Source organism: Janthinobacterium sp. JC611 (assembly GCF_018682595.1).
Taxonomy (GTDB): Bacteria; Pseudomonadota; Gammaproteobacteria; order Burkholderiales; family Burkholderiaceae_D; genus Janthinobacterium.
Window position 1 is genome coordinate 115,344 of the sequence record NZ_JAFLJN010000044.1, and the last position, 56,565, is coordinate 171,908.

Genomic DNA, 56,565 nt, shown 5'->3' on the forward strand with positions numbered 1-56,565 from the left:
GCCGGCGTACGGCAGGGTTAAAAACACTGGATAAAGGCGCCGTTGCGGTGACAGATGCGCCCGTTGGCGTCGAGCGTGGCGTTGCCCGCGCCGTTGTAGCGCGCGCCGGCCGCGTCGCGGCAGCCGCCCGTGTCGCATGAACCGATGGGCTGCGGCGCGCGCGGCATGGGCACGGCCAAGCCGGGCGGCAGGGGCGCCACGGGCACGACGGGTGGCGCGGGCTGCGCCGGCATGCGGCCGATCACCTGCGCCACGGCACGGCGCGGCTGCACGGGCGGCGCCGGGCGGCATGGCTCCACCGCCAGCTTGCCGCTGTCGCGCGGGTCGAGCCGGCAGACGGGCAAAGGCTCAGTCAAGGACCCGGCGGGCGCCGCCTGCTCCTGGGCGCCAGCCTGGCCGCCAGCGAGCAGCATGGCGCACGCCAGCACCGGTATGGTTCTTATCAGCGTCTTCATGCCACCTCCCCAAGCATCGATCATACCGCTTTCATTATTGGCACACGCGGCGCCAGATGCCATGCGCACCGTGCAACAGTGTTTTATTTCCTCTCAGCACTTTCCTTCTTGCCAGGATGGCATTACAATAAGAACGATTCTTATTCTCATTAACAGAATTCGAGCGCAGTTGATTCTCTTTTCATTCATTGATACCCAAGCCACCCGGAAGGCAGCCAGGAAATAACAACATCCGGAAAGTTCACCATGACCCAGCGTAGTCCCGCCTTCACAGCCCCCGTCGCCACTCCCGCCCCTGCCATCCATTCCGCCGCCCTGCTCCTGCCCTGCCTGCTCTCGCTGGCCGTCGGCAACGCCTGGGCCGAAGGCAATGCGGCCGCCGATCCCAGCATGAACACGGTGGTCGTCACCGCGTCGGGCACGGCCATCGACATCAAGGATGCGCCGGCCAGCATCAGCGTCATCACGCGCGAGGAAATCGAGCGCCAGCCCGTGTATGACCTCAACACCCTGCTGCGCCGCATCCCCGGCGTGACGGGCGGCACCGGCCCCGAAGGCGAAGCGTCGAAGATCAAGCTGCGCGGCCTGCCCGACAAATACACCCTGATCCTGGTCGACGGCAAGCGCGTGGGCAGCTCGGCCGACACGGCTTACCGTCCCGACCTGGGCCGCCAGGACTTGAACTGGATCTCGCCCGACATGATCGAGCGCATCGAAGTGGTGCGCGGCCCCATGTCCTCGCTGTACGGCTCGGACGCCATGGGCGGCGTGATCAACATCATCACGCGCAAGGTGCCGGGCAAGTGGAACGGTTCGGCCACGGCCAACTACACGCAGCCGCAGGACAGCGACCGCGGCACGGCGCACCAGCTGGGCGTGAACCTGGCCGGCCCCCTGTCGGACACGGTGGGCATGCGCCTGGGCGTGAGCCAGTCGCGCCAGAATCCCGATGAAAAATTCGACAAGGCCGGTGGCATGGGCGGCGAACGCAACCAGACTGTCTCGGGCCAGCTGACCTGGGCGCTGGGCAAGAAACAGAACCTCTCGCTGGACGCCAGCTACGGCAGGCAGGAAGCCAGCGATTCAAGCACACGGGATGCGGATGGCGAGCCGCTGGTCTACAGCTGGGGCGCCAGCAAGCTGATACGCAAGAGCGTCAGCCTCGGCTACGAAGGCCGCTGGGACTTCGGCAAGACGACGGTCAACCTGTACCACAACGATTTCGACAACGAAGTCGTCGGCACGGTGGCCAAATCCAAGGACAGCACGCTCGACGCCAGCCTGGAAAAACGGCTCGGCTGGGGCGGCATCGAGCAAATGCTGGTGATGGGCGGCCAGTGGAAGCACCAGGAATTGACGAATACGGACACCATCGGCACCGTGCCCACCGATTACCTGGGCAATCCCGTGAGCGGCGCCACCCTGTCGGGCACCACCTCGGCCCTGTTCGCGGAAGATCAACTGTTCCTGCGCGACAACTTGACGGCCACGGCCGGCCTGCGCCTCGATCACCACGGCAAGTTCGGCAACCATTACAGCCCGCGCCTGTACCTGGTGTACCACCCTGCCCCCGCCTGGACCATCAAGGGCGGCGTGTCGCAAGGCTTCCGCGCCCCCAGCCTGAAGGAAAACTCGCCGGCGGCGGCGACCAACTCGGGCGGGCGCGGTTGCGGCAGCTTGAAACCGCTGGGCTACATCAGCGGGACCTGCTACATGGCCGGCAATGCGGACTTGAAGCCGGAAACGAGTACGGCAGCCGAGATCGGCGTGGCGTGGGAACAGAATGGCTGGGACGTGGGCCTGACCTGGTTCCACACGGATTTCAAGAACAAGATCGACTATGCGCCGCTGGGCAAGTTCCAGGGCCTGTGGTGGACCAGGATGACGAACATCCAGAAGGCGCGCACCAGCGGCCTGGAAGCGACGGCCACCATCGCGCTGACGAAAAACCTGAACTGGCGTAACAACGTGACCTATATGGCGGAAGCGAAAAACCTGACCACGGGCGCCAACCTGCTGTCGACGCCAAAACTGTCGTGGTACTCGGCGCTGGGCTGGCAAGTCAGCGACCAGCTGTTCGGCGAAGTATCGGCCCAGTACACAGGCAAGGAACTCGATGCGGGCAAGCTGGCCGACAAGGCCTACACCATCGTCGACACGGTCGTGTCCTACAAGGTCACGCCACAATGGACCGTGCGCGGCGGCGTGCAAAACCTGTTCAAGAAGGGCCCGATGGCCGACGGCCTGGTCGACTACTACGTGCCGGGCCGGCGCATGTTCGTCGGTCTGACGTCGCGCTTCTGACGCGGCACAGCCCCGCAGCATGTGCCACGGGGCTGCCGGGAATGCGCCGTCTTATTGCGCCGGCAAGCTTTGCACGGGTGTCGCCGGCGCCAGGATGGCCGGCGCGGGGGCGTGGATGGGCGCCGGCGCCTTGACGGCCAGCCAGCCCGTGGCCGGCAGCAGCGGCACCAGCAGCAGGGCCACGATATTGATGATCTTGATCAAGGGGTTCACGGCCGGACCGGCCGTGTCCTTGTACGGGTCGCCCACCGTGTCGCCCGTGACGGCCGCCTTGTGCGCGTCCGACCCCTTGCCGCCGAAGTGGCCATCCTCGATGTATTTCTTGGCATTGTCCCAGGCGCCGCCGCCCGTCGTCATGGAAATGGCCACGAACAGGCCCGTGACGATGGTGCCCATCAGGAGGCCGCCCAGCGCCGCCGGTCCCAGCAGCATGCCGACGAGGATGGGCACCACCACCGGCAGCAGGGAGGGAGCTATCATTTCACGGATGGCCGACGCCGTCAGCATGTCGACGGCCTTGTCGTATTCGGGCCGCGCCGTGCCTTCCATGATGCCCTTGATGTCGCGGAACTGGCGCCGCACCTCGACCACCACGGCGCCGGCCGCGCGGCCCACGGCTTCCATCGCCATGGCGCCGAACAGGTACGGTATCAGGCCGCCGATGAACAGGCCGACGATGACCATGGGGTTCGACAAATCGAAGGTGATGTGCTGGCCCACCGATTCGAGCGCATGCGTGTAGTCGGCGAACAGCACCAGCGCGGCCAGCCCGGCCGAACCGATGGCATAGCCCTTGGTGACGGCCTTGGTGGTGTTGCCGACGGCATCCAAAGGATCGGTGATGGCGCGCACGGAGTCGGGCAAGCCCGACATTTCCGCGATGCCGCCCGCGTTATCCGTGATGGGGCCATACGCGTCGAGCGCGACGATGATGCCCGCCATCGACAGCATCGAGGTGGCCGCGATGGCGATGCCGTACAGGCCTGCCAATTGATACGAGACGAGGATGGCGACGCAGACGGCCAGCACCGGATACGCGGTGGACTTCATCGACACGCCCAGGCCGGCGATGATGTTGGTGCCGTGGCCCGTCGTCGACGCTTCGGCGATGTGGCGCACGGGCTTGAAGTCCGTGCCCGTGTAGTACTCGGTGATGTAGACCATCAGGCCCGTGAGGACGATGCCGACGACGGTGGCGCCCAGCATCTTGTAGCGCATGGCGTCGTCGGGCCACAGCAGCCACGTCACCACGGCAAAACCCACCAGCGACAGGCCGGCCGCCCACCACAGGCCAGTGTACAGGGCCGACATGATCTTCTTGCCGGGCGCCGTTTTGACCATCGAGCAGCCGACGATGGAGGCGAGGATGGAGACGGCGCCCAGCAGCAGCGGGTAGATGATGGCCGTGCCGCTCGCCTCGGCCATCAGCAAGGCGCCCAACAGCATGGTGGCGATCAGGGTCACGACATAGGTTTCGAACAGATCGGCCGCCATGCCGGCGCAGTCGCCCACGTTGTCGCCCACGTTGTCTGCGATGACGGCCGGGTTGCGCGGGTCGTCTTCGGGGATGCCCGCCTCCACCTTGCCCACCAGGTCCGCGCCCACGTCGGCGCCCTTGGTGAAGATGCCGCCGCCCAGCCGCGCGAAGATGGAAATGAGCGAGGCGCCGAAGGCCAGGCCGATCAAAGGCTTGATCAGGTCATGCTGCGTCAGGCCGGGCGCGCCCGTCGTCACCAGCAGCCAGTAGAACAGGGTCACGCCCAGCAAGCCCAGTCCGACCACCAGCATGCCGGTGATCGCGCCGCCCTTGAAGGCCACGTTCAGGGCCTGGTTGATGCCCAGGGTGGCCGCCTGCGCCGTGCGCACATTGGCCCGCACCGAGACATTCATGCCGATGAAGCCGCAAGCGCCAGACAGCACGGCGCCGATCAGAAAGCCCAGCGCCGTGTGCAGGCCCAGCAGCACATAGATGGCGATCAGCAGCACCACGCCCACAAACGCGATGGTGCGGTACTGGCGCGCCAGGTAGGCGGCCGCGCCCTGCTGGATGGCCAGGGCGATTTCCTGCATGCGCGCGTTGCCGGGATCCTGGCGCAGGATCCAGCTACGCGACACCAAACCGTAAATGACTGCGACCACGCCGCAGGCTACCGCAAACCACACACTGGCTGCCATATCGTCCCCTTCTGTTTTTATCCGACGTCATTGCCAACAGCTGCAGACCGCACCGGGTAGGTGCGCGCAGCCAGGAAAACACGACCTGCAAAAAAACTGAACCACGAAAACGACACGGCACCGCCGGTGAACAGCGGGCACAAAAAAAGCGGACACTCAGGTCCGCTTTTCAACAACTGCTTATTCCGCCAGGGCGGCAAATGCGCTGTCGCGGATTTGCTCGACCGGACCGACGCCGGCGATGCGGCGGTATTTCGGCGCGCCTGGCAGGCCGGACTTGGCCCAGTCATTGTAGTAGCCCAACAAGACCTTGGTCTGGTTGTGGTACACGTCCAGGCGCTTCTTGACCGTTTCCGCCTTGTCGTCGTCGCGCTGGATCAGCGGCTCGCCGGTGATGTCATCGACGCCGTCGACCTTGGGCGGATTGAATTTGACGTGGTACACGCGGCCCGAACCCGGGTGGCTGCGGCGGCCATCCATGCGCTCGATGATCGACTCATCGGGCACGTCGATTTCCAGCACATAGTCGACATTGATGCCGGCATCCTTCATGGCGTCCGCTTGCGCGATGGTGCGCGGGAAGCCGTCGAACAGGTAGCCGTTGGCGCAATCGGCTTCCTGCAGGCGGTTCTTGACCAGGCCGATCATGATGTCGTCCGACACGAGGCCGCCCGCATCCATGACTTTTTTCGCTGCCAGGCCCAGTTCGGAGCCTTCCTTGATCGCCGCGCGCAGCATGTCGCCCGTGGAGATTTGTGGAATGTTGTATTTTTCTTTGATGAAGTTAGCTTGGGTGCCCTTGCCGGCACCGGGTGCTCCTAAAAGTATCAGACGCATTGAAAAGTTCCTAAAAAACAGATTTTGGATGGTGGTATGTGTAATTATTTTTAGATGATGTTGCTATGGCTATCTTTCCCTACGAAACTTACCACAAAAAATCCCCGGAACGCCAGTTTGCTGTCGAATTGCTATGCCCTGATTGATCAAAGCCAGCAATTAGCGAAGCAGGCGTTTCAAAATGTGGTTTTTACTGCAGGCGCACAAAACTTTATTTGCACGCCTGCCGTTTTGCGGGTAGCGCTTACAGGGCGCCGTAGTGGGCTTGCACCCTGGCAAGATCTTCCGGCGTGTCGACACCGGCGGCCGGCGCGCTATCGGTCACGTGCACGGCGATGGCGACGCCATGCCACAGCACGCGCAACTGCTCCAGCGCCTCGATGGTTTCCAGCGGCGAAGCGGACAATTGCGGATATTCTTGCAAGAACGCATTGCTGTACGCGTACAGGCCGATATGGCGCAGCGGTACGTAGCCTTGCGGCAAGCTGTCTTTCGACTGCGCGAAGCCGTCGCGGTGCCAGGGGATGGTGGCGCGCGAAAAATACAAGGCACGGTTTGCCTTGTCCAGCACGACCTTGACGACGTTCGGATTGAACGCGTCGGCCACCTCGTGCAGCGGATGGGCGCAGGTGGCCATGGGGACGGTGGCGCTGATCTGCGCGGCGCAGGCGGCCAGCAGGGACGGATCGATCAACGGTTCGTCGCCCTGCAGGTTGACGATGACGGCATCGAGCGGCAAAGCGAGCGTGCGCGCCACTTCGGCGATGCGGTCCGTGCCCGACGGATGGTCGGCGCGCGTCATGCACACTTCCACGCCATGCGCGGCGCAGGCGGCGCGGATGCTGTCATGGTCGGTGGCGACGATGACGCGCGCGGCGCCAGAGAGCAGCGCCTGCTCGGCCACGCGCACCACCATCGGTTTGCCGCCCAGGTCGGCCAGCGGCTTGCCCGGCAGGCGCGTCGAGGCCAGGCGGGCCGGGATGATGACGATGAACGCCATCGTTATTCCACTGCGTCTTGCAGGGTGCGCGCTTCGTCCGCCCACATGATGGGGATGCCATCGCGGATAGGATAGGCGAGGCGGTCGGCGCGGCAAATCAGTTCCTGCGCCTTCTTATCGTGTTCAAGCGGGCCCTTGCAAACAGGGCAGACCAGGATATCAAGCAGTCGAGCGTCCACGACATTTCTCCACAATTTGTTGGGCCAGCGCGCTATCGATGCGCGCGCTGACCGGGACGACCCACAGTCTCGGGTCGTCTTTGAGATGTTCAATTTGCGCACATTTTACTGCATCCTTCTCGGTGATCAAGATCACGTCCGTGTCGAGGGCGGCAAATGGCTGGTCGAGAAAGTCGTGATGGTCGGGCAGCGGCAGTTCCATGAAGTCCAGTCCGGCCCCGCGCAGCATGGCAAAGAAACGCCGCGGGTTGCCGATGCCGGCCGCCGCCACGATGCGCTGGCCGCCGGCCGCCAGGTCGGCCAGCGCCATGCCTTGCGTGCGGTCGGCCAGGCGTTCGGCCACGCCGCCATCGAGCCGCATCTGCACCACCAGGGAGCCCTTGGGCGCCACCTGCGCCACCAGCGCCGGCGCCAGCGCGGGCGCATTGATCACCGTCACGTCGCGCCGGCGGCGCGGCGATTCGCGCAGGGGTCCGGCCGGCAGCAGCCAGCCGTTGCCGGCGCCACGGCCGTCGAACAGCACGATTTCCACGTCGCGCCGCAAGGCGTAATGCTGCAAGCCGTCATCGGTGACCAGCACGTCGACGTCCGGATGCGCCGCCAGCAGCGCCCTGCCCGCCTGCGCGCGGTCGCGCCCCACCATCACGGGGCAGCCGCCGCGCTGGAAGATCAGCAGCGGCTCATCGCCCACCTGCTGCGGCGTGGACGCGGCGGTGACGGCGCGCGGCGAACGGTCGGCGCTGCCATGGCCGCGCGAAATCACGCCCGGGCGCATGCCCGCCTCGCGCAAGGCTTGCACCAGCCAGATCGTCAGCGGCGTCTTGCCGGTGCCGCCGATGAAAATATTGCCGACGACGACGACGGGCACGGGCAGGCGCGCCGATTTCAACACGCCGGCGCGGTACAAGCCGCGCCGCACGGCGCTCAGCGCGCCGAACAGCACGGAGACGGGCCACAGCGCGCACGCCAGCGGGCCGCGCGTCAGCCAGGCGCGGGTGAGAGTGATTTCAAGCTTGGCGGGGGAGGATGTGGGCATGGGGACAGACGTAAAAAATAACCCCAGGAGCAAAATCCGGGGTCAGACCCGGCGGGTCTGACCCCAGCACTTCGATTGGGGTTGAAAAAGAACTTACTTGCCGCCCGCCTGCGCCGCGAACGTCAGCTTTTCATAGCCGGCCAGGCGCGCCGCTTCCATCACGTGGATGACCATCTGGTGCATGGCGAACTGGTCGGCGTTGACCACCACCACGGGCGTCTGCGCGGGCGCCTTGCCGCCGTTGGCCGCCTTGGCCGCGTCTTGCAGGGCGTCGGCCAGGCCGGCCACGTCGCGGAACGACACGGGTTCGCGGTTGACCGTGTAGTTGCCCTTGGCGTCGATGGTGACGTCGATCTGCTGCGGCTTGTCCTTGGCTTGCTCGGCGTCGGCCGTCGGCAAGGTGATCTGCAACTCCGTAAACTTGCTGTAGGTGGTGCTGACCATGAGGAAGATCAGGATCACCAGCAGCACGTCGATGAACGGGATCAGGTTGATTTCGGGGTCTTCACGCCCCTTGCCTTTGCGGAAGTTCATTTGCGGCCACTGTGGACGATGTCGACGAACTTGACCGCTTGCTGCTCCATGTCAATCACAAAACTGTCGACGAGGGCGCGGAAGTGGCGGTAAAAGACGAGGGTCGGCATGGCGATGGCCAGGCCGAAGCCCGTGTTGTACAGGGCCACCGAGATGCCGTGGGCCAATTGCGCGGGATTCGAGCCGCTGGCGTTTTGCGAGCCGAAGATTTCGATCATGCCCACCACCGTGCCGAACAGGCCCATCAGCGGCGCCAGGGTGGCGATGGTGCCCAGGGTCGTCAGGAAGCGTTCCAGCGTGTGGGCCACGCCGCTGCCGGCCTCCTCGATCGATTCCTTCATCACCTCGCGCGGCGCGTCGACATTGCGCAGGGCGGCGGCCAGCACCACGCCCAGCGGCGAATTGTCTTCCAGCTTGGCCACCGTGTCCGGCGTGATCTTGCCGCTGCGATACACCTGCACCACTTCATCAAACAGCTTGCGGGGCAGGATCTTGGCGCGGCGCAAATACAGCAGGCGCTCGATGATCAGGGCCAGGGCGACGATGGAAGCGATCAACAACAGCCAGATGGGCCAGCCAGCGGCTTGAAATATAGCGAGCAAAAGAAACTCCTGGTAAAGGGAAGGCGCTGGAGCGCCGGAACAGCCTGTATTGTACCGAGCGCCAAAGGACGATGGTACGTCCGCGCAGGAATGGCGCAATGTAGCGCGTTGCCGCGCCGGCGGCAAGTGGCGCCCGCATGTAGACTTGTCCACACGGCGCGGCGGGCGCCTGCCGCCGCGGCACAGTTTTGCACACTTTGTGTGGATAAGATTGTGAGCAAGCATGAAGTCCATTATGCAAGTCGTTGATTTACATGGGAATTATCGCACTGCGCAAAATACAGGCATAGCAGCTTATCGGCAGGAGTCAATGTCAATAAACCAATACCTGAAGAGTTCTGCACATTTACTGTGGACAAGATTGTGCGCAAAGCCCAGGAATTCAATCAAGCCATTGATTTTAAAGGGAATTAAATCAATGAGTAAAAAAGTGGCAGCGGGCGCGCAAGACGCGGCATGTCGGCCGCCAAAGTTCTGCACACAATCTGTGGACAAGATTGTGCGCAAGCGCAAAGATACGCGCCAAGTACTTTGATTTATATCGTTTTTATTGCCTTGCATAAAAATGTAGCAAGGGTAAAAAAGCGGGGTTTTCGGCGTCTTATTTCTCTTCAAGACAGCACTTTTCCACCGCCAGCGCAGTTCCACACATAAAGTGTGGATAAGATTGTGAGCAAGCCGATTGACTCCATGCAAGAGCATTGATTTTAAAGGGATTTTTTTCATTGCTCAAAAATAAGGCAAGAATATTGGACATCCACGCGGTGAAAAAGCCGGGCAAACCAGGAAACGGTTTAGGCAGTTTTGCACACATTCTGTGGATAAGATTGTGAGCAAGGCCCACGACAGGATGCTACACCCTTGATTTATATGGCTATTTTTATCCTGCGCAAAATTCAGGCAAGCCATGCCATGGACGCTCCAGTGGATAAATGGGGCGCCGCGCCGGAGTTCTGCACATTTTTTGTGGATAAGATTGTGCGCAAGGCCATGCATGGCATACTAAGCGATTGATTCATATGGACTTTATTTCCGTGCGCAAAAATGTGGCAAGGCATTTTTATGGCTCAACGTGGGCTGGCCGGGCAATGTTTGTCCAAGGCAAAAAGTTCCGCACACTTTCTGTGGATAACTTTGTGCGTAAGTGGCAGGGGCTGTACTGATGTGCTTGATATTAAAGGTTTTTTTCCCTGTGCACGCAAATCGGGCATACGGGAATTCATCATGAAATCAAATACTTAGAAATAGAACTTGTTGTTTTGCGCGATATATGACATAAGCATGACCTCGCCGATAATTTGTGGACAGATCCTTCCCTGCCCCGCTTGATGATGACCGACAACCCGACTGACAGCGGCTTTGCCGCCCCGCCCGTGCTGACCGTCAGCGCCCTGAACCAGGCCGTCGCGCGCCTGCTCGAACGCTCGTTTCCCCTGACCTGGATCGCCGGCGAAATTTCCAACTTCACGCGCGCCGCTTCCGGCCACTGGTATTTCACCTTGAAGGACGATGGCGCCCAGGTGCGCGCCGTGATGTTCCGTGGCCGCGCCCAGTACGCCGGCTTCACGCCGCGCGAAGGCGACAAGGTGGAAGTGCGCGCCCTCGTCACCCTGTACGGCGCGCGCGGCGATTACCAGATCAACGTGGAAGCCATCCGCCGCGCCGGCGTGGGCGCCCTGTACGAGGCATTCCAGCGCCTGAAGGAAAAGCTGGCCGCGCAGGGACTGTTCGACCAGGAACGCAAGCGCGCCATCCCCATGTTCGCGCGCAGCATCGGCATCGTCACCAGCCCGCAGGCGGCCGCGCTGCGCGACGTCCTGATCGCGCTCCAGCGCCGCGCGCCGCACGTCAATATCATCCTGTATCCCACACCCGTGCAGGGCCAGCAGGCGCCGGAAAAGATCGCGCACGCCATCCGCACGGCATCGACACGGGCCGAGTGCGACGTGCTGCTGGTATGCCGTGGCGGCGGCAGCATCGAGGATTTGTGGTCGTTCAACGATGAAGCCGTGGCATACGCGATCGCCGATTGTTCCATGCCCGTGATCAGCGGCGTGGGCCACGAGACGGATTTCACCATCGCCGACTTCGCGGCCGACCTGCGCGCGGCCACGCCGACGGCGGCGGCCGAACTGGCGGCCACGCCGCGCGCCGACTGGATGGCCTCCCTGCGCGCCGACGCGGCCGACCTGCGCCGCGCCATGCGCCGCCGCCTCGACGACGCGGCGCAAACGCTGGACCGCCACAGCCGCCGCCTGCTCAACCCGAAGGCGCAGCTGCGCCAGCAGCGTTTGCAGCTGCTGGCCCTGTCGACGGCGATGACGCATGCGGCGCGCGCGCCCGTGACCCAGTCGCAGTACGCGCTGGAGCGCCTGCGTTCGCGCTGGACGGCCTTGCGGCCCGACGTCACGGCGCCGCGCGCGCGCCTGGTGGAAATGCAGCGGCGCGGCGGCGCGGCCATGGCGCAGCAGCTGGGCCAGCGGCGCCACCGCCTCGACGGCCTGGCGGCGCAGCTGGAGCTGCTCAACCCGCAGCGCACCCTGGAACGCGGCTATGCGATTTTGCGCGATGAAAAAGGCGCCATTGTCCGCTCGCCGGCGCAGCTGCAGGCGCGCCAGAACGTCAACGTGCGCCTGGCCGAAGGCAGCGCGCAGATCGGCATCGCCAGCGTGCAGGCCAGCCTGGAATAAGCGCTGGAATAAAAAAGGCCGGGGACGCCCCCGGCCCAACACCTTCCCTACTGAGTGGACTGCTACTGCGACTGCTCTTTCACACTACCCGATCAGAACTTCATCGACACGCGCGCGCCGAACGTGCGCGGCGCGTTGTAGAAGGCGCCATAGATCTGCTGCGTGGGCTGGCATGGCATGCCCACGTCCGTGCAGATTTCATTGACGTCCAGCTTGACGGCCTTGTCGGTGGCGTTCTGCACGAATGCTTCCACCGTGTAGGCCGTGCTGGCCGGCTGGAAGCGCAGGCTCAGGTCCAGCGTCGTATAGGCTTCCTGGCGTTTGACGCCAGCATGGCCCGGCACGTCGCCATTGAACGCGCCCGCGCCCACGTACGACATGGTTTCATAGTGCACCGAGGCGCGCGGCGTGAGCTGTCCGCCGGCGACAGTGAAATCATGCTCGTACTGGACGGTCGTGGAAAACTTCGGCGCATGCTTCATGGTGCTGCCGCCCACGTTCACCAGTGGCGCCGTCGAGCCGCACACCTGGCCATTCGCGCGCGCCGCATCGACGTCGCACGAGAGAAAATCGTCGTACACGGCTTTGAGCCAGGTGGCGTTGCCCGTCAGGCGGTCGACCTTCGTTGGCCGCCATACCCATTCCGCTTCCAGGCCCTTGACGGTGGCGCCGGCCGCGTTGAAGTTGGCCAGCACGCTGTTGACCACCTGCGATTCGAGCTTGTCCTTGTACTTCATCAGGAAGGCATCGAGGTTCAGGGTCAGTTCGCGGTTCAGCAAGTCCGACTTGAAGCCGATTTCATAGCTGGTCAGCTTTTCCGGCTTGGTGGTGGCGCCGCCATCGCCGATGGCCGGCGAGTGGAAACCCGTCGTCACGGAGCCGAACAGCAGGATGTCCGGGCGCAGCTTGTACTCGATGCGTCCCAGCCACGTGGCCTGGCCGTATTTCAGGTCGGCCGTATTGTCGCCCGGCGTATTGCCGCAAGTGGCCGCCGTGATGGCGCCGCCCGGGCCGATATTGTGCGTGTTGGCCAGGCCCGTGCCCGGCGTGACCAGCTGCGCCAGCTGCTCGGGCGTCAGCACGGTGGTGCCCAGCGGCGTGTTGGCTGGCCAGTTCGGGCAAGCCCAGTTCTTGCCGCCGATGTCGAATTTATGGTCCTTCGTGTAGCGCGCGCCGGCCGTCAGCTTGATCTGCTCCGTCACCTGCTGGCTGACCTGGCCGAACACGGCTTTCGATTTGAGCTGGCGGTCGCCCTGGATGAAGGACATGGACGACGCATACTGGCCCACGGTGGGCTGCACGAAAATCACGGCGCCGTTGGCGATATCCTGCTGCACGGCCGCCTGCGAAATCTGGCTGCGGTCGATATCGAAACGCACCTTGTTCTTTTCATTGAAGAGGAACAGGCCGGCCACCCACTGGAACGGCGCATCGTCGTCCGAGCGCGCCTGCAGCTCGTGCGAATAACTGTCGAACTGCGCCCAGTCCGTGCGGTTTTCCGACTTGAAGCCGGGGAACAGGCCCGCATCGGCATCGTTGCTGTTCTGGCGCTTGTAGCGGCTCCAGCTGCCCAGGTAAGTGAAGTCCAGCGCGTCCGTCGGCTTGTAATTGAGCTTGCCCTTGTAGGTCAGGATCGACTGGTCCAGAGTGCCCGGCGTGTCGATCAGGGCCGAGCGCAGCTTTTCGCCCGGCTTCGGTTCGGCCGCCAGGTAGACGTTGCCGGCGCCCTGGTCGAGGAAATAGTCGGCGATGAAGGTGCCGCGCAGCTGCGGCGTGAACTTCCACAGCAGCGAGGCGCGCACGCCCATCTGGTCGCCGGCGCCATACTTGGCCGTGCCCGGCATGACGTTCGAGCCGCGGCGGAAGTCCACCGTGCCGTCGTGGCTATCCTTGATGGCGGCGATGCGCAGCGCCACGTCGTCGGAAAACGGGATGTTGAGCATGCCCTGCGTCTGCAGGTGGCGGTAGTCGCCCACCGTGATGCCGGCCGAGCCCATGAACTTGGCCGTGCTCGGCGCGGCCGAGACGAGATTGACGGCGCCGGCCGTCGAATTGCGGCCATTCAGGGTGCCCTGCGGTCCGCGCGCCACCTCGACGTGGGACAGGTCGTACATCAGCGCCGTGGCGCCCTGCGGACGCGGCGAATACACGCCATCGACATAGAAGGCGACGGCAGGGTCGCCCAGCTCCGTGTGGTTGGCAGAACCGACGCCGCGCATGTAGACGTGCACGCCGCCCGAGTCGCCATGCTGTTCGACGACGAGGCTCGGCACCATGGTCGCCAGCGACGCCAGATCCTTGACCTGGTTGTTTTGCAGGGTGTCCTGGTTGAAGGCGGTGACGGCCAGCGGCGTCTCCTGCACGAAGGTGTTGCGGCGCGTGGCCGTGACGACGATGCGGTCCATCTGCTCGGCGGCCGGTTTTGCCGCGTCGGTGGCTGCCGCGGTGCTGGCCGCTTCCTGGGCCATGGCGGCGCCGCTGCCCAGCAAGATGAACTGGGCGAAGGTCGCATGCGCCAGGCTGAGGGCGATGGTATTGCGTTTGAGCTGTTGCATTGTTGTTGTCTCCTGTACCGCTGGTTGAATGATGATCACATAGCTCTTTGGCTACTGCTGCACATTTTTGGGGTGTCAATCTGAAGTCATGTCGCCTCCGTGCGGGGTCTATGGGTGGCCACGGCGCGCCCGGCCGTGTCGAACAGAAAGGCATGGCCATCTTCCGGCGCGAAGCCGATGGCGCTGCCCTGCGCCAGCGCGTGGCGCGCCTCGCCATGCAGCTTGATGGCCACCGCATGCGGGCCGCCGTCGCTGCGATCGTCCAGCGTCGCGTGGATGATCTGCGCATCGCCCAGCTGCTCGATCAGGGTCACGCTGGCGCCATAGCCTTCATCGCGCGGCACCAGGCGCAGGTGTTCGGGGCGTATGCCGACCAGCATGCCCGCCTCGCCGCCAAGCTGGCTGGCCAGCGCCGGGACGGCGGCGCACGGCAAGAAGTTCATGCGCAGCGCGCCGATGAAGCCGGCGACGAACTGGCTGGCCGGATGGCGGTAAAGGTCCAAGGGCGCGCCCACCTGCTCCAGGTGGCCGCCATGAAAGACGGCGACCCTGTCACCGAGCGTCATGGCTTCGACCTGGTCGTGGGTGACGTAGATCATCGTGGTGCCCAGTTCCTGGTGCAGCTTGGCCAGCTCGATGCGCGTCTGCACGCGCAGGGACGCATCGAGGTTGGACAGCGGCTCGTCGAACAGGAACACCTTGGGCTGGCGCACGATGGAGCGGCCGATGGCCACGCGCTGGCGTTCGCCGCCGGACAAGGCCTTGGGCTTGCGGTCGAGCAGGTGCGTGATCCGCAAGATCTCGGCCACCTTGCCGACGGCCGCGCGCACTTCCGCTTCCGGCCTGCCCGCCAATTTGAGGGCAAAGCCCATGTTGTCGCGCGCCGTCATGTGCGGATACAGGGCGTAGCTCTGGAACACCATGGCGATGCCCCGCTCGGCCGGCGCCACGTCGTTGGCCAGCAGGTCGCCGATGCGCAGCTGGCCCGCGCTGATGTCTTCCAGTCCCGCGATCATGCGCAGCAGGGTCGACTTGCCGCAGCCGGACGGTCCCACGAAGACCATGAATTCGCCGTCATGGATATCGAGGTCCAGGCCCTTGACGATTTCCGGGCCGTCGCCGTAGGTCTTGCGGATGCCGCGCAGGGAAATGGCGGCCATGTCAGCGCTCCCCGACCAGGGCGGCGGCATGGGACGCGCGCTGCGCGGCGATGAAGTCGCGGTACCACAGGGCGCTGTCCTTGAAGCTGCGCTGCTGCGTGGCGTAATCGACGTACAGCATGCCGAAGCGCTTGGCGTAACCCGAGTTCCACTCGAAGTTGTCCATCAGGCTCCAGTAGAAATAACCGCGCACGTCGATGCCCTGCGCAATCACGGCGCGCAGGGCGTCCAGGTGCAGCCGCACGTACTCGATGCGCGCCGCGTCGTGGATCTTGCCGCCGACGGGCTTGTCGGCGACGGCCATGCCGTTTTCCGTGATGTAGACGGGCGGCAGCCGGTACTCGCGGTGCAGGCCCACGAGCAGCTCCGTCAAGCCTTGCGGATAGGTTTCCCAGCCCATGTCGTTGACGCCGAGCTTGCATTCGGGCTTGCGCGGCGGCGTCTCGGCGCTCATGAAGGCGCGCGTGTAGTAGTTCACGCCGAGGAAATCGATGGGCTGCCTGATATCCGTGAAATCGTTTTCAAAGATGGACAAAGCGGAAGCGTCGGCGTGTTTCAGGGCCAGGGCCGGGTAGCGGCCCTTGAAGATGGCGTCCATATACCACTGCACCGAGCGCGCATATTCGAGTTCGGCCAGCGCACGGTCCTGGGCGCTGTCGGTGGCCGGCGTGGCCGTCCATTGATTAAGCACGATGCCCAGTTTCGCCGGCGCGTTCACCGCGCGCATCGCCTGCATGGCCAGGCCGTGCGACAGAAGCAGATGGTGCGACACTTGCACGGCGGCGGCCGGGTCGGCCATGCCGGGCGCGAACTGGCCCGTGCCGTGGCCCAGCACGGCCGTGCACCACGGCTCGTTGTGCGTGGCGATGCTGGCGACCTGGTGGCCGAAGCGGCGCGCCACCTCGGCCGCGTAGGCGGCGAAGTGATAGCAGGTGGCGCGATTGAGCCAGCCGCCCTCGTCCTGCAAGGCTTGCGGCAAGTCCCAGTGGTACAGGGTCAGATGGGCCTCGAGTCCCTTGGCGGCCAGGGCGTCGAGCAGGCGCGCATAGAAATCGAAGCCGGCCTCGTTCCAGGCGCCGGAGCCGGCCGGCTGCACGCGCGACCAGGACATGGAAAAGCGGTAGGCGTTCACGCCCAGATTGGCGATCAGCTCCACGTCCTCCGCGTAGCGGTGATAGTGGTCGCAGGCCACGTCGCCATTGCTGCCGTCGATGATCTTGCCGTCCGTGTGGCTGAAGGTATCCCAGATGGACGGGCCGCGACCGTCGATGGCGGCGGCGCCCTCGATCTGGTAGGCGCTGGTGGCCACGCCCCAGGTGAAGGTGGCGGGAAAGTTGGTGTCAATGTCGTCGTTATGCATGGTGGTCATGTCAGTGTGAGTGGATTAAAGAGAGTGCTAGCCTTTGACGGCGCCTTGCGTCAGGCCTTCTATGAGGCGCTTCGAGGCGACAAAAAACATCAGCAGCAGCGGCAGCACGGCGATCGCGGCGCCCGTCATCAGCGCGCCCCACTCCGTGTTGTTCGGCGCCTGCATGCTGCGCAGGGCCAGCGGGATCGTGTAGTTCTCGACCGAACGCATGACGACCAGCGGCGTGATGAAATTGTTCCACGAGTTGATGAAGGTGATCAGGCCCAGGGTGCCCATGGCGGGGCCGATCAGCGGCAGCACGACGCGCCAGTAGATGGCGAATTCGCCGCAGCCGTCGATGCGCGCCGCCTCGATCAAATCCTTCGGAATGGCCGTGCCGATGTACTGGCGCATGAGGAAAATCCCCAGCGCGCCGGCCGCTCCCGGCACGTACAGGGCGCGCGGCTGGTCCAGCCATCCGAGGATATCCATCAGCATGAAGGTCGGGATCATGTTCATGAAGGATGGGATGATCATCGACGCCATCACCAGGGTAAACAAGGGCCGCTTGAAGCGGAATTCGTACATGGCGAAGGCATAGCCGCCCAGCGAGCAAAAGAACAGGGTTAATGCCGTCGTCATCAGGGCCACGTACAGGCTGATGCCGATGTTGCGCCAGAACGGCAGGCGCTCCTGCAGCAGCTCCAGGTTGTGCAGCAGGGCCGTGCCGAACCAGCGCGGCGGCGGCAGGCTGTAGATCTCGGCGCTCGTGTGCGTGGCGAAGACGAACATGAAGTAGAACGGCGCGACCATGATCAGGGCGCCGATGGCCACCATGGCGTAGGCCGTCCAGCGGGTGGTTTTCATTTGGCCTCCTTGCGCTCATGGCGTTCGTTGCGGCTGAAGATGCGGTTGTTCACCCAGGTGGTGCTGGCGATGATGAGGAACAGCAGCCAGGAAATGGCCGACGCCGTGCCGAAGTCGCCCGAGGAAAACGCCGTCTTGTAGACGAAGATGGCCGTCGTCATCACGGACTGGCTCACGCCGCTCGATTCGGCCACCAGCACGAACGGCTCCTCGAACAGCTGCAGATTGCCCATGATGGTGAGTGTCACGGCCAGGTAGATCATGGGACGCAGCTGCGGCAAGGTGATGTACCAGAATTGCTGGCGTGTCGAGGCGCCGTCGATGGTGGCCGCTTCATACAGGTCCTTGGGGATGACCTGCAGCGCGGACAGGTACAGCACCAGATTCCAGCCCAGGTAGCGCCAGAAAATGACGAAGGCGACGGCCGGCTTGATGAACAGCGAGCTGCCCAGCCAGTCGATCGACTCCGCCGGGAACAGGCCGCCGATCAGCGGCAGGCTGGCGCACCATTGGAGCAGCACATTGATCTGCCCATAGTCGCGCGAGAACAGGGTGTTGAAGACCATGGCGATGGCCACGCTGGAGGTGATGAACGGCAAAAAGTAGATGCCGATCACCAGGTTGCGCGAGCGCTTGAAGCTGTTGTGGATGAACGCCGCCAGCGGAATGGCCACCAGGTGCTGCGGCACGCCCGAGGCCAGCGCCAGCCACACGGTATTGCCCAGCGAGCGCAGAAACCACGGGTCGCTCAAGGCATATTTATAGTTATCTAGCCCCACCCACTGCATGGCTTCCACGCCGCTGGCCGCTTCCCACTGGTTGAACGACAGGTAGATGGAAAACAGCAGCGGGAACAGGCTGAAGACGGCGAACAAAATGAAGAAGGGGCTGATGAAGATGTACGGCGCCCACTGCTTCATGTTGAAGCGCTTTTTTGCGGGCCGCGCCGCGGTAGCAGCGGGCGCGCCCTCGGTACAAGGCATGGAGGTAGTCATGCTGCTCCTAGCGCCGCGCGCGGTGGGTGATCAGGGCCTTGGCGTCGGCCAGGGCCGTCTTGATATCCTTGTTTTGCGCCAGCACGCTTTCCAGTTCCATGTTGACGATGTCGCGCGCCACGGCGTCGAACTTGTCGACGCGGATGACGGGAATCTTCGCCGCCGTGTCGCGCGCCAGCAGGCGCGTCTTCTGGCCGCCGAAGTACGGCTGCGGCTCGTCCATCATGGGGTCGGCATACGCCGCCTTGAGGGCCGGGAAGGCGCCGATCTCCTTGAGCGAATGCAGCTGGATATCCTTGTTGACGGTCATGAACTTGATGAATTCCCACGCCTGGGCTTTGTTCGCCGCCTTTTTCGGAATGCCGTAGAAGGAGCCGCCATACGACGCCAGCGCACCGGCCGGCAAGTTCGCCGCGCGCCACTGGCCCTTGGAATCTGGCGCCAGCCACTTGGCCAGATGGCCGCTGAGCCAGGAACCCATCATCTGGCTGGCCACCTTGTCGCGTTTAAAACCTTCGGCCCACTCGCCCGTCCAGGCCACGGTGCGCGCATCAATGCCGGCCACCCGCGCCGCCTTGGCCAGTTCGAAGGCCTTGACGAAGCGCGGCGAGTCGACCAGCACCTGGCCCTTGTCGCCAAAATAGATGCCTTCGCCATCTTTCAGGTTGGCGCGGATATAGATATCGGCCAGGTCGCTGGCGCCGGCCAGCAGGTAGGTGCCGGTGGCGGCCTTGAGCTTCTTGCCGGCGGCGATGTACGACTCCCACGAGGCCGTCAAATCGCTTTCCTTGATGCCCGCCTTGTCCATCAGGTCCTTGCGGTAGAACAGGGTGCCCGGTCCCAGGTCGGCCGGCATGGCGCCCAGGGTGCCGCGCGAACTGGTGGCCTGCACGAAGGTGAACGGCACGAACCGGGCGCGGTACTGCCCTGCGCCGTAGGGCGGCTGCAACAGGTCTTCCATGCCCTTCGATTCGGCGAAGCTGCCGACATAGCGGAAGTCGATGGCCATCACGTCGGGCAGGCGCGCGCCGGCCGCCAGCGCCGTCGTCATCGAATTATGGTGGTCGTCGATCTGCAGGCTGACCAGCTTGACCTTCACGTGCGGGTACAGCTTTTCCCACAGGGGCAAGGCCGTCTTGACGGCGCGGTCCAGGTCGGGGAACGAGGCGACGGTAATGGTGGCGGGGGCCAGCGCCGGCACGGCGTCCGGCGGGACGGCTGCGGGCGCGGCGGCCGCGCTGGCGGCCAGGGTCAGCGCTGCCAGCGGGGCCGCGCCAAGGATGCTTGACTTCATTATTCATCTCCGATTATTGAGCGTCTTCTATCTTGAAAACGTTTTCACAACATGCGCCCATTTAACACCGCAAAGAAAATCAAGTCAACCGAAAAAGTTGTCATTTTTACTGAGGTCAGCGTGGCAAGCGGGGCGCCATGCTGCGTTTTCTCCTATGGGAAAGGCGAAAATACAGGCCGCCAGGCTTGCTGTTGTTTTTTGTGAAAACGTTTTCAAAATTGGGGCGGGTTAGCCCTGCGGGCATTTATGGTAATCTTTCACTGAAAAGGTTTTCAGAGCACTGACAACCAGCCATCTCGATACCAGGAATCACCTTGAACGCTAGCGCCCGCGCCGCTCCCCCCTCCACCCTGCTCGACGTGGCCCGTCAGGCCGGCGTGTCGCCCAGCACCGTCTCGCGCATCCTCAACGGCACGGCCAGGGTGTCCGACGACAAGCGCGACGCCGTGCTGGCGGCGATCGCGCAGATGAAGTTCGCGCCGAACCAGATGGCGCAGGGCTTGAAGAAGGGCCGCTCGATGACCATCGGCATCGTGGTGCAGGATATTTCCAGCCCCTTCTTCGACGAAAGCCTGCGCGGCGTGGACGACGGCTTGAAAGACACGGGCTACGCGTCCGTCATCGTCAGCGGGCACTGGAATGCGCAGGAAGAGGCCGACCGCATCCGCCTGCTGCTGGCGCGCAAGGTCGACGGCATCATCCTGCTGTCGGGGCGCATCTCGGACGAGAGCGTGCTCGATTTCTCGCAGCAGCGGCCCATCGTCTCGACGGGCCGCCTGCTGGCCACGAAAAGCGCCATCGGCTTCAAGCTCGACAATGAATACGGCGCCTACCTGGCCGTGCGCCACCTGGTGGAACTGGGCCACCGCCGCATCGCCTTCGTGGCCGGCCCGGCCAACAACACGGATGCGGCCGAGCGCCTGACGGGCTACCAGCGCGCGCTGCGCGAAGCGGACATCGCCATCGATCCGAAGCTGATGGTGGAAGGCGATTTCCACGAAGCCAGCGGCATGCTGGCCATGAACCACCTGTTTGACACGCAGCAGCAGTTCAGCGCCGTCTTCGCCGCCAACGACCTGTCCGCCTATGGCGTGCGCCTGTGCCTGTACCGCAAGGGCATCCGCGTGCCCGACGATATCTCGCTCGTCGGTTTCGATGACTTGCCCGGCTCGTCCTACACGACGCCGCCGCTGACGACCATCCACCAGCCCCTGTACGACATCGGCCGCATCGCCACCGAGGCGCTGCTGGGCCTGATCAATGGCGAAGCCGTGCAGGCGGCCATTCCGCCTTTGGAACTGATCGTCAGGGAAACGACGCGGCGCTTTCGCTAGCCCCGGCACTGAACGAGAATCATTCCGCGAACGACATCCGCGACACCGGCGGGAATCTGCAGCGATGGCGCATCCGCTTTACAATAGTGGCTCGTTCAGCAAGAATGCCTGCTTCCAGCAAGCTTGGCTCAACCCTCCGGCCACAGGCTGGAAGACTCCGAACACTCACCACAAAGGGACATCACATGGAACATACTCTGCCACCACTGCCGTATGAAATGGACGCTCTGGCGCCGCATATTTCGAAAGAAACCCTGGAATACCACTATGCCAAGCATCACCAGGCATATGTCACCAACTTGAACAACCTGATCAAGGGCACCGAGTTCGAGAACCTGTCGCTGGAAGAGATCATCAAGAAATCGTCGGGCGGCATCTTCAACAATGCGGCGCAAGTATGGAACCACACCTTCTACTGGAACGGCATGAAGCCGGCCGGCGGCGGCGCGCCTGCAGGTGCCGTGGCTGACGCGATCAACGCCAAATGGTCGTCGTTCGACAAGTTCAAGGAAGAATTCACCAAGTCGTGCGTGGGCAACTTCGGTTCGGGCTGGACCTGGCTGGTGCAAAAAGCCGACGGCTCCGTCGACATCGTCAACACCTCGAACGCCGGCTGCCCGCTGACCACCGGCGACAAGCCGCTGCTGACCTGCGACGTATGGGAACACGCCTACTACATCGACTACCGCAACCTGCGCGCCAAGTACGTGGAAACGTTCTGGGGCCTGGTCAACTGGGACTTCGTTGCCAAGAACTTCGCCTAAGCGATTCTTGACTACGTAGGGCGAAAAGAAGCCTGCGCCACGCCGCGCAGGCTTTTTTTTGTCCGCTGCACGGCATGGCGCTGCGCTACAATCAGCATCCTCCCACCTTGCCCTGCCTCGATGTCCGCTCGCCTGCTGCGCCGCCTGTCACTTTTGCCCCTGCTGGCGCTGCACCTGCACGCGTGCGCGGCCGCCCCCTCTCCCCTGCTGTCCGACTACACCCACAACGCCTGGGGCGCCCTGCAGGGCGCGCCCGTCGACGTGCTGAAATTCGCCCAGGGCCAGGATGGCTGGCTGTGGATCGCCACGGCTACTGGTTTGTACCGCTACGACGGCGTGCGCTTCGACCGCGTCGACAGCGTGTACGGCCACCGCCTGCCCTCAAGCAATGTGCTGGGCCTGGCCACGCCGCCGGACGGTGCCGTGTGGGTCGGCTACCGCCTTGGCGGCGTCAGCGTCTTTCGCCGGGATGGCGCGCGCACCTACCGGGAAGCGGACGGCTTGCCGGCGGGCGCCGTGTTCCATATCGAGGCGGCGCCCGACGGCGCCATCTGGGTCGGCACGCGCGATGGCGCGGCGCGCCTGGCGCCGGGCGCGGACCGCTTCGAAGCGCAAGCCGCCAACGTGGGCCTGCCCGACAAGCGCGTGTACCAGATCCTGTTCGGGCGCGACGGCACGCAGTGGATGGGCACCATGCATGGCGTCTTTTTCCGCCAGCCGGGCCAGGCGCGCTTTTCCCATGCCTGGCCGCGCACCATGCTCACCAGCATGGATGAAGCGCCCGACGGCACCATCTGGGCGGTCGACACGCAAAGCAATTACTACCGCGTGCGCACCAGCGCGCCGCGCGGCGATGCGCCCATCCGGCCCGACGCCCGGGGCAACGGCCTGCGCTTCGACCGCGCCGGCACCATGTGGCTGATGCAGCCCGATGGCATCGAGCGCAAGTTCGACCCTTCCGGCCCCAGCCTGCCGGCCCAGCGCCTGACGCGCCAGAACGGCATCAGCGGCCCGCTGCCGCAAACGTCGTTCCAGGACCGCGAAGGCAATCTGTGGTTCGGCACCTCGACGGGCCTGGACCGGCTGCGGCCGAACCGCCTGCAGACCTTGCCCGTCGCCGTGCCCTTCGACCATCCCGGCATGCTGCCGGGACCCGATGGCGACGTGTGGATCGGCGACTACGTCAGCGACGTACGCAGCTTTACCGCCGACGGAGCGAAAAAGGTAGTACTGACAGGGGCGCTGGCGGCCAGCCACTGGGCGCCCGACGGCACGCTGTGGCTGGGCAACGAGAAGGAACTGCATCACCGCGCGCGCAGCGGCGCCATGACGCGCGTGGCGCCGCCCGTGCGGGGACTCGATCCCCAGGCGCTGCAGCAAGACCGCTCGGGCGCGCTGTGGGCCTCGTTTTCCGGCGGCGGCCTGTTCCGCCTGAGCGGCGACACATGGATCGCCAACGGCGGCCTGTCCGGCCTGCCGGCGGTGCTGACCACGGCCATGGCGATGGATGGCGCCGGCACCGTCTGGCTGGGCCATGCCGACAATACGGTCAGCCTGGTGGCCGATGGCCAGCGCGCGGGCGCCGTCAGGCGCCTCGGCGCGCCCGACGGCCTGCAAGTGGGCACCGTGCTGCAGCTGTACCGCGATGGCGACACGATGTGGGCGGGCGGCGAAAACGGCGTGGCCCTGTACCGCGCCGGCCGCTTCCAGATGCTGCGCGGCGCGCGCGGCGCGGCGTTTCGCGGCGTGTCTGGCATCGTGCGCCTGCCGGACGGCGACCTGTGGCTGCATGGCGCGGATGGCATAGCCCATATCGGCGCCGCCAGCCTGGCCGCGTGGCTGCGCGACGGCAGCGCCGTCGTCGCGGAACGCTTCGATGCGCTCGACGGCTTGCAGGGCCACGCCTCGCAACTGCGCCCCGTGCCCTCGCTGATCCATGCGCCCGATGGCAAGCTGTGGTTTTCCACCTCGGCCACCATCGCCATGCTCGACCCGCTGCATATCCGCCGCAATCGCCTGCCGCCGCCCGTGCAAATCCACAGCTTGCTGGCCGATGGCGTACATTACGCCCCGGACGACGGCAAGCCGCTGCACCTGCCGCAAGGCAGCAAGACCCTGCAGATCGGTTTCACGGCCCTGAGCCTGTCGATGCCGGAGCGCGTGCGCCTGCGCTACCGGCTGGCGGGCGTGGACGCCGGCTGGCAGGAGGCGGTGGGACGGCGCGAAGCGTACTATACCAACCTGGCGCCCGGCAGTTATCGCTTCGACGTCGCGGCCGCCAACGAAGACGGCGTCTGGAACACGCAAGGGACGGGGCTCGACATCGTCATCGCGCCCGCCTTCGTGCAAACGCCGTGGTTCGTGGTATTGCTGGCGCTGGGCGGCGCGCTGCTGCTGTATGGCGGCTATGTGCTGCGCATCCGCCACCTGACGCGCAATATGCAGGAACGGCTGCAGGAACGCTTGCAGGAGCGCCTGGCCGAACGCTCGCGCATCGCCCGTTCGCTGCACGACACCCTGCTGCAAAGCGTGCAGGGCCTGATCCTGTCGTTCCATGCGCATGCGGACATGCTGCCCAAGGGCACGCGCGAACGGGCGCGCCTCGACGGCACCCTCAACCTGGCCGACCAGCTGCTGATCGAAGGGCGCGACCAGATCATGGACTTGCGCGCCTCGGCCGAACCCGACGAACTGCGCCTGGCGCTGCAGCAATTCGGCAAGGGCCTGGCCGAGCACCGCGCGCACGCCTTCACGGTGCATGTCAGCGGCATCTGCCGGCGCCTGCAGCCGCGCGTGCATGACGAGGTCTATGCCATCGCGCGCGAAGCGCTGTTCAACGCCTCGCGCTATGCCGAGGCGGCAAACATCGTGCTGGAACTCGACTATGCGGAGCAGGCGTTCACCCTGCGCGTGCGCGACGACGGCTGCGGCCTCGATGACGCCGTGGCGCAAACGGGCCAGCGGCCCGGCCACTGGGGCCTGGTCGGCATGCGCGAGCGCGCCGCCGGCATCGGGGCCAGCCTGCGCATCGACAGCCGGCCCGGCGCCGGCACGCAGATCGAGGTGAGCGTGCCGGGCCGCCTGGCCTACTGACGGCGCCCGGGCCGCGCGGCGCCGCAAGCGTGCAGGGGCCAGGGCGGAAAATGTTATACGATGCGCAAGAGCCTGACATGCTCTTGCATCCCCCTCCCCCTTACCGAAAGCCCGCCATGAAAAAATGCCTGCTTGCCCTGCTCGTATTTGCCTCCGGTTCCGCCTTCGCCAACTCGGCCTGCGACACGCCGCGCAACGACTTCGACGGCCTGTATTGCCTCAACAAGGTGTACCAGGAAGCGGACAAGGAACTCAACGCCAACTACAAAAAGCTCGCTGCCCAGCTCGATGCCGGCGGCAAGCAAAAGCTGAAATCGGGCCAGCTTTCCTGGATCGGCGAGCGCAACGAGCGATGCTCGAAAAAGGATGGCTCGGGGTTCTATGTGAACCTCGATTGCGCCACCCGGACCACCATCGAACGCGCGCAATTCCTGCAAGACCGCGTGCGCGAATGCGTGAGCGCCGGCTGCCAGAACAGCAAACTGTGAGCTGAAGCTGCGCTAGCGCAAACGGGAACGGGCGGCAAGCGCCGATACTGGCCGCTCCGATATCTCCCCGTTTGTGCCATGAGCAAACTCATCGATATTTCATTGGAGCAGTGGGACGCCGACGGCAGCGCCGCGCAGCAGGCGGCGGCGCTGCAGGCGCTCGAAGATGGGCAAGTGCTGCTGTTGCCCCGCCTGGGCTTTCCCCTGCAACAGCAAGAGCACGCCCTGCTCAACGGCGCGACGGATAACGCCAGCAGCGCCAAGAACATCAGCTGGGAACCGGCGCGCGGCGTGCGCGGCCACGGCGATGCCTACGATGCGGCCCTGCTGGCCGCGCTGATGCGGCGCTATGCGGAGCACACGCGGCGCTTGCTGGCCGGCTTGCTGCCTGGCTATGCTCCCCATCTGCAGCAAGGCAAGAGCAGCTTTCGCCCCGTGGAAATCGCCGGCCGCGTGAGCTCCTGGCGCAAGGACGATACGCGCCTGCATGTCGACAGCTTTCCCTCCTCGCCCACGCAGGGCCGGCGCATCCTGCGCGTCTTCAGCAACATCCACCCGCGCGGCGCCCCCCGCGTGTGGAAGCTGGGTGCGCCCTTCGAGCAGGTGGCGCAGCGTTTCTTGCCCGTCGCAAAGCGTCCGCAACCCGTGCTGGCGGCCCTGCTGGAATGGCTGCACGTCACCAAGTCGCGGCGCACGGCCTACGATCACTACATGCTGCAGCTGCACGACGCCATGAAGGCCGACCTGGATTACCAGGCGCAGGTGGAGCAGCACACGCATGCGTTCGCGCCAGGCCAGACCTGGATCGTCTTCAGCGACGCGGTGTCGCACGCGGCCCTGCGGGGACAGCATGCGCTGGAGCAAACCTGGCTGCTGCCCGTGCGCGCCATGGCCGCACCGCACAAGTCGCCGCTGGCCATCCTCGAACGCCAGTTGCAACGACCGCTGGCCTAGCCGGGCCGCACGCCACTGCCAGGCCGGCTCAAGCCGGGAAGCGGGCCGCCTTGAAGCGCCGCCAGGCCTTGTGCATGCGGCCATCGCTGCCCTGCGCCTGGGAGCGCGCCGCCAGATAGCCGCGCACGAAGGCCGCGTGCTCCCGCAGGCCGTCCTGGGCGGACTGGTCAGCCTGGCCAGTCTGGACATCGGGCAATTGCTGCAGCAGCCGGTCGGCCACCTGCACGTCGTTGAGCCAGCCCAGTTCATCCTGCAGGGCCGACAGGCGCCCCACATACGGCTGCACGGCGCGCGCGGCCAACAGCGAGGCGAAGAATTCCGTCGCATAGCGCGTCTTCTTGGCCGCGATGCGCACCCGGTGGCGCTGCTGCGGCGTGGCATGCAGCAGGCGCTTGCCGCGCTTCACCAGGCGGCGCTGATCCTTGCGCAGGGTGGCGCGGGCAAACGGACAGATGGGTGCGTCCAGGCGCCGCACCTGGCGCACGGAGCAACTGTCGCGCCAGGCGCGCGCCTGCAGCCAGCGCTGCAAGCCCAGCATGCAAGCCGTGTAGCGCACCGACGTAACGGCCTGGGCCGCTTGCACGTGCTTGACCCGCGCCTGCGCGTGCGCCGCCTCAGCCAGCGCCGCCGCGTCCGCTTGCGCCTCGCCATCGAGCCGCGCCAGGGTGTCGCCAGCCAGCACATCCCAGTCGCGCGCCTCGCCCAGCGCGCCGCCCAGCCAATCGAGCTCGCTCTTCAAGGCGTCCGGCAGCGCCAGCAGGGACTTGAACATGCCCAGCGCCGAGCGCAAGCGGCGCAGGCCCACGCGCATCTGGTGCACGCTTTCCACATCCTCGCCCGCCGCCACGCCATCCTGGTTGCCGCTGACCTGCTCCAGGCAATTGCCGGCGATGGCCAGGAACACTTGCTCCACCGACATCTCCGCGTCCAGCGCCAGGGGTTGCGCCTTGACCGCCTGCAGCGGTTGCGCCGCCGCCAGGCGGTAACCGCGTTCCGCCTTGCTCATGTGGCCCAGCTGCAGCGGCACATCCTGCAGCAGGGCCAGCGCCACGTCGAACAGGCCGGCCGCTTGCCCCTGCTTCAACTCCAGTTCGATCTCGCTGACGGGCACGCTGCGCGCGGCGCCATCCGCGCCGCTTTCAATGACACCCTGGTCCAGCACGCATTCGATCTGGTCGCCCTGCGGCGTGCGCAGCTGCCATACGGTGCGCTCCATGCGCGTGGAAAACACGGGCTGCAAGGCGTCGCGGATGGCGTCCTGGCGCAGCAGCGCGCGGATGGGCTGCTTGCGGCCGATGGCGGCGTCGAGCGCGGCGAGGTCCGGCCGCGGCCCGGCAACGTCGCCTTCCCATTCGTGACGGCTATGCAAGCCGCCGCTGACCGTGCCGCCCGCCTTCAGGGTTTGCACCCAGCGCCCGTCCACCTGGCGCACGCGCAAACCCGCCTGGTGGCGGCATAGCTGCAAATCGGGCGTATCGACATAGATATCGTGCAGCTGCAGCACCTGCGGCGCCGTTGGCGCATTTTGCGCAGACTGCGCCAGCAGCGGGTGCGCGCGCAGACGGGGCGCGTCTTGCGGCGCCAGCAACAATTTCAATTCGATTTCCATGACCGCTCCTTGCGAGACTCCTGAACGCCCATTGTAAGGCGCGCCCGGCCACATACAAGGCGCACGCACATCGACTTTGATTTTGCGCGAAAATAGGCGCTTCATTCAAGCAGGAGATGCCATGACCTACCACGCCGCCGAGAACCGCTACGACAACATGCCATACCGCACCTGCGGTCGCAGCGGGCTGAAACTGCCGCTGCTGTCCCTGGGACTGTGGCACAACTTTGGCGACAGCAACCATCTGGCTTCGCAGCGCGACATGCTGCGCACGGCCTTCGACCTGGGCATCACGCATTTCGACCTGGCCAACAACTATGGCCCGCCGTATGGCAGCGCGGAAAGCAATTTCGGCAAGCTGCTACGCGACGATTTCTTACCGTACCGCGATGAGTTGATCATTTCCACCAAGGCGGGCTGGGACATGTGGCCAGGTCCATACGGCCAGGGCGGCGGTTCGCGCAAATACGTGCTGGCCAGCCTGGACCAGAGCTTGCGGCGCCTGGGCCTCGACTACGTCGACATCTTTTACTCGCACCGCTACGACGCCGACACGCCGCTGGAAGAAACCATGGGCGCGCTGGCCACCGCCGTGCAACAGGGCAAGGCGCTGTACGTGGGCCTGTCGTCGTATTCTCCGCAAAAGACGGCCGAGGCCACCGCCCTGCTGAAGGAATGGAAAGTACCGTGCCTGATCCACCAGCCCGCCTACAACATGCTCAACCGCTGGATCGAGGAAGACGGCTTGCTCGACACCTTGCAAGAACAAGGCATGGGCTGCATCACGTTTACGGCGCTGGCGCAGGGTCTGCTCAGCGACAAATACCTCGATGGCGTGCCGCAGGATGCGCGCGTCAACCGTCCCGGCGGCGGTTCGCTGCTGCAGCAGCACCTGAGCGCGGAAAACCTGGCCCGCGTGCGCGCCCTGAACCAGATCGCCGCGCAGCGGGGACAAACCCTGGCGCAGATGGCGCTGGCCTGGGTATTGCGCGATCCCCGCGTCACCTCGACCCTGATCGGCGCGAGCAGCAGCGCGCAAATCCGCGAAAACGTGGCCGCGCTGCAGCAGTTGTCGTTCACGGCCGACGAGCTGGCCGCCATCGACGTGCAGGCGCGCGAAGGCCATATCAATCTGTGGGAAGGGCCGTCGCGCGCCGTCTAAAACCTTGTCACGGCCCGTTCAGGGCGGCGACATTGGCGGTGGCAGCAGGGCCAGCAGTTCCTGCGCCACCTGCAGGCGCCGTTCGGGCGTGGCGAACACGCCCACCGCCACATGCCGGGCAGCATCACGCATATCGTTGATGTGTATCAATTGGCGCGGCCCTTGCGGCACGGCGATGCGCGTGCGCCACGGCGCAAAGTGGTGGCGCACACAACGCCCGGCGCTCACCTGTTCGATGATCAGCTCGCCGTCGCGCAGGGCGATGTGTTCATAGTCGCGCGCATGGCGCAGGTAATGCAGCAGGGCGATGGCCACCAGGCCCAGCTCGGCGAACGAAAAGACGGGAATATACCAGAGCCCGCGCAACGCAAAGGCGGCGGCAATCACGAGGGAAAACAGGCATAGCAAGCCATAGGCGCGCAGCAACTGGCGCGCCGTCAAGGCACTGTGGCGCGCCAGCAGCCATTGCGGCTGCTCGCGCCCGAGATCGCGTGGCATGGCGCCTCCCGCACTGTCGCTCCGTCAACGCAACTGCCTTGGCAGCAGCCGCCAAGGTTGGCCAGACCGCGCCCGGATCAGCCGCCCATCCGCACCAGCGCGTGGCCCACGTGCTGCCACCAGTGATCGCGCGACCTGACCTGCTTCAGGCAAGACATGTCGATTTCCGTGGGAAACACGCGATCCTGGCACGCCTTCGTTTCCAGGGCATGGCGCTGGTTTTCCGCCGCCGCCAGGGCCACGACGAGCCAGAACGCCAGCGCCTGCAACACCACCAGCGCACTCCAGGCCAGGTGGTTGGTGTCACTTTTTTCACCAAAAAACTCGCGCGGCCGCGTCTCGCGGTACATCGACATCAAGTCTTTTTCTTTCTCTTCCGACATCTGCGTTTGCATCCTCTGACATCCTATCCTGTGCCGGCCGGCTGGCCATGGCGGCGCGCACGCCGCCTTGAGCACATTTTACGCTGATGGCGCAGGAGAGACATTAATTCGTGGAGGCAATTCGTCCTCGTCCCCTTCGGGCTGCGGCACGGGTGCCAGGCTCTCCACATGATCAACGTCGATGTCGCCGCCATCGGGCGATACGTTGAGGGGTTCCACGCCGGCCCGCTCGCCCGTGCCGGCCGCATCGCTGTCGTTGTCTAACGCTTCCGCATCCTGGCCAGGCACGCCCTGCATGTCGCTGCCGCTGTCGGAACTGTCGCTGGGCCCCAGCGCCCCCTTGCCATGGCCGCTGCCCAGGACGCGGTCGGGCGTGACGGGCAGATTGTCCGGATCGAGTGTGCTGCCGCTCATGGCTGACTCCTCTTGACAAAAAACCATCCTACTCCCTTGGCCCGGTCAGCGGCGCACGCCTGCACGGCATTTTCCCTAGGAAAAATGCGGCGACGCACAAATATTTTCAGAAATTACTTCACAAATGTAATATTCATTGCTATAGTTAATTCAAGTAGGCATCTTCTCATCCAGAAATTGCTTCATCGGCGGCACGGCGCCCACCAGCGCCATGCCGCCGAACCGACCGGTACGTGGCGAGCCGGCCCATCCACCCAGCCATCATGCACATATTGGAGTCTTATCATGCAAGCCAAATCACTGATCGCAGCATTGTTTGCCCTCACCACGGCCACCTCGGCTTTCGCCCAGAGCGCCGCGCCTGCAGCTGCCAGCCAGCAACTCACGCGCGAGCAAGTCACGGCCGAATACATCCGTGCCCGCAACGCCGGCGAAATCGCCACCAGCGAAGTCGACTACCCGAAAACGCCGGCCACCGCCGCCAGCAAGGTGACGCGCGAGCAAGTCATGGCCGAGTTCTACGCCGCCCGCAAGGCTGGCCTGATCCCGCAGACGGAAGCCGATTTTGACATCGCGCAAACGGCGAAACACGTCGTCAAATAAGAAACCAGTCAGCCGGTTTCAATCAGTAACAACTCAGTTGCGGCGCAGCACCCGGGCCTGCCCCGGCCGGGCCACTCCCGGCGCTCACCGCGGCGAGCTGTGATTTCCCCCGACACCATCCAACCGGAGTCCCTGCATGTCCCTGCACCGCCGTCTGCTTGCCGCCAGCCTGATCCTTGCCTTGAGCGCTTGCGCCGACATGGGCCATATCGCGCCGCAATCGGCCATGCTCGACGCCAACAAGCTGCAGGCCAGCCAGGCCATGGATGCCGCCGCCAGCGCCGCCATACCATGGCCGCGCGCGCAATGGTGGCAAGACTTGCACGATCCCCAATTGAACCGTTTGATGGACCAGGCGCTGGCCGACAGCCCCACCCTGCGCGGCGCCCAGGCGCGCGTGCGCCAGGCCGAGGCGCTGGCCGGCGCGGCCGAGGACAAGACCCGCCCGCAGGCCGACGCGAATGTATCCATCAACCGCGAACTGTATTCGCAGCACGGCAGCACGCCGGCGCCGCTGGCCGGCAACTACGCGTGGCGCAACCAGGCCACCGTCACGGCCTCGTACGACCTGGACCTGTGGGGCCGCAACCGCGCCGCCCTGTCCGCCGCCCTGGGCGACGTGCAGATGGCCTCGGCCGAATCGCAGATGGCGCGCCTGGCCCTGGAAACGGCGCTGGTGCGCACCTACATCCAGCTGTCGTATGAATTCCAGCTGCAGGACGTGATCGAACGCAGCCTGGCGCAGCGCGCCCGCATCCTCGACATCACGCGCCAGCGCAAGCAAGCCGGCATCGGCACGGACATCGACGTGGCGCAGATCGAAACCACCTTGCCGGCGGGCCGCCGCCAGCTGGAACAGTCGGCCGAATCGCTGGCCCTGCTGCGCAACCAGCTGGCGGCGCTGGCGGGCAAGGGTCCGGCGGCCGGTGCGGCGCTCACGCGCCCCGTGCTGCGCCTGGACCAGCCGCTGGCCATTCCCGCCGCCCTGCCGGCCGACCTGATCGGCCGCAGGCCCGACATCGCCGCCCAGCGCTGGAGAGTCGAAGCGGCGGCGCAGCGCATCGACGCCGCCAAGGCCGAGTTCTACCCGAACGTCAACCTGGTGGCCTTCGCCGGCTTCCAGGCCTTCGGCTTCAGCCACTTTCTCGACGCGAATTCGGACATCCGCGGCGTCTCGCCCGCGCTGAGCCTGCCGATCTTCGCCGGCGCCCGCCTGCGCGCCCAGCTGGGCAGCCAGACGGCCGTGTACGACGGCGCCGTGGAGCAGTACAACGCCACCGTCATCAACGCCATGTCGGACGTCGCCAACGCCGTCACCCGCGCCCAGTCGCTGAAAAAGCAGCACCAGCTGACCGTGCAGGCGCTGGCCACGGCGCGGCGCGCGCGCGACCTGGCGGAAAAGGCGTACAAAGCGGGCATGAGCGACGCCATCGCCATGCTCAACACGCAAGTGGCGCTGCTGGCGGAAGAACAGCAGCAGGCGCAGAATGGGGCGCGCGAGCTCGATCTGTATGTTTCCTTGATGAATGCGCTGGGAGGCGGGATCTGAGCTTGCAATCCTGGCATTGCCCTAGCCCAACAAGATACAATCGGAACTTTATTCACACATGAAGGAATATGACATGACCGCTTTTGACGCCACCTCCAAGCGGCTGCAAAACATCCGCACGCGCATGCCAGGCTTCCCCATGGAACTGATGCGCCTGTTGCGCATGACGTACCACATTCAAAAAGGCATGAAGGACTTGACCAATGCGGCGCTGAAGAAGCACGACCTGGTCGATGCCAGCTACATGGTGCTGGCCGTGCTGTACGGCACGGACGACGAAACCTCGAACGCCTGCACCCTGGGCATGGCCTGCCATGAAAAGCCGGCCAACCTGACGCGCGTGTGCAACGACCTGGAAACGCGCGGCCTGATCCACCGCGGCACGCGTCCCGGCGACCGCCGCTCGGTGATGATCTCGCTGACCGACAAGGGCCGCGCCCTGATCGAAACGGCGCTGCCCGACGTGTACCAGGAAACGTCGGCCCTGTACGAAGGGTTTACGCAAGAAGAGCTGCAAGTGCTCGACAAGCTGTACATGCGCCAGTTGCGCAACCTGAACAATCTCAACAACCAGAATTGATAGCCTATCGATGACGCCAGCCACAGTAACAACACCCATAGATGACCGCCTGACCCGGGCGGCCCGCTGGCTGGCGCTGGTGCTGCAGGACTGGCGCGCGACGGAAGGCGAGCGCTGGATCTACGTCGGCAAGACCCTCATCGCCGCGTTCTGCGCGCTGTGGCTGGCCTACCGCCTGGGCCTCGATTCGCCCAGCACGGCGATGACCACCACCATCATCCTGGCCCTGCCCAGCAGCGGCATGGTGCTGGAAAAGAGCTTTTACCGCCTGTGCGGCACCCTGCTCGGATGCACGGCCGCGCTGACCCTGATCGGCCTGTTCCCGCAGCAGCCGGTGCTGCTGTTCGCCGGCCTGGCCCTGTGGGTGGGCCTGTGCACGAGCGGCTCGGCCCTGCACCGCAACGCCCAGTCGTATGTGTACGTGCTGGCCGGCTACACGGCCTGCATGATCGTGCTGCCCGCCATCGAGCAGCCGATGCAGGTGTTTTCGCTGGCCGTCACGCGCGTGGCCGAAGTGGGCCTGGGCATCATCTGCTCGGCGGCCGTGTCCAGCGTGCTGCTGCCGCGCCACCAGGGCACGCAGGTGATGCGCACGGTGCAGGCGCGCTACGGCAAATTCCTCGCCTTTTGCCAGGACGTGCTGCAGCAAAAACTCACGCCGGAGCAGGTGGAACTGACGCATCTGCAGTTTGCCGCCGACGTGGCGGCGCTGGAACTGGGCCGCTCGGCCGCCCTGTTCGAAGTCACCAGCAAGGTCGGTCACGTGCGCGCGCAAAACCGCAAGCTGCACGCCTTCAACGCCACCTTCATGGCGGCGCTGACGACTTTCTACACTTTCCACCGCCTGTTCGACCGCCTGCAGCGCGATGGCGAAAACCAGGTCATGCAGGCCTGCGCGCCCCTGTACGCCATCGTCGCCGAGGCGCTGCAGGCGACGCCGTCGCAAGACTCGCTCGACACCATGCAGCGGCATCTGCAAACGGCGCTGGCGCAAGCCCGCGCGGAGATCGACAGTGCGCACGTCAAGCATGCGCAGCGCATCGATTTCGACACCGTGTGCGAGTTGCTCGAGCGCTTCGCGCGCGACATGAGCCGCTTTCACGAAGTGTATTTCAGCCTCGTGCACGACACGCCGCTGGAAGTGAGCACGCCGCAGGCGTATGCGCCGAAGACGCCGCCGGCGCTGGTGCTCGCCAGCGGCGCGCGCGCCGGCATCAGCCTGGCCCTGCTGGCGCTGGGCGCCTACTTCCTCGCCTGGCCCTACGCCAGCACGGCGATGCTGATGGCGGCCGTGTTCTGCGCGCTGGCCTCGTCCTCGCCGCGCCCCATCATGATGATCCGGCAAGTGCTGACGGGCTTTTTGATCGCCATGCCGCTCTCGCTCGTGTGCGTGTACTTCGTGCTGGTGCACGGCGACGGCTTCCCCATGCTGGTGCTCAGTTTTGCGCCGTTCCTGGCCGTCGGCCTGTACCTGATGACGAATCCCGCCAGGATGGGCGTGGGCCTGGGCGTGTCGACCTTCATCACGCAGATGGCGCCGACGAATCTGATGCATGTCGACGGCGCCGCTTTTCTCAACACGGGCATGGCCCTGATCGTCGGCCTGATGCTGGCCGCCCTCGTCTTTGCCGTGCTGCTGCCCGAGCACACGATGGGCCACAAGGACCATATCGGCCGCGCCCTGTGGCGCGAAGCGCTGCATGCGTGCACGGCGCCGGCGCGGCGCGTGAAACACCGTTTCGACAACCGCGTGCGCGACTTGCTCAGCCAGCTCAATGCGGCGGCCGGCCCGGCGCCGGGCGAGGCCACGCGCGCCGTCGTGCGCCAGGCATTGACCCTGCTGGAAATCGGCCACTCGGTGATCGAATTGCGCGAACTGATCGCGACCGCCCGGCCGGGCGCCACGCGCCACGCGCTGCAGCAGTGCGTGGACCACATCGCCGGCTGGCTGCGCACGCGCGGCGACACGGCACTGCAGGCGGCGCTGGCCGCCACCCTGCAGGCGGGCGCCGTGGTGCGCGCGGCGCAGAACGAAGCCGGCGTCACGCCAGAACGCAGCGCGCGCCTGCAGACGGCGCTGGCCGACCTGCACTCGATCTATACCTCATTACTCGACCATATGGCGCCTGGCGCCGGAGACCACCATGCCGCGTGAATTCGCCCTGTTCGGTATCTTGATTCCCACCCTGCTGCCCCTGTTCATCCTCAGCATCGTCCTGCAAACCCTGCTCGACCGCGCGCTGGGCTGGCTGGGCGTGTACCGCATGGTATGGCACCCGTCGCTGGCGCGGCTGTGCATCTTCATCGCCATCTTCGGCGCGCTGGCTTTATCGCTTTACAAATAAAAAAAACTGTTCAATCTGATCAAGGAAAGGCTGCCGACATGGTAAGCAAACTGACCCGCTATGCAATCACCCTGCTGCTATTGGCCGCCGCCCTGTGGATAGGCAAGAGCGTCTGGGACCGCTACATGGCGTCGCCGTGGACGCGCGACGGCCGCATCAAGGCCGACATCGTCAACATCAGCGCCGACGTGGCCGGCACCGTCACGGACGTGCTGGTGCGCGACAACCAGGTGGTGCACAAGGGCGACGTGCTGTTCGTCGTCGACAAGGAACGCTATGTCAGCGCGCTGGCGCAGGCCGACGCCGTGCTGGCCGCGCAAAAAACGGAGATGGGCCGCCGCGGCAAGGAAGCGCAGCGCCGCGCAGGCCTGGACGCCAGCATCATCTCGACGGAAAGCCGCGAAAGCGCGGCCTTTGCCGCCAGTTCGGCCTCGTCGCAGGTGCAGGCCGCCGTGGCCGCCCGCGCCCTGGCGCAATTGAACCTGGAGCGCACCACCGTGCGCGCGCCCGTCAGCGGCTACGTGACCAACCTGAACGTGCACAAGGGCGATTTCGCCGCCGTCGGCGCGGCCAAGCTGGCCGTCATCGACAGCGCCTCCTATTATGTCGTCGGCTATTTCGAAGAGACCAAGCTGGGCATGCTGGCGCAGGACGACAAGGCGGAAATGAATCTGATGAGCGGCGGCACCCTGCATGGCCACATTGAGAGCATCGCGCGCGGCATCACCGACCGCGACGCCGCCACGGGCCGCGAATTGCTGGCCGACGTCAATCCCACCTTCAACTGGGTGCGCCTGGCGCAGCGCGTGCCCGTGCGCATCCACATCGACGCGCAACCGGCAGGCCAGCTGCTGGTGGCCGGCACCACCTGCACCGTGGTGATCACGCCCCATTCCGCGCCCCACTCGGCACCGGCACAGAAACCAGCGGCCGCGCACCCGGCATGAGCCGCGGCGGCGCCGGACGCCTGGCGGAAATCGCCCTGTTCCTCGACGCCGCGGCGCTGGGCAGCTTTTCCGCCGCCGGCCGCAAGCACGGCCTGTCGCCGGCCGCCGCCAGCGCCGCCATCGCGCGCCTGGAAACGGCGCTGGGCGTCACCCTGTTCGAACGCACCACACGCCAGCTGCGCCTGACGCAAGAGGGGCTGCACTACCGCCACTACAGCGAGCAGGCGCTGGACTTGCTGGCGCGAGCGGAAGACGGCTTGCATGCGGGCGGCGGCGCCGTGCGCGGCGTGGTGCGCATCTCGGCGCCGTCCGACATCGGCCGCCAGCTGCTGCTGCCCATGCTCGACCGCTTTGCCGCGCTGCACCCGCAGGTGCGCCATGCGCTGACCCTGACGGACGCCACGTCCAACCTGGTGCAGGACGATATCGACCTGGCCATCCGCTACGGCGAGCTGCCCGACAGCGAGATGGTGGCGCGCCTGCTGCACCCGGGCCGGCGCGTCGTGTGCGTGGCGCCCGCGCTGGCCGCCAGGGTCGGCGTGCCGGCCACGCCGCGCGACCTGGCGCTGCTGCCGACCCTCGTGCTGACGGCGGGCGACGGCGCGCCGCAGGAATGGCGTTACCGCGAGGACGGCAAGCGCCACGGCCTGCGCCCGCAGGGGCACTGGCACAGCAACGACGGCGAAATCATCCGCCGCTGGGCCGTGGCCGGCCATGGCTATGCCTACAAATCCCTGCTCGACATCGCTGACGATCTGCGCGCGGGACGCTTGCAAACGGTGCTCGACGATTATTTTGCCGATAGCGTCCCCCTGAACCTGCTGTACCGGCGCAGCCGCTTCCCGCCGCCGCGCATCGCCCTGCTGGCCGACTTCCTGCTGCGGCAATTCGCGGCACTGCAAGCCTGAAGGCGATCATTACTGCGCCAGCACGCCAAACTGGCGCAGCAGGGTCAGGTTGTCTTCCAGGTGCCAGTTGTCGCTGATGCGCCCTTGCGCATTGACCCGGTACAGATCAAACGCGTAAAAGTCGATGGCTTGTCCCTTGCCGCGCACCTCGCCCTGCGGCGTGGGGAAGACGCCCGTGAAGTGGCCCGTGAAATGCAGGCGCAGGGTGACACGGTCGCCGGCCACCAGCATGTCGTCGATGGCGACCTGCAAATCCGGCACGGCCGCGTGAAAGACCTGTGACGCCTGCAGCGGGCCGGCCAGTCCCTGCGGGCGGCCGGCGGGCAAGGCGCGATCGGTGAAATCGTCGGCCAGCGCCAGACGCGCCAGGGCCGGATCGCCGCTCTGCCAGAACGCGGCATAGCGGCGCGCCGCCAGGGCCACCTGGTCGGTGACGGCGGCGCCGGCAAGGTGGGCCGGCACGGGCAGGTTGGCGGCGGTATGGGCTGGCACGGCGGCCAGCAACGACAGGGCCAGGATGGCGGGAGCAAAAGCGGACATGGTCATTCCAGGTAAGTTGATCGGCGTGCCTGCTGCAGATGGCACCCCGCCATTCTGGATTGAATTGTCCCGCTTGATAATTGGCCCGCCGATTGAATCAGTCGCTTGCCGCGTTTGAAAATCAGCGTCCGCCCGCCACGTCGAGGATGCTGCCCGTCACATAGCTCGCGCCTGGCCCCAGCAGGTACACGATGGCGTCGGCAATTTCTTCCGGCTGGCCGCCCCGCAGCATCGGCACGCCGGGCGCCAGGCGCGCCACCCGCCCCGGCTCGCCGCCAGACGCGTGGATGTCCGTGTAGATGATGCCGGGCCGCACGCCGTTGACGCGGACGCCCTCGGCCGCCACTTCCTTCGCCAGGCCCACGGTCAAGGTATCGACGGCGCCCTTCGAGGCCGCGTAATCGATGTATTCGCCAGGGGAGCCGAGGCGCGCCGCCGCCGACGAGACGTTCACGATGCGTCCGCCCTGCCCGCCATTGGCCGTCGACATGCGCCGCACCGCCTGCTGGCAGCACAGGAAATAACTGATCACGTTGGTGCGCAGCACGCGTTCGAGGCGCTGCGCGGACATGTCGACGAGCCGGCATTTCTGTTCCAGCACGCCCACATTGTTGACCAGCGCCGTCAAGATCCCCAGGCGGGCATCGACTTCCGCAAACAGGCGTGCCACGTCCGCTTCATAACTGACGTCGGCCTGCACGGCGATGGCCTCGCCGCCTTCGGCCACGATGCGCGCGCACAGTTCCCCGGCCGCCTGCGCATCGCGCGCATAGTTGACGCACACGGCATAGCCCTGGCGCGCCGCCAGCAGGGCCGTCGCCGCGCCGATGCCGCGACTGCTGCCGGTAATCAAGATCACTTCCTTCATCGTCCCTCCCGGATGGTTGTGGCGTCATCATACGCGGACGAAAAAAAACCCGCGCGCGGCTAATGCCGTTCAGTTAAGACTGAACGGCATTTTCATTTTGGGCTTGTAAACGTCAGGGGCTGCTGTTAACCTGCCTGGCTATGCTCGACGATACTCTCCACTTCCTTGCCAACCACCTTGAAGCACCTGACTGGCGCCGGCTGGGCGAACACTTGCCGGTCGAGTGGATTGAACAAGCCGTGCAGCGCAATGATGCAACGAGCATCCGCCATCGTCGCCTGCCGGCCGAACAGGTAGTCTGGCTGATGGTGGCATTGGCGCTCTATCGACACAAGTCCATTAGTGAGGTCCTCGATGATATGGGCTTGGCCGTTCCGGACGCGCAGACCCCTTTTGTCAGCAAGAGCGCAGCTGCCCAGGCGCGCCAGCGCCTTGGTTCAGACCCGTTGAAATGGCTGTTCGATCACTCGGCGCAGCATTGGTGCGACCAGGATCGCCGCGCCTATGTATGTAAAGGGCTGGTGTTGTTTGCCATGGACGGGACCACCTTGCGGACCCACGACAATGCCAAGACCCGTGAACACTTCGGCGCACAACATTATTCCAGTGGCGCCATCGCGAGCTACCCTCAGGTACGCGGGGTGACCGTCACTGCGTTGTCCACCCATCTTGTTCACAGCGCTGCGTTTGGGCCTTACGGCACGAACGAAATGCGGTACGCCAAAGAGCTAATCGATGGCATCCCCAACGATTCGCTGACCGTCTTTGATCGCGGATTTCTCTCAGCTGAAATTCTGTGCGCGCTGACGCGAGGCGGCAGTGAGCGCCACTTCGTCATTCCGGCCAAAGCGAATACGCGCTGGGAAGTGATCGAGGGCGATGAGCATGGCGATGACTTCACCGTACGCATGCGCGTGTCGCCACAGGCGCGCACCAAGTGTGCCGAATTGCCCGCGTTTTGGGAGGCGCGCGCCATCACCGTCGTCGATGCACAAGGGCGCAAGCGTGTCCTATTAACTTCGCTGCGTGATCGACGCCGCTACAAGCCTGGCGATATAGCGAACTGCTACGCACGCCGCTGGGGCATCGAAACAAGCTACCGTGAACTCAAGCAGACCATGCTTGGAAGCACGCTCACCCTGCGTTCAAAAACCGTGGAGGGCGTGTACCAGGAGATCTGGGGCACCTTAATCGCCTATAACCTGATCCGGCTGGAGATCGCCAAAGCCGCTTTGGTGGTCAAATGCGAACCGACCGAAGTGAGCTTCATCCGCGCCTTTCACCTGATCCAGTTCGAACTGCACTGGGCTGCCGTGACCAGGTCGTATGGCAAGCTGCCTGCGTCAATGAAGCATCTGCGCGAAAGGCTGGTTAGCCTCTTGAATGACGAACGGCCCGATCGAAAATTCGATCGGGCCGTCAAGGCAAAACCAAAGCGCTATGCCACGCGCATTCTACGAAAACCTGCTTAACTGAACGGCATTAGGGCCTTGCGGCCCTTTTTACGTCGACAAGAATGGCTTAATGCAGCTTGACCTGCGGCGTGCTGCGCTTGATCAGGAAGCGGCCCATGGCCATGACGGCCGTGCGCACGCTGCCCAGCACGGCGTTGTGGTGCATCAGGTGCAGGCTGACGTACATCATGCGGGCAACAAAGCCTTCGACGAACCAGCTCAGGCCCTTGAGCGAACCCATCAGGGTTCCCACCGAGGTGGTGCGGCCAAACGAGACGAGCGAACCGTAGTCCAGGTACTCGTAGGGCTTGGTTTGCGGCGGCTTGCCCTTCGCTTGCAGCAGGAAGGTCTTCAGCAGGTAATCGGCTTGCTGGTGGGCAGCCTGGGCGCGCGGCGGCACCAGCTTGCCGTCCGGCCCCATGCAGGCGGCGCAATCGCCCAGCGCGAAGATATTCGCATGGCCCTGCACATTGAGCATGCCCGTCACTTCCAGCTGGCCGGCGCGGTTGGTCGGCAAGCCCAGGGTCGACAGGAATTCCGGCGCGCGGATGCCGGCGGCCCACACGCAGATGTCGGCCGCATAACTGGTGCCGCTGGCCACCGTCACCTTGTCGGCCTCGATCGAGGTGACGCGCGTATCGGTCACCACCGTGATGCCGTGCTGGCGCAGCAGTTTCGAGGCGGCGATGGAGACGCGCTCGGGCAGCGGCGCGAGGATGCGCGGCGCTCCTTCGAGCAGGGTGATGCGCACATCCTTGATGGCGTTGAGATTCTGGAAACCGTACGCGGCATACACGCCGCTCGCTTCGCGCAACTCGGCCGCCAGCTCCACGCCCGTGGCGCCGCCGCCGATGATGACGATGTCGACGCCGGGATGGCCCGCGTCGCCCTGGCGCTGCTCGGCCATGGCCAGCAGTTTCAGCAGGGTCAGACGGAAACGTTCGGCGTCTTCCGTGGCATTCAGGGAAATCGTGTTTTCCTGGGCGCCGGGCACGCCGAAATAATTCGACGTGCTGCCCACGGCCAGCACCAGCTGGTCGTAGCTGACAGTGCGCTGCGGCAAGAGCTGTTCATCCTTGTCCGTGGCGATGGCGCCCACGGTGAGGCTGTTCGACGCGGCGTCGAGCCCGATCAAGGGACCATAGACATAGGTAAAACCATTGTCATGCGCCAGCATCTGGTACGACAGGCCCTCCTGGTGTATATCCAGGGTGCCGGCCGCCACTTCATGCAGCGACGGCTTCCAGATGTGGTACAGGCGGCTGTCGACCAGGGTGACCTGACCGGGGCCGAGCTTGCGGCTGAGTTTGCAGGCCAGCTCCAGGCCGCCTGCACCTCCCCCTACGATAACGATTTTACTATGCAAAGATCCTCCTGCTTGTTAATCCCGGTGCCCGTTGCCATTGCCATGACCGTTGCCATGGCCACGGCCCGGATTGTCGTCATGCTTGTCGCGCTTGCCTTCATGCTTGTAGCGCTTGTCATCATGCTTGTCATAATGGCCGCGATCACGGTCATGCTCCCGATAGTCGGGACGGCCATGGTCGCCATGCTGCTGGCGGTAACGGGGCACATACTGGTTGTTATACCAACCATCTTGGACGAAATATACCTCTTGGTTACAGGCATTATACTTGCGGCAGTGCTTGGACCAGTGTTTGGCATGGCCGGGCGGCACGCGCAGGTAGATCGGGGCGGCCGAATAGTATTGCGGGCGCTGCACGATGACGGGCTGCGCGTAGATCAATTGCGGCGCGGGATAGTCGCCTATGTCGATGCGGCCGTAAAAGCCGGGCTGGCCCACGGTGACGGAAACCTGGGCAACGGCGGCGGTACCTGCCGACAGCAGGACGGCGGCGAGAATGAGGGTTTTCATGAGGACACTCCTTTTATCAGTTATGCCGTCATTGTAGACCTTGTGCGCCACCCTGTTTGTTCGCAAGGACACATAAGGAATCCCGTCGCAATCTCACCACAGCTTGCCCAAAGGCACGACCAGGCCGCTGAACAGCGACCAGTCCGGCGATGCCGCCGTCAAACCGCGCGCCATGCCAATGTCGATGGCCAGCCGCGGCGTGGGACTGCAGGTGGCGGCCAGCAACAGCTGCGCCGTGGCTGGCACGCCGCGCAGGCGCGTGCCCGACACTTCCGCCGTGGCGCCCCAGCGCGCGCTGACGGGCGTGGAAAACGAGGTCGCCCAGCCCGTTTGCACCCTGCCCGCGCCAAGGTCGGGCGCCCCCAGGCGCGTGGCGTTCAGGTTGGCGTCCATGTGCACGGCGCCCAGGTCGCGGCTGACAATGCCGTTCAGCGACATGTCGCTCTTGCCGCTGCCGATGCTGTCTTTGGCCGTGGGCAACTTCCAGCCCAGTTCCAGGCCCAGCGCCGTGGCGTCGTCGAGCACAAAAGCGCGCTTGAGCACGAGCGTCGTGTCGCCCACGCCCGTGTCGCGCCGCCCCGTGTCGTCGCGCGCACGGACGAAGCCCTCGCCTTCGAGCAGCACGCCCCATTCGGGCGTGAACGCCAGTTTGAAGGTGTACGGCAGGCTGGCGCGGCGCGTGTCGTCCGTTGTCGACAGCAAGCCGCCCGCCTCGAATTCCAGCTGGCCCGGCACGGGCAACTGGGCGGGACTGGCGACGGAAGGCCGGTAAGGCAAGACGGGATCGCCCTGCTGCGCCTGCGCCAGGGGCGCCAGGGACAGCAACAGCAGGGGAAAACAGAATAACGGCAGGGCAGGAGACGGCATGAGGAATCCGGAAGTGGCAAACGCGCAATAGCGACAGCCTACCACCACCGCGCCGATCGCGCCCGCTCCAGCCAGGTTCAGGCCAGGCGCCGCACGCCCTGCCTGACGCTCGCCACTGGCCGGCGCAGCGGCGTGACGTTGCTGGCCGGCGCCACGGCGATATGCTCGGCCTGGGCATGCAGGCGGAACACGCCCACCAGTTCCGTCAAGGTCTGCGCCTGATCCTGCAGCGATGCGGCGGCGGCCGCCGCCTCTTCCACCAGGGCCGCGTTTTGCTGCGTCACCTGGTCCATCTGCAGCACGGCCTGGTTGACTTGCTCGATGCCGGCGCTTTGTTCGGCGCTGGCGGCCGTGATTTCCTGCATGATATCGGCCACCTGGCGCACGCTGGCGACCACTTCATCCATCGTCTTGCCCGCGTCATGCACGAGTTTGGAACCGATCTCCACCTGCTCGACGGAGTCGCCGATCAGGGTCTTGATTTCCTTGGCGGCACTGGCCGAGCGTTGCGCCAGGTTGCGCACTTCGGACGCCACGACGGCAAATCCCCGCCCCTCTTCGCCCGCCCTGGCCGCTTCCACGGCCGCGTTCAAGGCGAGGATGTTGGTCTGGAAGGCGATGCCGTCGATGACGCTGATAATGTCGACGATCTTGCGCGAGGAGGCATTGATCGAGTCCATCGTCTGCACCACCTGCCCCACCACGGCGCCGCCCTTGCCCGCCACGTCGGACGCGGCGCCGGCCAGCGCATTGGCCTGGCGCGCGTTGTCCGCGTTCTGCCGCACGGCCGACGTCAGCTCTTCCATCGACGACGCCGTTTCTTCCAGCGAACTGGCCTGCTCTTCCGTGCGCGACGACAGGTCGAGGTTGCCCTGGGCGATTTCGCCCGAGGCCGTATTGATGGTGTCCGTGCCCGAACGCACCTGGCTGACGATGCCGACCAGCTTGTCGCGCATGGTTTTCATGGCGAACAGCAGGCTGGCGCTGTCGTGGCTGGCCGTGCGGATATCGACGGTGAGGTCGCCCTCGGCGATGGCGCCGGCGATCTTGACGGCATACGCCGGTTCGCCGCCCAGCTGGCGCGTCAGTCCGCGCGTGATCAGCGCGCCCAGCGCCAGGCCGGCGGCCATGCTGACCAGCACCAGCGCGATCATGAAGCTGCGGCTGGCCTGGTACACGCCGGACGCCTGCTCGGACGCCGCCTTGGCGCGCGCTTCCTTCTGCAGCGAGAGTTTTTCCAGCACGCCGTCGAGTTCGTCGGCATGCTGGCGCGTCTTGTTGAGCAGCTCGGTCAGCTGCGCGCTGCGCTGGGCCAGCGGCTCGGCCGCCGCCAAGGTCAGCGCCTGCTGCATGGTGGCGATGTATTCGGCTTCGACGGTGGCGAAGCGGGCAAACAGTTCCTTGGCCGCTTGCGTGACGAACAACGGTTCCGCCTTGGCAAGGTAACTTTTATTCGACTCGAGGAATTTGGCGATGTCGGCCTGGCGCGTGGCGCGTTCCTCGGCGGTCGTGGCCAGCAAAAAATTGCTGCGCGCGCGGCCCACCTTGATCAGGGCGATATTGGCTTCCTTGATGTACGACAAGCCCAGCAATTCATGGTTGTACATCTGCCCCGCCATGGTATCGATCTTGCCCATGTTGAAGATGCCGATGCCGGCCACGATGGCCCCCATCAGCGCGACGCAGAAAAATGCCGCCAGCAAGCGCGTACCCACCTTCATCCGGTTCAACATGATTTCCCCCATAAACTGGCTGACATTCAAGGCAACTGGAGCGTACTGGCTTGAATATAAAGAAAAATCACGGAAAAAAATGCTCGGATTGTCACCAAATAACAATTCATTGATTTATAACAACATGCAGAACGGCTTGCCATGCTAGGCAAGCCGTTCTGGCATTTGCGTGTGCCCCGTCAATGCCCCGTGTGCGCGCCAGGTTTGCGCACCGTCATCTCCACGCCACCCTTGGCCGGCAACTTGCCCGTACCCTGGCCGCGCACGGGCGCCGGCAAGGCGCCCGTCCATTCATAGGCCACGCTGCCGGCCGGATGCTGGTACCAGCCCGGGTCGCGGTAGTCGCCCGGTTTCTGCTCCTTGCGCACCTTGACGGTGGTAAACATGCCGCCCATGCCGATGGCGCCGAAGGGGCCGTCGCCGGCCATCATCGGCAGGGTGTTGTCGGGGATCGGCATCTGCATCTCGCCCATGTCGGCCATGCCCCGCTCGCCCATCACCATGTAGCCGGGCACGAGCTGGTTGATCTTCGCCGCCACTCCCTGGTGGTCGACGCCGATCATGGTCGGCACGTCGTGCCCCATGGCATTCATCGTATGGTGCGACTTGTGGCAGTGGAAAGCCCAGTCGCCCAGGTCGGTGGCCGTGAATTCCACGGCGCGCATCTGGCCGACGGCAATATCGGTCGTCACTTCGGGCCAGCGCGACTCGGGGCGCGTCCAGCCGCCATCCGTGCCCGTCACCTCGAATTCATGGCCATGCATGTGGATCGGGTGGTTCGTCATGGTCAGATTGCCCACGCGCACGCGCACCTTGTCGCCCTGGCGCACGACCATCGGGTCGATGCCGGGGAAGACGCGGCTGTTGAAGGTGAACAGATTAAACTCCGTCATCGTCATGATCTTCGGCGTGTAGCTGCCGGGGTCGATGTCGTAGTTGCTCAGCAAGAAGACGAAATCGCGGTCCACCCTCATGAAATTCGGGTCTTTTGGATGCGTGACCCAGAAACCCATCATGCCCATGGCCATCTGCGTCATTTCATCGGCGTGCGGGTGGTACATGAAGGTGCCGGGCCGCCTGGCAACGAATTCATAGACGAAGGTCTTGCCGGGAGGAATGCCCGGCTGGGTCAGGCCCGTGACGCCATCCATGCCGTTGGGCAAGCGCTGGCCATGCCAGTGCACGCTCGTGTGTTCCGGCAACTTGTTGGTGACAAAGATGCGCACCCGGTCGCCCTCCACCACTTCGATGGTGGGACCGGGCGACTGGCCGTTGTAGCCCCATAGATTCGCCATCATGCCGGGCGCCAGCTCGCGCACGACGGGTTCGGCCACCAAATGAAATTCCTTGACGTTGTTGTTCATGCGCCAAGGCAAGGACCAGCCATTCAGGGTGACGACGGGGTTGTACGGGCGCCCGTTCGGCGGCGGTGGCGGCGCCTTCGTCTCGGCGCTGGCCATGCTGGCGGCTTCCGGCAGCGATGCCGCGCCGACTCTGCTGACGGCCGCGGCACTGAGGGCGACGGCGCCCGCGTTCATGAAAAAGTTTCTACGTGTAATCATCATTATTCCTTTGTCGCAGTTGCCACACCTGGGCCGCTGCCATTGATGGCGCCTTGCAGTTGCGTTTGCGCGATCCAGAAATCGCGCTGGGTCTCGATGGCGCCGTTGACGCTGGCGACCTGCTCGCGCGCGTCGGCCAGCAGCTCGAACACGCTGGCCAGCATACCGTTGTAGCGCAGCAAGACTTCATGCGAAATCGTCTTGCGCAGCGGCACGACCTCATCGCGGTAGTGGCGCGCCAGGTCGTAGGCCGTGCGGTAGCTGGAATACGCCTCGCGCACTTCCGAGCGGGCCTTGACAGCCGTGCCCGCCGTGCGCTGCAGCGACTGTTCATATAGCGCTTGCGCCCTGGCGTTGCGCGCCGAACCCCAGTCGAACAGCGGCAATTCCAGCGACACTTCATAGCCGTTTTCGCGCGGCGCCTCGCTCGTGCTCTTGTTGGTGTAACCCACGTCGAGCACGTTGATGAAACCCGTCACCTTGGACAGGCCCAGCGCGCTGGCCGTCGCCTGCGTGTCGAGTTTACTCATCTGCACGTCGAGGCGCTGCTCCATCGCTTGCGCCTCGATATTGCCCGCCTCGGCTGGCTTGGCCGGCAAGTCGGGCAGGCGCGACGGCAAGGTGAACGCCGTTTGCTTGCCCCACAGGCCCAGCAAGCGCGTCAGGTGTTCGCGCGTGGCCGTGGCCTGGTGGCGCGCGCGGGCCAGGTCGCCGACGGCGTCCGCATAAAACACTTGCTGGCGCGCCTGGTCGAGGCGGCTCCAGTTGCCCGCCTGCTGCAAGCGCGTGGCCAGTTCCGCGCCCGCCTCGGCCGACAGCAGCGCCCGCTGCATGAACGCTTCCGTCTGCACGGCGGCCACGGCGTTGAAGTAGGCGCGGCGCGTGTCCGACGCCAGTTGCACGGCGCTGCTGGCGGCCTGCAGCTTGGCCTGCTCGAAACGGCCGCGCTCGATGTTGACGCGCATCGGCATGGTCAGCAAGCCGGCCAGATCGAAGCTGACGCCGCGGTCGATTTCATTGCCATGGCTGCCATGCGAGCGGCCGAACGACAGGCCGGGATTGCGCAAGCGCCCCGCCTGCACCAGGTCCGCCTCGGACGCGCCCAGTTCGGCCAGCGCCACTTTCATGCCGTGGTTGTTCATCAGGGCGATGCGCACGGCGCTGTCGGCGTCCAGCGGCTGGGCCAGCAGCTGCGCCAGCTTCTCGTCCGTGTCGGAGGAGGCCAGCGCCCCGGGCGCGCCCGTGCGGGCATCGGCCAGCGCGGACACCGTCCCCATGCCACCATCGGGGCTGAAGCTGGCGCAGCCGCCGAGCAGCAGGACGGCCGCCAGCGCCAGCGGCGTCAAACAAATTGATTTTTTGAAACGGGCCATGTCAATGTCCTTCATGCTGGTGTGGCTGATGTTGCTGGGCCGGCTGGACGGCCGGCTGGGGACTGGGCTTATCCATCGGCATCTTGTGCCCTTCCATCTTGTGGCCCTCCATCTTCATCATGCCCATGTGGCCGCCCGCCTTGCCGACTTTGTCGTTGAGGGCGCGCCAGGCCTGGTCGGGCGTGGCGTCATCCTCGGCGGCGGGACGGTAGCCGGCGAAGGCGGAGCGGTAAGTGGTGGCCGGCACGGAGGCTTGCGCCTCTTGCGGGGCGGAGGGGGCGGGCGTGGATGCGGCCGGGCCGGCGGCGCTGGCGGCCAGCGGCAGCACGGCCAGCGCAAGGCTGAACAGGTGTTTCATGGTATTCCTTGAATGACAGGGTATGGCGCGGCGGGCGCGCGGCTGGAACCTCGGCGTACGGCAAGCACGCCCGCGATGCACGTGCGGCGGCCGCACCGCCGGGTTCACGGGCGGTCAGGCGGAGCGCGTGCTTCTCGGGGGACGTTCGGGACCAGGCGGGATATGCCCGGCGAACAGGGAATCGGGCGCCAGCGCCGGAGGCGGCGCGCGCAGGGTCAGGGCGTGCAGATCCGGCATGCCGGGCGGCGCCGTGGCGCCCACGGTGCAAGCGCCATGGTTGCTGCAATCGTGGCCGTGGTGCGTGGCGCCGCCATCGTCCATGGCCATGGACATCGGCTGGTCCGCCATCTGCATCGCTGCCATGTCGCCCATGTCGTGGCACTGGGGCGCCTGCGCCTGGGCTGCCACGACGGTCACCGTGGCCGCCAGCTCGTCCACGCAGCAGCTGCGCATGGCCGACGCAAAGCCCTGCATGGGCAGCGTGACGGCCAGCAGCCAGAGCAGCGAGCGGGCGAGACAGCGGAAAAAGGCACGGTTCATGGCACGACTATAAACCTTCCCACACGAGGAAGGTCAAGTCCCTATTCAAGCTTGCCGGCCGTGCGTCAGCCAGATCACGTAGACGCCGTAGTAGCCCTGCCCTTCGAAGATGGCGTGGCCATCGGCAAACGACACTGCCTGCACTTCATTGATGGTGAAATAGGCGCGCCGGTCGGCCGTCTCCACGTCGCCCCAGTAGCGGGCATCGGGCGCACGATAGCCGCTGACGCGGCCGATGGCGGCCAGCAAGTCGCCGATCATGAAGTCAAGCAGCATCTCGGCCAGCAGCGGCCGGTGGGCGGCCAGCATGGCCGTGATGCCGGGGTAGCCGGCGTCCCTGAGCGCGGGCAAGTCGCTTTGCTCGTACTGCAAGTCGTCTTCGCGGCAAGTCTGGATAAAACTGTCGAACGGCGCGTCGAGCAGGCCCGCCAGCGCCGTTTCGGGCACGCTCAGGCGAAACGGCTGCAGCGGCAGCACGCTGCGCTGGCCATAGTTGAGTTCGCGGCAACCGAGGAAGGCCAGCGGATGCGGCCGGCCAGCGACCTCGCAGCGGATGCCGATTTCTTGCTCAAGCGTCATCAATATCCATCCATGCCGTGTCTGCCGTCCCCGTTGTGCGTTCCAAGGCCACATGGTAAGCGCTGGCGCGCAAACAGAACAGGCTCAGATGCAACAGAAAACAGGGGATCAGTTCATGCCGCACGGCCCGCCTGTCAGGCCGGTTCCGTGATGCCCACGCGGTTGCGTCCGTTTTCCTTGGCCACGTACAGGGCAGCGTCGGCCGCCAGCAGCACGGCGTCCGTGCCGTCCGCCACCTGCTCCGACGACACCACGCCCAGCGACACCGTGATGGCGCCCGCGCCGGGGATCACGGCGGCGGCCACCTTGGCGCGCAGGCGCTCGGCCACCTGCATGGCCACGTCCAGGTCGGCATCGGGCAGCAGCATGATAAATTCATCGCCGCCATTGCGGCACAGCACGTCGACGTCGCGCGAACAGGCGCGCATCAGCTGCGCCAGGCGCAGAATGACGTCGTCGCCCACGGCATGGCCCCACTGGTCGTTGACCTGCTTGAAATGGTCGATATCGATGGCGATGACGGAAAACGGCCGCGCCTGCGCCTGCCAATCGTCCAGCGCCGCCGCCATGCCGCGCCGGTTCGCCAGGCCCGTCAGCGGGTCCGTCTGTACGTCGGTCTTCAGCTTGCCGATCTTGTTCTGCAACAATGCCAAGCCCTTCAGCAGGGCTTTCTTGATCAGCGCCGCCTCCACGTACCACGAGCGGATGGCGGCGATGCGCTCGGCCGTGCCCGGCGCATCCATGCGCCGCGCCCCTTCGGCCAGCTGCACCAGCGGGCGCGAAATCAGGCTGGCCAGCCACCAGATGAATGGCAGGCTCAGCAAGGCGATCGGCAGCGAATGCCATACCGTGTTGGCCATCAGCTGGTTCAGCGGCGCCAGGGTCATGGCCGTCGGGCGCTGCGCCACGATGCCCCAGCCCGTCGACGGCATGATGGCGTAGCCGGCCAGCATGTCCACACCCAGGCTGTTGTGCATGCGCCGGTTGCCGCCGCCCTGCCGCGCGATGACGGCGTCGATGACGTCATTGCTGCCGGCCACGTCGCCCAGGCGCTCGGGGTCCGGGTGGTACAGCAGGCGCCGGTTCTGGTCCACCACGTACAGGTAGGAGCCGTCGCGGTAATAATGCTGGCCCAGCATGGTGTACAGGATGTTTTTCTGTTTCAGGTAGATGCTGCCGCCCACGTAGCCGAGATAGCGGCCATCCTTGCCCAGGATGGGATGCGAAATGAAGACCACCAGGTTGCCGGCCGAGGAGACGTAGGGCTGCGTCACCAGCGGGCGCCGTTCGCGCAGCGCCTGCACGGCGCCGGCCGAGTCGAGCGTGCGGTTTTTCAGGGCCAGGGTTTCCGGCGACACACCCAGCACCTTGCCCTGGGCATCGACGATGAGCACGGAATTGAAGCTGTTCGTTTGCAGGCGCAGGCGCTGCGCCTCGTCCGTCAGCCATTGCTCGTCCCCCATGCGCGATGGCAGGCTGCCGGCGCTGTAGGCGAGCTGCTGGCGCGCCGATTGCAGGAAATCCTCTGCCGTGCTGGCCAGCTTGCTCGCGTACGCGTGGTTCGCTTCCAGGGTGGTATCGATCAGCAACTGGCGCTGCACGCGGTAGCTGGCATAAAACGTATTGGCCAGGGACACGAGGGCGCTGGCAAAGGCCACGAGCACGATCAAACGGCGCAAATTCATGCGCAGAACAGGTTTGGTCCACATGAGGTTGGCAAGAATCGGGAAAATATTGCGCTAAAGAAAGGGCGCATTATACCGAGACACCCGTGCCAATATTGAAATCCTGGCATCCATGGTCAAAGAATGTGAACAAGCGGCAACGCTGAGCGCTGCCGCCTTGACCTGCATCAAGCGTGGATGGCGTGCTTGCGTACCCAGTCCGCGTAACGCTGCATCCAGCCCTGGAAGAAGCCGAGGCTGGCCGGGCCGATACCGCCATGCTCGTCAAACAAGCCGTCCTTGGCCTGGATAAACATTTCGGGCTGGCCCAGCAGCGGCACGTCCAGGTAGGCCAGCACATTGCGCAAATGCTGCTGCGCCAGGGCCGTCCCCGTGGCGCCCACGGAGACACCGAGCACGGCGCCCGGCTTGCCGCCCCACACGCTCTGGCCGTACGGGCGCGAACCGTGGTCGAGGGCGTTTTTCAGCACGCCGGGGATCGAGCGGTTGTATTCGGGGGTGAGAAACAGCAAGGCTTGCGAAGCGGAAATGTCGGATTTCAGGCGCAGTACCTGCTCCGGCTGCGCGCCATCGTCGTCCTGGTTATACAGCGGCAAGTCACCGATGTCGATGTGTTTGAAGGAAAACTCGGGCGGCGCCAGCTTGACGATGGCATCGGCCAGCTTGCGGTTGAAGGAATCCTTGCGCAGGCTGCCGACGATGATAGCAACGTTATATTGACTCATATATATCCCCGATGATGGTGAAAAAAATAGCCCTGAGTGAACTTCACTGCAGGGCCATCTTGCCACACAATCATGGGTTTTGCGCGCTAGCGTGCCGACTGCGCGAGGCCCCGATACTCGCGGTAATAGCGCCCGCCAAGATTGGTCAGCACCTCATAGCCGATGGTATTGGCCATGGCCGCCACGGCGTCGACCGGGTGTTCGGCGCAGATCAGGTCGACGAGGCTGCCCGGCGCGACGCGGTCACCGGCGATGGCGCTCACGTCCAGGGTGATGGAATCCATCGAGATGGCGCCGATCTGCGGCACTTTCACGCCGTCGACGATGGCCAGGCCCTGGTTGCTCATGCTGCGCAGCCAGCCATCGGCATAGCCGACGGACACCGTCGCCACCTGGCGCGGCTCGCTGGCCGTGTAGCGGCGGCTGTAGCCCACGTGGTCGCCGGCGGCGATCGTGCGCGTCTGCAGCACCTTGCCTTGCAGGCGCACGACGGGGCGCAGGGGATTGGGCTCGCCGCCCTGCGGCCCGATGCCGTACAGGGCCGCACCGGGACGCACCAGGTCGAAGTGGTAGTCGGGCGACAGGAAAATGCCCGAGGAATTGGCCAGGCTGGCGCGGTACTGCGGCAAACGGGCGCGGATGGCGATGAAACGGGCCAGTTGCTCGCCATTCATGGGGTTGGCGCGCTCGTCGGCGCAGGCCAGGTGGCTCATGATGTAGCGCACCTTGATGCCGTCGAGAAAGTGTTCATCAGCCAGCCAGGCGTCGATTTCCCGCGGCGACAAGCCCATGCGCGACATGCCCGTATCGACCTGCACGATGGCGTCCAGGGCGGTGCCCAGCGCCTTCGCATGCGCGCGCCAGCCGGCCACCTGCGGCTCGCTGTTGAGCACGGGGATCAAGCCGTGGGCCGTGAATTCGCCTTCCGTATCGACGGGCGGGCCGTGCAGCACGAAGATGGCCGCGTCCGGCGCCACGTGCGGGCGCAGGCTGATGCCCTCTTCCAGGTGGGCCACGAAAAAATGGCGGCAACCTTCTTCATACAGGGCCCCGCCCACTTGCGCGGCGCCCAGGCCATACGCGTCGGATTTGACGACGGCGGAACAGGCGGCTGGGTGCGCCTTGTCGCGCAGCAAGCGGTAGTTGGCGCGCACGGCGTCGAGGTCCACAGTCAGGATGGCGCCGCTACGCTCTTTCGGAGGCATGCTACCGGCCATCTCAAGCCACCGCGGGTTGCAGTTTGCCATTGCCCTGCGCGCCGCTGTAGCGGCTGACGGACAGGTCGTCGGCCAGGATCGCCGGCTTCTTCGACGACATCAGGTCGGCCAGCAATTGCGCCGAACCGCAGGACATGGTCCAGCCCAGGGTACCGTGGCCCGTGTTGAGGAACAGGTTGCGCAGCGGCGTGCGGCCGACGATCGGCGTGCCGTCCGGCGTCATCGGACGCAGGCCCGTCCAGAAGCTAGCCTCGGCCGTGTTGCCGCCGCCGGGGAACAGGTCGTTGACGACCATTTCCAGGGTTTCGCGGCGGCGCGGGTTCAGGTTCAGGTTGTAGCCGGCGATTTCCGCCATGCCGCCCACGCGGATGCGGTCGTCGAAACGGGTGACGGCGATCTTGTAGGTTTCGTCGAGGATGGTCGAGACGGGCGCCTTGGCCGCGTTGACGATAGGCACGGTGATCGAATAACCCTTCAATGGATACACGGGAATGTCGAGCAGCGGCTTGATGAAGCCCGTCGAGTAGGAACCCAGGGCCACCACGTAGGAATCGGCCTTGACGATTTCCGCACCGCATTGCACGCCGGCGATTTCATCGCCCTGCGTCAGCAAGGCGTCGATGGACACGCCATAGCGGAACTTCACGCCCAGCGCCTCGGCCATCTCGGACAGGCGGGTGGTAAACAACTGGCAGTCGCCCGTTTCATCGTTGGGCAGGCGCAGGCCGCCGAACAGTTTATCCTTGACCGCTTCCAGGGCCGGTTCGGCGCGCGACAGCTCGTTGCGCTGCAGCACTTCATACGGCACGCCCGCGTCTTTCAACACTTCGATATCCTTGGCGGCATCGTTGTATTGCTTTTCGGTGCGGAACAATTGCATCGTGCCTTGCTGGCGGCCTTCATAGGTGATGCCGGCCTCGGCGCGCAGCACCTTGAAGCAGTCGCGGCTGTACTCGGCCAGGCGCACCATGCGTTCCTTGTTCACGGCATACGCTTCCGGTGTGCAATTACGCAACATCTGCCACATCCATTTCAGCTGCGCGGCGCTGCCGTCGAGCGAGATGGCCAGCGGCGCGTGGCGCTGCATCATCCACTTCACGGCTTTCAGGGGAATGCCGGGCGCGGCCCATGGCGAGGCGTAGCCGGGCGAGATCTGCCCCGCATTCGCGAAGCTGGTTTCCAGTGCCGGGCCCGGCTGGCGGTCGATGACGGTCACCTCATGTCCTGCCTTGGCCAGATAGTAAGCACTGGTGACGCCGATGACGCCGCTACCCAGAATCACGATACGCATAGTTTCCTCATTATATTTTTTTAGGCTGATGCCAGATTAACCGCTATCATATTGGGAAAGAGCCAGTATTTGTTCACGTATAAATCGAGATATTCAGCAATAAATCATGAGAATCCTTAAAGAATCGGCACGTGGCCTCGACAAGCTGGATCGCCACATCCTGCGCATCCTGCAACAGGATGGCCGCATCTCGATGAAAGACCTGGGCGAACAGGTGGGACTGTCCATCACGCCCTGCATCGAGCGGGTCAAGCGCATGGAGCGCGACGGCGTCATCACGGGCTACCATGCCAAGGTGAACCCGGCGGCGCTGGGCGCCAAGCTGCTCGTTTTTGTAGAGATTACGCTCAATCAAAAATCCGCGTCAGCCTTCGAGCAATTCCGCCGCGAAGTGCTGCAAATTCCCGAGGTGCAGGAATGCCACCTGGTGTCGGGCGACTTCGATTACCTGATCAAGGCGCGCATCCATGAAATGGCCGAGTACCGCAAGCTGCTGGGCGACATGCTGCTGCAACTGCCCGGCGCCGCGCAATCGAAAAGCTATGTGGTGATGGAAGAGATCAAGGAAACGCTGGCGCTGTCGACCGACGTGCTGCAGAGCCGATAAAAGTACCGGCTGGCGCTACCGACGGCATCGTTTTTTGCGCCTTTGTATAATCTGGTAGCACATTGCCTGGTTCCCAAGCACACTCCCTCCTGACATCACGCCCGTCCCCTCTGAGATTGGAAGCAGTGATGCACACCGGGAGTCCCTATGAACACATTGATCAAACTGGCAGCTTCCTGCCTCGCGGGCCTGGCCGTGGCCATGTGCACCGCCAGTGAATACAAGGTCAACCGCGCGCCGGACAATGGCGCCATCTATCAGAACATCCAGGTCGGCAAGACCACCCGCCTCGACCTCGACGCGGCCTTGGGCAACGCCACCGTCGTCAGCTTCGATCCCGGCTATGAAGTCTGGGTCTACAAGAACCAGCTGAAAACACCGAGCGTGACGCGCCTGATCCCCTTGCTCGGTGAAAAAGGCACGCGCGAAGTGGCCGTCATGTTCGACCAGGCGGGCATCGTCAGGAAATTCCGCATCCACGAGCCGCGCAGGTAGGCGCGGGCCGCGCACGCGTGCGCTAGCGTAAGGCAGCCGCCAGCCAGATAGCTATACTGGCTGCTGGCTCCCGCCGCCCACCTACCCTGCAAGGAGTTTCCATGCGCCTGCCCCTGATCGCTCCGAAAGACCTGACGCCCGAACAAAAGCCGCTGTACGATGATATGCGCAAAGGCATCAGCAGCAATTTCAACGATTTCATCGCCGTGCGCGACGACGGCGCCCTGATGGGGCCGTGGAATCCGTGGCTGCACGAACCGGCCATCGGCAAGGCGATCTGGAACCTGACCCTGGCCATGACGGCCAACGCCACGCTACCCGACAAGGTGCGCCAGATTGCCATCCTGGTGGTCGGCGCGCGCTACAACGCCGCCTATGAAATCTACGCCCACATCGCCGTCGCGGAGCGCGAAGGCATGCCAGCCGAGCGCCTCGCCACGCTGGTCGCGGACGTCAAGCCGGTCGACCTGGACAAGCAAGAGAGCGTGGCCTACGACCTGGCCTACGCGCTCAGCCGTGGCGGCACGCTGCCGGAGCCGCTGTACCGACTGGCGCTGGCCACCTTTGGCCAGCATGGCACCAACGAGCTGATCTACCTCGTGGGCCTGTACGCGCTGGTCTCGACCACCTTGAACGGCTTCAACGTACCGGTGCCGGAACGCGACTGAAGGGCCTTGGCCAGCCTGGCGTGCCGCCATGCGGCCGACGGTGCGCGCCCGCCGCGTCCTCTTGTTCTACACTGGCGTTTTATCCTCCGGTGTCCCCATGCTATTACCCGCACGCCTCGCCCACGTCTCGGCGGAACAAGACTGGCAACACACGACGGCGTACCCACCGCTCGGCTTCATCCCGTTTTCCGAAGGCGCGCTGGGCAATGGGGACACGTTCGGCCTGTACTGGCCCATCGGCCGCGAAGCATCCGAACCCATCGTCGTCGAAACGTGGCACGACGCGTGGCGCATCCAGCCGCACTTTTCCAGTCTGGACGCGTTTTTGCAAGCCCATGCGGCAGCCGAGGACGAGTATGTCGGCACGCCATCGCTGGCCGACGATCCGGCCTCGCCGCGCGCCGCCTTCCTGGAAGCCAAGGAACAGATCGCCCAGCGCAAGCCGGACGCGGCCATCGCGCTGCT

General features: G+C 65.0%; 54 protein-coding genes (1 of these 54 cut by a window edge). 21 read left to right on the forward strand and 33 right to left on the reverse strand.

The genetic code is table 11. From position 1 onward, the window contains the following. Nucleotides 1-17: 17 nt before the first annotated feature. Entirely contained in the window at nt 18-455 is a 438-nt protein-coding gene (locus tag J0O65_RS24365; protein WP_215409752.1) for a hypothetical protein, read from the reverse strand. A 246-nt stretch (nt 456-701) separates the two neighbouring features. Here J0O65_RS24365 and J0O65_RS24370 point away from each other — a divergent pair, with 246 nt between their 5' ends. After that, nucleotides 702-2,759 (forward strand): TonB-dependent receptor domain-containing protein, encoded by a 2,058-nt coding sequence (locus J0O65_RS24370; RefSeq protein WP_215409753.1) that lies wholly within the window; start codon nt 702-704, stop codon nt 2,757-2,759. Nucleotides 2,760-2,810: 51 nt separating this feature from the next. Here the strand turns inward: J0O65_RS24370 and J0O65_RS24375 are convergent, their stop codons facing one another. The 7 genes from J0O65_RS24375 to J0O65_RS24405 all read right to left on the reverse strand — a co-directional run bounded on the left by J0O65_RS24375 (nt 2,811) and on the right by J0O65_RS24405 (nt 9,122). Further along, nucleotides 2,811-4,934 carry a sodium-translocating pyrophosphatase gene (locus J0O65_RS24375; RefSeq protein WP_215409754.1) on the reverse strand — a complete coding sequence of 708 codons (2,124 nt, stop codon included), beginning with the start codon at nt 4,932-4,934 and terminating at the stop codon, nt 2,811-2,813. 180 nt (nt 4,935-5,114) lie between these two features. After that, nucleotides 5,115-5,771 carry an adenylate kinase gene (gene adk, locus J0O65_RS24380; protein WP_086146700.1) on the reverse strand — a complete coding sequence of 219 codons (657 nt, stop codon included), beginning with the start codon at nt 5,769-5,771 and terminating at the stop codon, nt 5,115-5,117. 244 nt (nt 5,772-6,015) lie between these two features. After that, entirely contained in the window at nt 6,016-6,771 is a 756-nt protein-coding gene (kdsB, locus tag J0O65_RS24385; protein WP_215409755.1) for a 3-deoxy-manno-octulosonate cytidylyltransferase, read from the reverse strand. 2 nt (nt 6,772-6,773) lie between these two features. After that, nucleotides 6,774-6,950: a Trm112 family protein gene (locus tag J0O65_RS24390; protein WP_010395789.1), complete on the reverse strand. Its 177-nt coding sequence runs from the start codon at nt 6,948-6,950 to the stop codon at nt 6,774-6,776. After that, entirely contained in the window at nt 6,931-7,986 is a 1,056-nt protein-coding gene (gene lpxK, locus J0O65_RS24395) for a tetraacyldisaccharide 4'-kinase (protein ID WP_215409756.1), read from the reverse strand. The genes J0O65_RS24390 and lpxK overlap by 20 nt, the downstream gene beginning before the upstream one ends. A gap of 93 nt (nt 7,987-8,079) precedes the next feature. Beyond that, entirely contained in the window at nt 8,080-8,520 is a 441-nt protein-coding gene (locus J0O65_RS24400; protein WP_215409757.1) for an ExbD/TolR family protein, read from the reverse strand. Continuing rightward, nucleotides 8,517-9,122 (reverse strand): MotA/TolQ/ExbB proton channel family protein, encoded by a 606-nt coding sequence (locus tag J0O65_RS24405; RefSeq protein WP_070224614.1) that lies wholly within the window; start codon nt 9,120-9,122, stop codon nt 8,517-8,519. The genes J0O65_RS24400 and J0O65_RS24405 overlap by 4 nt, the downstream gene beginning before the upstream one ends. 870 nt (nt 9,123-9,992) lie before the next feature. On the opposite strand from J0O65_RS24405, the gene J0O65_RS24410 reads away from it, so the two are divergent. Further along, nucleotides 9,993-10,136 carry a hypothetical protein gene (locus J0O65_RS24410; protein WP_215409758.1) on the forward strand — a complete coding sequence of 48 codons (144 nt, stop codon included), beginning with the start codon at nt 9,993-9,995 and terminating at the stop codon, nt 10,134-10,136. A gap of 314 nt (nt 10,137-10,450) precedes the next feature. Beyond that, the gene (xseA, locus tag J0O65_RS24415) at nt 10,451-11,812 is read left to right on the forward strand and encodes an exodeoxyribonuclease VII large subunit (RefSeq protein ID WP_215409759.1); all 1,362 of its coding nucleotides are present in this window, start codon (nt 10,451-10,453) and stop codon (nt 11,810-11,812) included. A 92-nt stretch (nt 11,813-11,904) separates the two neighbouring features. Here the strand turns inward: xseA and J0O65_RS24420 are convergent, their stop codons facing one another. The 6 genes from J0O65_RS24420 to J0O65_RS24445 all read right to left on the reverse strand — a co-directional run bounded on the left by J0O65_RS24420 (nt 11,905) and on the right by J0O65_RS24445 (nt 20,031). Continuing rightward, nucleotides 11,905-14,367 carry a TonB-dependent receptor gene (locus J0O65_RS24420; protein WP_215409760.1) on the reverse strand — a complete coding sequence of 821 codons (2,463 nt, stop codon included), beginning with the start codon at nt 14,365-14,367 and terminating at the stop codon, nt 11,905-11,907. An 86-nt stretch (nt 14,368-14,453) separates the two neighbouring features. After that, nucleotides 14,454-15,527, reverse strand: coding sequence for an ABC transporter ATP-binding protein (locus J0O65_RS24425; RefSeq protein WP_215409761.1), 1,074 nt, complete (start codon nt 15,525-15,527; stop codon nt 14,454-14,456). 1 nt (nt 15,528) lies between these two features. Then, on the reverse strand, nt 15,529-16,896 hold the full coding sequence (locus J0O65_RS24430) for a GH1 family beta-glucosidase (protein ID WP_215409762.1): 1,368 nt from the start codon (nt 16,894-16,896) through the stop codon (nt 15,529-15,531). A gap of 27 nt (nt 16,897-16,923) precedes the next feature. Further along, nucleotides 16,924-17,742 (reverse strand): carbohydrate ABC transporter permease, encoded by an 819-nt coding sequence (locus J0O65_RS24435; protein ID WP_215409763.1) that lies wholly within the window; start codon nt 17,740-17,742, stop codon nt 16,924-16,926. Continuing rightward, nucleotides 17,739-18,737 carry a carbohydrate ABC transporter permease gene (locus J0O65_RS24440; protein WP_251373962.1) on the reverse strand — a complete coding sequence of 333 codons (999 nt, stop codon included), beginning with the start codon at nt 18,735-18,737 and terminating at the stop codon, nt 17,739-17,741. Before J0O65_RS24440 ends, J0O65_RS24435 begins: the two co-directional genes overlap by 4 nt. 7 nt (nt 18,738-18,744) lie before the next feature. Further along, entirely contained in the window at nt 18,745-20,031 is a 1,287-nt protein-coding gene (locus J0O65_RS24445) for an extracellular solute-binding protein (RefSeq protein ID WP_215409764.1), read from the reverse strand. Nucleotides 20,032-20,345: 314 nt separating this feature from the next. Here J0O65_RS24445 and J0O65_RS24450 point away from each other — a divergent pair, with 314 nt between their 5' ends. The 5 genes from J0O65_RS24450 (at nt 20,346) to kdoO (ending at nt 26,664) form a co-directional block, all read left to right on the forward strand. Further along, nucleotides 20,346-21,365, forward strand: coding sequence for a LacI family DNA-binding transcriptional regulator (locus J0O65_RS24450; RefSeq protein ID WP_251373963.1), 1,020 nt, complete (start codon nt 20,346-20,348; stop codon nt 21,363-21,365). A 185-nt stretch (nt 21,366-21,550) separates the two neighbouring features. Next, nucleotides 21,551-22,129 carry a superoxide dismutase gene (locus tag J0O65_RS24455; protein WP_034751750.1) on the forward strand — a complete coding sequence of 193 codons (579 nt, stop codon included), beginning with the start codon at nt 21,551-21,553 and terminating at the stop codon, nt 22,127-22,129. Nucleotides 22,130-22,249: 120 nt separating this feature from the next. Beyond that, nucleotides 22,250-25,222, forward strand: a complete 2,973-nt coding sequence (locus J0O65_RS24460) for a sensor histidine kinase (RefSeq protein ID WP_215409765.1) — start codon at nt 22,250-22,252, stop codon at nt 25,220-25,222. A 116-nt stretch (nt 25,223-25,338) separates the two neighbouring features. Then, entirely contained in the window at nt 25,339-25,710 is a 372-nt protein-coding gene (locus J0O65_RS24465) for a lysozyme inhibitor LprI family protein (protein WP_215409766.1), read from the forward strand. A gap of 78 nt (nt 25,711-25,788) precedes the next feature. Beyond that, nucleotides 25,789-26,664: a Kdo hydroxylase KdoO gene (kdoO, locus tag J0O65_RS24470; RefSeq protein ID WP_215409767.1), complete on the forward strand. Its 876-nt coding sequence runs from the start codon at nt 25,789-25,791 to the stop codon at nt 26,662-26,664. 28 nt (nt 26,665-26,692) lie between these two features. Here the strand turns inward: kdoO and J0O65_RS24475 are convergent, their stop codons facing one another. Beyond that, the gene (locus J0O65_RS24475) at nt 26,693-28,273 is read right to left on the reverse strand and encodes a CYTH and CHAD domain-containing protein (RefSeq protein ID WP_215409768.1); all 1,581 of its coding nucleotides are present in this window, start codon (nt 28,271-28,273) and stop codon (nt 26,693-26,695) included. Nucleotides 28,274-28,394: 121 nt separating this feature from the next. On the opposite strand from J0O65_RS24475, the gene mgrA reads away from it, so the two are divergent. Beyond that, entirely contained in the window at nt 28,395-29,435 is a 1,041-nt protein-coding gene (gene mgrA, locus J0O65_RS24480; protein WP_215409769.1) for an L-glyceraldehyde 3-phosphate reductase, read from the forward strand. An 18-nt stretch (nt 29,436-29,453) separates the two neighbouring features. Here the strand turns inward: mgrA and J0O65_RS24485 are convergent, their stop codons facing one another. From J0O65_RS24485 to J0O65_RS24495, 3 genes are all read right to left on the reverse strand, one after another. After that, nucleotides 29,454-29,933, reverse strand: coding sequence for a DUF2244 domain-containing protein (locus tag J0O65_RS24485; protein WP_215409770.1), 480 nt, complete (start codon nt 29,931-29,933; stop codon nt 29,454-29,456). Nucleotides 29,934-30,010: 77 nt separating this feature from the next. After that, complete coding sequence (locus J0O65_RS24490; protein ID WP_215409771.1) at nt 30,011-30,328, reverse strand: hypothetical protein; 318 nt, start codon at nt 30,326-30,328, stop codon at nt 30,011-30,013. A gap of 66 nt (nt 30,329-30,394) precedes the next feature. After that, complete coding sequence (locus tag J0O65_RS24495) at nt 30,395-30,730, reverse strand: hypothetical protein (protein ID WP_215409772.1); 336 nt, start codon at nt 30,728-30,730, stop codon at nt 30,395-30,397. A gap of 285 nt (nt 30,731-31,015) precedes the next feature. Here J0O65_RS24495 and J0O65_RS24500 point away from each other — a divergent pair, with 285 nt between their 5' ends. The 7 genes from J0O65_RS24500 to J0O65_RS24530 all read left to right on the forward strand — a co-directional run bounded on the left by J0O65_RS24500 (nt 31,016) and on the right by J0O65_RS24530 (nt 37,662). Continuing rightward, a complete protein-coding gene (locus tag J0O65_RS24500) occupies nt 31,016-31,333 on the forward strand; it encodes a DUF4148 domain-containing protein (RefSeq protein ID WP_215409773.1) in 318 nt (105 codons plus the stop codon). A 136-nt stretch (nt 31,334-31,469) separates the two neighbouring features. Continuing rightward, nucleotides 31,470-32,882 carry an efflux transporter outer membrane subunit gene (locus J0O65_RS24505; RefSeq protein WP_215409774.1) on the forward strand — a complete coding sequence of 471 codons (1,413 nt, stop codon included), beginning with the start codon at nt 31,470-31,472 and terminating at the stop codon, nt 32,880-32,882. Nucleotides 32,883-32,955: 73 nt separating this feature from the next. Beyond that, a complete protein-coding gene (locus tag J0O65_RS24510; protein ID WP_086138268.1) occupies nt 32,956-33,462 on the forward strand; it encodes a MarR family winged helix-turn-helix transcriptional regulator in 507 nt (168 codons plus the stop codon). A gap of 10 nt (nt 33,463-33,472) precedes the next feature. After that, a complete protein-coding gene (locus J0O65_RS24515; RefSeq protein ID WP_251373964.1) occupies nt 33,473-35,617 on the forward strand; it encodes an FUSC family protein in 2,145 nt (714 codons plus the stop codon). Next, nucleotides 35,607-35,807 carry a DUF1656 domain-containing protein gene (locus J0O65_RS24520; protein ID WP_215409775.1) on the forward strand — a complete coding sequence of 67 codons (201 nt, stop codon included), beginning with the start codon at nt 35,607-35,609 and terminating at the stop codon, nt 35,805-35,807. The genes J0O65_RS24515 and J0O65_RS24520 overlap by 11 nt, the downstream gene beginning before the upstream one ends. Before the next feature lie 38 nt (nt 35,808-35,845). Then, complete coding sequence (locus J0O65_RS24525) at nt 35,846-36,754, forward strand: efflux RND transporter periplasmic adaptor subunit (RefSeq protein ID WP_215409776.1); 909 nt, start codon at nt 35,846-35,848, stop codon at nt 36,752-36,754. Then, complete coding sequence (locus J0O65_RS24530) at nt 36,751-37,662, forward strand: LysR family transcriptional regulator (protein WP_215409777.1); 912 nt, start codon at nt 36,751-36,753, stop codon at nt 37,660-37,662. Before J0O65_RS24525 ends, J0O65_RS24530 begins: the two co-directional genes overlap by 4 nt. 9 nt (nt 37,663-37,671) lie before the next feature. On the opposite strand, the gene J0O65_RS24535 is transcribed toward J0O65_RS24530, so the two are convergent. Then, a complete protein-coding gene (locus tag J0O65_RS24535) occupies nt 37,672-38,202 on the reverse strand; it encodes an ester cyclase (protein ID WP_251373965.1) in 531 nt (176 codons plus the stop codon). 121 nt (nt 38,203-38,323) lie between these two features. Then, a complete protein-coding gene (locus J0O65_RS24540) occupies nt 38,324-39,070 on the reverse strand; it encodes an SDR family oxidoreductase (RefSeq protein WP_215409779.1) in 747 nt (248 codons plus the stop codon). 140 nt (nt 39,071-39,210) lie between these two features. Here J0O65_RS24540 and J0O65_RS24545 point away from each other — a divergent pair, with 140 nt between their 5' ends. Then, the gene (locus J0O65_RS24545) at nt 39,211-40,542 is read left to right on the forward strand and encodes an IS4 family transposase (protein WP_215409780.1); all 1,332 of its coding nucleotides are present in this window, start codon (nt 39,211-39,213) and stop codon (nt 40,540-40,542) included. A 49-nt stretch (nt 40,543-40,591) separates the two neighbouring features. Here the strand turns inward: J0O65_RS24545 and J0O65_RS24550 are convergent, their stop codons facing one another. The 13 genes from J0O65_RS24550 to J0O65_RS24610 form a co-directional block, all read right to left on the reverse strand. Then, a complete protein-coding gene (locus tag J0O65_RS24550; protein ID WP_215409781.1) occupies nt 40,592-41,890 on the reverse strand; it encodes an NAD(P)/FAD-dependent oxidoreductase in 1,299 nt (432 codons plus the stop codon). A 15-nt stretch (nt 41,891-41,905) separates the two neighbouring features. Beyond that, the gene (locus J0O65_RS24555; RefSeq protein WP_215409782.1) at nt 41,906-42,400 is read right to left on the reverse strand and encodes a hypothetical protein; all 495 of its coding nucleotides are present in this window, start codon (nt 42,398-42,400) and stop codon (nt 41,906-41,908) included. A gap of 93 nt (nt 42,401-42,493) precedes the next feature. Next, nucleotides 42,494-43,267 carry a transporter gene (locus J0O65_RS24560; protein WP_251373966.1) on the reverse strand — a complete coding sequence of 258 codons (774 nt, stop codon included), beginning with the start codon at nt 43,265-43,267 and terminating at the stop codon, nt 42,494-42,496. 77 nt (nt 43,268-43,344) lie between these two features. Continuing rightward, a complete protein-coding gene (locus tag J0O65_RS28185; protein WP_215409783.1) occupies nt 43,345-45,000 on the reverse strand; it encodes a methyl-accepting chemotaxis protein in 1,656 nt (551 codons plus the stop codon). A gap of 179 nt (nt 45,001-45,179) precedes the next feature. Beyond that, entirely contained in the window at nt 45,180-46,562 is a 1,383-nt protein-coding gene (locus J0O65_RS24570; protein WP_215409784.1) for a multicopper oxidase family protein, read from the reverse strand. Between the two features lie 2 nt (nt 46,563-46,564). After that, nucleotides 46,565-47,935, reverse strand: a complete 1,371-nt coding sequence (locus J0O65_RS24575) for a TolC family protein (protein WP_251373967.1) — start codon at nt 47,933-47,935, stop codon at nt 46,565-46,567. A 1-nt stretch (nt 47,936) separates the two neighbouring features. Next, on the reverse strand, nt 47,937-48,293 hold the full coding sequence (locus J0O65_RS24580; protein ID WP_215409786.1) for a hypothetical protein: 357 nt from the start codon (nt 48,291-48,293) through the stop codon (nt 47,937-47,939). 114 nt (nt 48,294-48,407) lie between these two features. Further along, the gene (locus J0O65_RS24585) at nt 48,408-48,833 is read right to left on the reverse strand and encodes a hypothetical protein (protein WP_215409787.1); all 426 of its coding nucleotides are present in this window, start codon (nt 48,831-48,833) and stop codon (nt 48,408-48,410) included. A 45-nt stretch (nt 48,834-48,878) separates the two neighbouring features. Further along, the gene (locus J0O65_RS24590; RefSeq protein WP_215409788.1) at nt 48,879-49,412 is read right to left on the reverse strand and encodes a hypothetical protein; all 534 of its coding nucleotides are present in this window, start codon (nt 49,410-49,412) and stop codon (nt 48,879-48,881) included. Between the two features lie 134 nt (nt 49,413-49,546). Continuing rightward, nucleotides 49,547-51,121, reverse strand: a complete 1,575-nt coding sequence (locus J0O65_RS24595) for a sensor domain-containing diguanylate cyclase (RefSeq protein ID WP_215409789.1) — start codon at nt 51,119-51,121, stop codon at nt 49,547-49,549. Between the two features lie 143 nt (nt 51,122-51,264). Next, nucleotides 51,265-51,822: an NADPH-dependent FMN reductase gene (locus J0O65_RS24600; protein ID WP_215409790.1), complete on the reverse strand. Its 558-nt coding sequence runs from the start codon at nt 51,820-51,822 to the stop codon at nt 51,265-51,267. Nucleotides 51,823-51,908: 86 nt separating this feature from the next. Beyond that, the gene (gene alr, locus J0O65_RS24605) at nt 51,909-53,027 is read right to left on the reverse strand and encodes an alanine racemase (RefSeq protein ID WP_251373968.1); all 1,119 of its coding nucleotides are present in this window, start codon (nt 53,025-53,027) and stop codon (nt 51,909-51,911) included. 13 nt (nt 53,028-53,040) lie between these two features. Further along, nucleotides 53,041-54,330 carry a D-amino acid dehydrogenase gene (locus tag J0O65_RS24610; RefSeq protein WP_215409792.1) on the reverse strand — a complete coding sequence of 430 codons (1,290 nt, stop codon included), beginning with the start codon at nt 54,328-54,330 and terminating at the stop codon, nt 53,041-53,043. 106 nt (nt 54,331-54,436) lie between these two features. Between J0O65_RS24610 and J0O65_RS24615 the strand changes: the two genes are divergently transcribed. The 4 genes from J0O65_RS24615 to J0O65_RS24630 all read left to right on the forward strand — a co-directional run. Beyond that, nucleotides 54,437-54,937: an Lrp/AsnC ligand binding domain-containing protein gene (locus J0O65_RS24615; RefSeq protein ID WP_034754979.1), complete on the forward strand. Its 501-nt coding sequence runs from the start codon at nt 54,437-54,439 to the stop codon at nt 54,935-54,937. Nucleotides 54,938-55,084: 147 nt separating this feature from the next. Then, nucleotides 55,085-55,432, forward strand: a complete 348-nt coding sequence (locus tag J0O65_RS24620) for a hypothetical protein (RefSeq protein ID WP_215409793.1) — start codon at nt 55,085-55,087, stop codon at nt 55,430-55,432. A 101-nt stretch (nt 55,433-55,533) separates the two neighbouring features. Then, a complete protein-coding gene (locus tag J0O65_RS24625; RefSeq protein ID WP_215409794.1) occupies nt 55,534-56,100 on the forward strand; it encodes a carboxymuconolactone decarboxylase family protein in 567 nt (188 codons plus the stop codon). A gap of 97 nt (nt 56,101-56,197) precedes the next feature. Further along, on the forward strand, nt 56,198-56,565 hold the beginning of the coding sequence (locus tag J0O65_RS24630; RefSeq protein ID WP_215409795.1) for a tetratricopeptide repeat protein. 493 nt of this gene lie beyond the right edge of the window; 368 of the gene's 861 nt are visible here — the first part of the coding sequence; the start codon lies at nt 56,198-56,200; its stop codon lies beyond the right edge, outside the window.

Coding starts and splice junctions, on each gene's coding strand:
- J0O65_RS24425 (WP_215409761.1), bottom strand. CDS start 15,527: ATGGCCGCCATTTCCCTGCGCGGCATCCGCAAGACCTACGGCGACGGC.
- J0O65_RS24365 (WP_215409752.1), bottom strand. CDS start 455: ATGAAGACGCTGATAAGAACCATACCGGTGCTGGCGTGCGCCATGCTG.
- J0O65_RS24460 (WP_215409765.1), top strand. CDS start 22,250: ATGTCCGCTCGCCTGCTGCGCCGCCTGTCACTTTTGCCCCTGCTGGCG.
- J0O65_RS24545 (WP_215409780.1), top strand. CDS start 39,211: ATGCTCGACGATACTCTCCACTTCCTTGCCAACCACCTTGAAGCACCT.
- J0O65_RS24595 (WP_215409789.1), bottom strand. CDS start 51,121: ATGTGGACCAAACCTGTTCTGCGCATGAATTTGCGCCGTTTGATCGTG.
- J0O65_RS24580 (WP_215409786.1), bottom strand. CDS start 48,293: ATGAAACACCTGTTCAGCCTTGCGCTGGCCGTGCTGCCGCTGGCCGCC.
- J0O65_RS24610 (WP_215409792.1), bottom strand. CDS start 54,330: ATGCGTATCGTGATTCTGGGTAGCGGCGTCATCGGCGTCACCAGTGCT.
- J0O65_RS24490 (WP_215409771.1), bottom strand. CDS start 30,328: ATGCAAACGCAGATGTCGGAAGAGAAAGAAAAAGACTTGATGTCGATG.
- J0O65_RS24625 (WP_215409794.1), top strand. CDS start 55,534: ATGCGCCTGCCCCTGATCGCTCCGAAAGACCTGACGCCCGAACAAAAG.
- J0O65_RS24515 (WP_251373964.1), top strand. CDS start 33,473: ATGACGCCAGCCACAGTAACAACACCCATAGATGACCGCCTGACCCGG.
- J0O65_RS24525 (WP_215409776.1), top strand. CDS start 35,846: ATGGTAAGCAAACTGACCCGCTATGCAATCACCCTGCTGCTATTGGCC.
- J0O65_RS24445 (WP_215409764.1), bottom strand. CDS start 20,031: ATGAAGTCAAGCATCCTTGGCGCGGCCCCGCTGGCAGCGCTGACCCTG.
- kdoO (WP_215409767.1), top strand. CDS start 25,789: ATGAGCAAACTCATCGATATTTCATTGGAGCAGTGGGACGCCGACGGC.
- J0O65_RS24400 (WP_215409757.1), bottom strand. CDS start 8,520: ATGAACTTCCGCAAAGGCAAGGGGCGTGAAGACCCCGAAATCAACCTG.
- J0O65_RS24465 (WP_215409766.1), top strand. CDS start 25,339: ATGAAAAAATGCCTGCTTGCCCTGCTCGTATTTGCCTCCGGTTCCGCC.
- J0O65_RS24540 (WP_215409779.1), bottom strand. CDS start 39,070: ATGAAGGAAGTGATCTTGATTACCGGCAGCAGTCGCGGCATCGGCGCG.
- J0O65_RS24505 (WP_215409774.1), top strand. CDS start 31,470: ATGTCCCTGCACCGCCGTCTGCTTGCCGCCAGCCTGATCCTTGCCTTG.
- J0O65_RS24435 (WP_215409763.1), bottom strand. CDS start 17,742: ATGAAAACCACCCGCTGGACGGCCTACGCCATGGTGGCCATCGGCGCC.
- J0O65_RS24555 (WP_215409782.1), bottom strand. CDS start 42,400: ATGAAAACCCTCATTCTCGCCGCCGTCCTGCTGTCGGCAGGTACCGCC.
- J0O65_RS24455 (WP_034751750.1), top strand. CDS start 21,551: ATGGAACATACTCTGCCACCACTGCCGTATGAAATGGACGCTCTGGCG.
- J0O65_RS24375 (WP_215409754.1), bottom strand. CDS start 4,934: ATGGCAGCCAGTGTGTGGTTTGCGGTAGCCTGCGGCGTGGTCGCAGTC.
- J0O65_RS24420 (WP_215409760.1), bottom strand. CDS start 14,367: ATGCAACAGCTCAAACGCAATACCATCGCCCTCAGCCTGGCGCATGCG.
- xseA (WP_215409759.1), top strand. CDS start 10,451: ATGATGACCGACAACCCGACTGACAGCGGCTTTGCCGCCCCGCCCGTG.
- J0O65_RS24410 (WP_215409758.1), top strand. CDS start 9,993: ATGGCTATTTTTATCCTGCGCAAAATTCAGGCAAGCCATGCCATGGAC.
- J0O65_RS24530 (WP_215409777.1), top strand. CDS start 36,751: ATGAGCCGCGGCGGCGCCGGACGCCTGGCGGAAATCGCCCTGTTCCTC.
- J0O65_RS24500 (WP_215409773.1), top strand. CDS start 31,016: ATGCAAGCCAAATCACTGATCGCAGCATTGTTTGCCCTCACCACGGCC.
- J0O65_RS24535 (WP_251373965.1), bottom strand. CDS start 38,202: ATGTCCGCTTTTGCTCCCGCCATCCTGGCCCTGTCGTTGCTGGCCGCC.
- J0O65_RS24485 (WP_215409770.1), bottom strand. CDS start 29,933: ATGCCACGCGATCTCGGGCGCGAGCAGCCGCAATGGCTGCTGGCGCGC.
- J0O65_RS24585 (WP_215409787.1), bottom strand. CDS start 48,833: ATGAACCGTGCCTTTTTCCGCTGTCTCGCCCGCTCGCTGCTCTGGCTG.
- J0O65_RS24430 (WP_215409762.1), bottom strand. CDS start 16,896: ATGACCACCATGCATAACGACGACATTGACACCAACTTTCCCGCCACC.
- J0O65_RS24370 (WP_215409753.1), top strand. CDS start 702: ATGACCCAGCGTAGTCCCGCCTTCACAGCCCCCGTCGCCACTCCCGCC.
- J0O65_RS24615 (WP_034754979.1), top strand. CDS start 54,437: ATGAGAATCCTTAAAGAATCGGCACGTGGCCTCGACAAGCTGGATCGC.
- J0O65_RS24590 (WP_215409788.1), bottom strand. CDS start 49,412: ATGACGCTTGAGCAAGAAATCGGCATCCGCTGCGAGGTCGCTGGCCGG.
- J0O65_RS28185 (WP_215409783.1), bottom strand. CDS start 45,000: ATGTTGAACCGGATGAAGGTGGGTACGCGCTTGCTGGCGGCATTTTTC.
- kdsB (WP_215409755.1), bottom strand. CDS start 6,771: ATGGCGTTCATCGTCATCATCCCGGCCCGCCTGGCCTCGACGCGCCTG.
- mgrA (WP_215409769.1), top strand. CDS start 28,395: ATGACCTACCACGCCGCCGAGAACCGCTACGACAACATGCCATACCGC.
- J0O65_RS24560 (WP_251373966.1), bottom strand. CDS start 43,267: ATGCCGTCTCCTGCCCTGCCGTTATTCTGTTTTCCCCTGCTGTTGCTG.
- adk (WP_086146700.1), bottom strand. CDS start 5,771: ATGCGTCTGATACTTTTAGGAGCACCCGGTGCCGGCAAGGGCACCCAA.
- J0O65_RS24440 (WP_251373962.1), bottom strand. CDS start 18,737: ATGACTACCTCCATGCCTTGTACCGAGGGCGCGCCCGCTGCTACCGCG.
- J0O65_RS24570 (WP_215409784.1), bottom strand. CDS start 46,562: ATGATTACACGTAGAAACTTTTTCATGAACGCGGGCGCCGTCGCCCTC.
- J0O65_RS24510 (WP_086138268.1), top strand. CDS start 32,956: ATGACCGCTTTTGACGCCACCTCCAAGCGGCTGCAAAACATCCGCACG.
- J0O65_RS24600 (WP_215409790.1), bottom strand. CDS start 51,822: ATGAGTCAATATAACGTTGCTATCATCGTCGGCAGCCTGCGCAAGGAT.
- J0O65_RS24575 (WP_251373967.1), bottom strand. CDS start 47,935: ATGGCCCGTTTCAAAAAATCAATTTGTTTGACGCCGCTGGCGCTGGCG.
- J0O65_RS24495 (WP_215409772.1), bottom strand. CDS start 30,730: ATGAGCGGCAGCACACTCGATCCGGACAATCTGCCCGTCACGCCCGAC.
- J0O65_RS24520 (WP_215409775.1), top strand. CDS start 35,607: ATGCCGCGTGAATTCGCCCTGTTCGGTATCTTGATTCCCACCCTGCTG.
- J0O65_RS24620 (WP_215409793.1), top strand. CDS start 55,085: ATGAACACATTGATCAAACTGGCAGCTTCCTGCCTCGCGGGCCTGGCC.
- alr (WP_251373968.1), bottom strand. CDS start 53,027: ATGCCTCCGAAAGAGCGTAGCGGCGCCATCCTGACTGTGGACCTCGAC.
- lpxK (WP_215409756.1), bottom strand. CDS start 7,986: ATGCCCACATCCTCCCCCGCCAAGCTTGAAATCACTCTCACCCGCGCC.
- J0O65_RS24475 (WP_215409768.1), bottom strand. CDS start 28,273: ATGGAAATCGAATTGAAATTGTTGCTGGCGCCGCAAGACGCGCCCCGT.